Here is a 44,564-nt window from a genome sequence, read left to right as displayed (position 1 = left end):
CATGGCTCGCGCCTCGGCCTGCGTCGCCGGCGCGCGGCCGAGGCCGGCCAGGCGCGCGACGGCCGCGGCCACGATGTCGCCGTTCGCGGGCGTCCTATCGCCCGCGTAATCTTCCAGGCCGACCCTTAGATGGCCGCCGCGGGCGACCACCGCCTCCACGAAGCCCGGCTCCGCCACAAGGTCGCCTCCCAGCACCGCCGCCGCCCAGGGCAGGCGCGACCCTTCCATCATGCGCAGGTAGAGGTCCAAGGCCTCCACCGTCGGCGGCAGGCCGAAGGAAACGCCCGGCCGGCCGTCCAGATAGCTGTGATCGCCACCGAAAAAGAGCTTCAGGAAGCTGCCGGGCGCAAATCGGCCCGCGCGTTCGTAGGCCATCGCCGCGCGGAGGAACGTCGGGTCCCAGATCGAGATCGAGGACGGCACGCCGTGGCGGGCATAACGCTCGAGCGCGCGGTCGAGCGTCGCGTAATCGTTGACGAAGGCCGCCGAGCGGGCCGGATCGGGCTGGCCGTCAGGCAAGGCGCCGCTCAGGTTGACGGATCCCGGATCGATCGGACCCAGGCTCGCCCCGTTGGCCATGGCGCCGGGGATGTGCGCATAGGCGCCCAGTTCGTCATCTGGATGCGGGGCCGCCAGGGTCGGGATGAGAATTGCCTCGGGATGCCGGGCGAGGACGGGGCGCCAGATGGCGCCGTAGCCCTCCGCCGCGGCGGGCCCGGTGATGTTGAAGCTCTCGAGGTGGTTGTGCACCACCGCGGCGCCCGCATCGATGCAGGCGAGGATGTCGCGCGTGGTCTCCGCCGCCGTGACCGGCGCCTTGGAATTGCGGGATTTTGCGGGGCCGCTGACGGCGGCTTCGATGATGATGCGTTCCACGGCCTTGCTCCTCGAACGGCGGGCGCCGAAGGCCGGGCAGGGCCTTCGGGAGCGGGGCAGGCCCGCGAGGGCCCGCCCGCGTCGTCACGCCGGCCGGGGGCTGACGATCGACTTCACTTCCAGGTATTCGTGGAAGCCGAATTGGCCCCATTCACGTCCGTTGCCGCTCGTCTTATAGCCGCCGAACGGCGCGTTCATGTTGAAGGCGCCGTTAATGTTGATCATGCCTGCGCGAATGCGGCGCGCCACGTCCAGGCAGCGGTCGGCATCAGCCCCGGAGACATAACCGGCGAGGCCGTAGTCCGTGTCGTTCGCGATCTCGATGGCGTGATCGATGTCGTCGTAACCGAGCATCGTCAGCACCGGTCCGAAGATTTCCTCGCGCGCGACGGCCATGTCGTTGCTCACCTCGGCGAAGACCGTGGGGCGCACGTAATAGCCCTTGGTCAGACCTTCTGGCCGCCCCAGGCCGCCCGCGACGAGCTTCGCCCCTTCGTCGACGCCCTTCTGGATATACCCCTGGATCTTGTCGAACTGGACCTTCGACACCACGGGCCCATTGGCGACGTTGCCGTTGGGGTCGCCCACGGTGACGGCCGCCGTCGCGGCCCGCGCAGCCTCGACGGCTTCGGCCATGCGCGCGGCGGGAACCAGCATGCGGGAGGGGGCGCTGCAGCTCTGTCCGGAGTTCATCATCATCATCGTGACGCCGGCGCCGACGTTCGCCGCCATTTGAGCGTCGTCGAGAATGATGTTCGGGCTCTTGCCGCCGAGTTCCTGGGACACGCGCTTGACCGTGGGGGCGGCGTTGCGGGCGATGTCCACGCCGGCGCGGGTGGAGCCGGTGAAGGAGATCATGTCGATGTCGGGATGGGACGACATCGCCGCGCCCACGCCCGGTCCGTCGCCCTGGACGAGGTTGAAGACGCCGTGCGGGACCCCGGCGGCTTGCAGGATCTCGGCGAAGATCTGGGCCGAGAACGGCGCGATCTCGCTGGGCTTGAGGACCATGGTGCAGCCCACGGCCAGCGCCGGGAAGACCTTCACCGCGATCTGGTTGAGCGGCCAGTTCCAGGGCGTGATGAGGCCGCAGACGCCGATGGGCTCATGGCGGACCAGGAAGTCGCCGCGCTGCTCCTCGAACTGAAAGGACTTGAGGATTTCGATCGCGGAGGCGAGGTGCCCCAGGCCCATGCCCACCTGCGCGCCGCTGGAAAGGGCGGCCGGCGCGCCCATCTCCTCGGTCACGGCAGCCGCCAAATCGGCATAGCGCTTCTTGTACTCGGCGTGCATCGCCTGCAGCACCTCCAGCCGTTCGCCCGGCGTGGTGCGCGACCAGGTCGCAAAGGCGCGCCGGGCCGCCGCGACCGCCTTGTCCACATCGGCCGCCGACCCCAGCGAAATCCGCCCGCAGGTCTCCTCGGTCGCCGGGTTCTGCACTTCCAGCTGTCGCGGCGTGACAGGATCGACCCATTCGCCATCGATGTAGAATTTCAGATATTCACGCATGGGTCTTGGGACTCCGATCAGAGGTTTGCGAAAGAGAAACGCCGTCCGTCACCGGGCGCCGATGGCGCCGCTCCGGATCAGCCGGCCCGGCAGGGCCGAGGTCGGCGCGTCGTGCCGCTGGGTGACGACGCCCGAGACGATGGTCGCTTCATAGCCCTTGGGATGTTGCAAGAGGCGCGCGCCGTTCGCCGGCAGGTCGCGGGTCACGACCGGCGGGGCGAGCGTCAGGTTGTCGTAGTCGATGATATTGACATCGGCCTTGAGCCCCACGGCCAGCCGACCGCGGTCCGAGAAGCCGTAGAGATCAGCGGTGTCCGCCGTCAGCTTCTTGACGACTTGCGCCAGCGGAACGCGAGGCCCGCGGGACCGGTCGCGCGCCCAGTGCATGAGGGAGGTGGTCGTGTAGCTGGCGTCGCAAATGATGCCGCAATGAGCGCCGCCGTCGCCGAGCGACAGGACGGTGTGGTCCATGTTCATGAGCTCATAGGCGTGGTCGAGGTTCTGGCGGCTGTAGTTGATCGCCGCCAGCATGACCTTGCCGCGGCCGTTGTCCGCCATCACGGCGTCATACAGCACCTCGTACGGCGAGACCCCGCGCGCCGCTGCGATGGCTTCCACGCTTTGCGAGGCGTCCGGCTCGTAGTTGACCGGATTCGACATCGGGTAGAGCTGGCGGAAGTCGTGGGTCGCGTCGTAGAGCGGCAGATCCGGGCGCCCCTTGTCGGCGAGCAGGGCCGCCTTGACCTCGGGCTTGCGCATCTCGGCGACCCGGGCCTCGAGCGGCAGGGACGCCAGGTTCTCGGCATAGAAGGCAAGCGCCGAGAACGGACACAGGCTGGAATCGAGACCGAGGACGGCGCCGACCGGCCGGTTGAAGATCTGGGCGGTGATCGATTGGCCGTTGGCCGTGTCGCGCCGGATCGAGTTCATCACGTCGCGCCACAGATCGGGCGCCTCGTTGGTCGACAGCAGAGTGTAGGTCAGCGGCCGCTCGGCCGCGCGGGCGACGCGGTGGAATTCCTCGTAGTCCTCCAGACACTGGTTCTCGGTGATCAGCACGGTCTGAAGGAGCCCGCGGCCGGCGTCCTTCATGCCCATGGCGATTTCGCGCAGCTCGATCTCCTCGGACTTGAAGCAGGGCACCCAGCGACCGTCCTTGGTGTAGTGGAAGATGTCCCTGGACGTGCTGAAGCCGACCGCGCCGGCCTCCATCGCCGCCCTGGTGATGGCGCGCATCCTCATGCGGTCGTCCTCGTTCGCCGGTTCGAGGTCGATCGCCCGCTGGCCCATCACGTAGACGCGCATCGGCGAATGCGGCAGCAGGACGGCGAAATCGACGTCATACTGTCTGCGATCAAGCGCGTTCAGATAATCGGGGAAGGTTTCCCAATTCCAGGGCAGGCCGGCGGACAGCACCTCGCCCGGGATGTCCTCGACGCCTTCGAACAGCTTCAGGATCTCGTCACGGTCTTCGACCCGGCAGGGAGCGAAGCCCACACCGCAATTGCCCATGATGGCGGTCGTGACGCCGTGCGAGGAGGTGGGCGTCAGCCTGTCGGCCCAGGTGACCTGGCCGTCGTAGTGAGTGTGGACGTCGACGAAGCCTGGCGTGACCAGCTTCCCCTTGGCCTCGATCTCCTCGGCGCCGTCGCCGGCGAACTTGCCCAGGGCGGCGATCTTGCCGTCCTTGATGGCGATGTCGCCTTCGCGAATTTCGCCGCCCGTGCCGTCGGCCAGATTGCCGCCTCGGATCACAAGGTCGAATTCCCTGTTCATGTCGAATCCTGTCGATGCATGGCGGGGTAACGCCGCCGTTAGGGGAAGCTGGCCGCCTAGATCAGGAAAGCAAGGTTGCCGAAGACCTCGTCGTTGTTGATCAGCGTGATCTTCTTGGTCGTAATTTTCGGGGAGCCCTGGTCTAGTCTCAACTTGTGCCGGACACGACCGGAAACAGTCTGCAAAAGGCCCCGGCGGCAGGCGGTTATGTTAACGGTGGAATGGACGATGACTGTACGCGCCTCGCCATCGCCCTCCAGTTCGACGTTGCCGATGACGTGGGCGGTGCGTGTCGGCGGCCTCTGGGCGTAGTTGGTGCGGCTCTTCAGGCGCGCGATCCGCATCCGCAGCCCCGCCATGTCCTCGTTGACCAGCGAGATGTGCCGGCTGCGGTCGACATCGTCGGCGTTGCACGGAATCCAGTAGTGCGCATCCTCGTCCCACAGGGCGAGCCAGTCGTCGTAGCGGTGCTCGTCCATGAGGCGCGCCTCATGGAACAGGAACTGCTGAAGCCTGTGATATGCCGCCAGGTCGGCCAACTCGATCCGCTCCCGTTCGACGCCGCTCAGGCGGCCGTCATCATTTTCTTCCACTGAGCCAGGAAGGCGCGGCTTCCCAGTTCGTCCGTCATCTGGCCGGCGGTCGAGCCGTCCGGGCGTCCGGTCTCGCGGCCGAAGCCGCGGCCGAGGTAGACCCAGGGATCGACCGTCGCGCGGAAGCCTTCGGTTTGCCGCTCGAAGATCTCCATGTCGTCGGTCGCTCCGCCCCCGGACGGGCCGTAAAAGGCCTCGTGGCCGCGAAGCCGCTGCTGGTTCAGCTCCTCGGGCACGCCCTCGAGAAGCACCGGCATCAGGTGGACCTCGGTGCGGTCCACCGCGATCGGACGGATCATGCGGATCTGCGAGGAGATCAGCACCAGGTTGGGGAAGATCAGCACCTGCGGGGCGCTGCGCGCCCACAGGTAGCGCGCATGCTCAGGCCCGTGCCGTTCGACCAGCTGCTGCTTGTACGCTTCGCGCCAGTCGGCCGGAGCGGCGTCGGATCCGATGAACTGAAGCTCCATGCCCAGAGGGGCGGTGTCCCACGCCACATGCCCATTGCCGAGGCTGCGGATGACGGCCGGCGACGTCCCCGTGCCCATGGCCCGGCCATCAACGCCCATCTGGTCGCGAACGATGTCCAGGAAGCTCTGGTGCAGAGCGTTCAGGTGGTAAGCGTCCACGCTGTTTTCGGACTGGAGCTTCCAGTTGCCGTTGTAGCCGTACTTGTGCACCCCTGCCGCAACGCCGATCCGGCCGACCGGCGAAACGTCGATGGCGATGTCGATCTCGGCCTTGGCGAGGGGACCGAGGAACTCGTCGAGCGAGGGGCCGTGGGCGGCCAGGCTGGCGAAGGTGAAGCCGCGGTAGTCGGCGACCCGTGGCGCGGGACGCAGGCCAAAATCTTCCTTGGCCATCGAGTCGTCGTACCGCTCGGCGTAGGGCACACCGATGAGTTCGCCCGTATTGAGGTAGGTCCAGCCGTGGTAGGGGCAGGTAAAGCGTGCGGCCGCGCCCCGTTCCTCCACGCACACCAGCGCGCCGCGATGAGTGCAACGGTTCATCAGCACGCGGACCGCGCCGTCGCGCCCGCGAACAAAGAGGACCGGCTGGCGTCCGATCGTGCGCGTCCGGAAATCGCCCGGATTGGGGATCTCGCTGTCGTGGCCGACGAAGATCCAGCAGGTTTCGAAGATCCGCGACAGCTCGTCGGCGAAGATGGCCGGATCGGTGTAGACGGCGCTGTGGACCCGGTCGTCCTGCACCAGCGTGGCGTACGCGGACGGGTTCGTGGCGCGACCGGGGCCCCAGGGCCTCGGTTCGTCGGTGCAGGAGCCGGCGGCGCGCAGCATGGTTGAATCTCCGGTCTCTGCGGCGAACTGCGTGAACCCACGCGGTCCAGTGCACCTGAACCGCCCCGTGCCTGGCCGGACGAGCCCGCGGCGGCTGTGGAGCGATCTTCTCCTCTCCGCGCCGACGGGCAATGTCGCGATGGGTGACATTTGGGCAGAAATTATCATATCAAGCCATAAAGCGCCCGGCGCCCTTATTGCCGGTCGGTCGTTGGCGCGAAGAGAACGGCGACGAGTCGCGTGATGGAAAGCAAGGCGCAGCGGCGAACCTTCACCGTGCGGGAAACCCTGCAGTTGTCCGCCGGCACGATATTGATCGCCGATCGGGATTTTCATGCGCCGGTCCGCGAATCCTTCGTCCCCGAAGGCGCATTGTGGATCGACATGTGCCTCACGCCGCGGCCGCAAGAGCTCGAGGTCTGCTACACGCGACGCTGGCCCGGCCACCGGTACGAACGGGTGGGACAGGTGTTCGTCATGCCCGCCGGAGAGCCGATGCGGTTCCGGGGCGGCACGGGGCGGCAGACGTCCATCATCTGTCAGCTGAGTCCGGAGCAGCTCGATCACCTGGCCGAACTGAACTTCGAATGGACTGACAGGCGGCTCGAGGCGTGCCTGGATCTTCCCAACTCACGGCTGTCGACGGCGCTGCGTTACCTTGCCGAGGAAGTGCGCAGGCCGGACCTGGCTCGCGAGACGATGGCCGGGTTGATCCTCGGCCAGATCGCCATCGAGCTCGCACGCCATCTGCGCAACATCGACGAGCCGATGACGATCGGCGGCCTTGCCGCATGGCGGCTGCGGCTCATCGACGAACGGCTGGCGAGGCCCGGCGCGCCTCCCTCTTTGCCGGAATTGGCCAGCCTGGCGGCTCTCTCCGTCAGGCAATTGACCCGGGCCTTCCGCGCCAGCCGGGGCTGCTCGCTCGGCGAATACATCACCGACGCCCGCATCGAGCGGGCCAAGCGCCTCTTGACCGGCCACGACAGCGTGAAGGCCATCGCCCGTGAGCTTGGGTTTCCGTCGGGACCCAACTTCTGCCGCGCCTTCCGCCACAAGGCGGGGATGACCCCGCGCCAGTTTCGCGCTCAGGCGAAGGCCAGGGTTCCCGCATCGTGACGCCGCGGGGCGCGGCCATGTCGATATCGGCCTAAACTGGCACTTTCGGCCGTAAACGGAAATTACCGGCCGTTGTCACGGCCTTCGATGATCCATGAAGCTGCGACGTCGCCGGCGGACTGAGAAAAGCCGCGTCGCAAGGCGACGCGCGCGCCGCGCACAAAGGAGAGTGCATGCCTCTCTCGGGGAGGAGACCGGGCCTGGGCGCCGCGTTGGCGTTCGCGGTCGCCATCGGCCTGGCGGGCTGTGGGCGCAAGCCCGCCGACGTGGACGGGGCGCGCATCGCCGCCGCCGATCGGAGCAAGGACTGGCCGTCCTACGGCAAGGGCTATTCCGAGCAGCGCTTCGTCCCGCTGTCGCAGATCACCCCGGCCAACGTCGGTCAGCTTGGGCTGGCATGGTATGCTGAGTACGACACCGATCGCGGCCAGGAGGCGACCCCGCTGATGGTCGACGGCGTGCTCTACACAAGCACCGCCTGGTCGAAGGTCTACGCCTTCGACGCCGCGACCGGCCGCAAGCTTTGGTCCTACGATCCGCAGGTTCCCGGCGCGAAGGCGTTCGACGCCTGTTGCGACGTCGTCAACCGCGGCGTCGCGATCTGGCAGGGCAAGGTCTACGTCGGCGCGCTCGACGGGCGGTTGATCGCGCTCGACGCCAAGAGCGGCACGCCCGTGTGGTCGGTGCAAACGACCGACCCGGCGATGCCCTACACCATCACCGGCGCGCCGCGCGTGGTTAAGGGCAAGGTCCTGATCGGCAACGGCGGCGCCGAATACGGGGTGCGCGGCTATATCACCGCCTATGACGCCGAGACCGGCCGGAAGGCTTGGCGCTTCTACACCGCCCCGCGGCCCGACGGAAAGGCGGACGGCGAGGTCTCCGACAAGGTCCTGCGCGAGAAGGCGGCGGCCACCTGGTCCGACGGCGCCTGGAAGGTGACGGGCGGCGGCGGCACCGTGTGGGACGCGATGGCCTACGATCCGGGGCTCGACCTGCTCTTTGTCGGCGTCGGCAACGGTTCGCCCTATGACTACGTGGCCCGGTCCGGCGGCAAGGGGGACAATCTCTTCCTCTCCTCGATCGTCGCCCTCAAGCCGGAGACGGGCGAATATGTCTGGCATTACCAGACGACGCCGGGAGAGGCCTGGGACTACACCGCCACGCAGCAGATCACGCTCGCCATGCTGACGATCGAGGGAAAGCCGCGCAAGGTGCTGATGCAGGCGCCGAAGAACGGCTTCTTCTACGTGCTCGACGCGGCCACCGGCAAACTGCTGTCGGCGAAGCCCTATGCGGCGATCTCCTGGGCCAAGGGCGTGGATCTGGCGACCGGGCGGCCGATCCTGACCTCCAATGCGCGCTACGAGGCCAGCCCGCAGCTGGTGGCGCCTGCGCCCTATGGCATGCACGGCTGGCAGCCGATGGCGTTCAGTCCGAGGACCGGGCTCGTCTATATCCCCGTGCACTGGACCGCCTACACCTTCGCCGGCCGCAGGCCCTACGTCTTCCGCAAGGGCGCGTGGAACATCGGCATCAACGAGGTGCCGGCGCCCGCCGCGGCGACCATGGGGGAGGAGGCGAGCCAGCGCAGGCTGCTGAAGGGCACGCTCGTCGCCTGGGACCCGGTTCGGCAGAAGGCGGCCTGGAGCGTCGAGCAGCCGCATTTCTGGAACGGCGGCGTGGTGGCGACGGCCGGCGATCTGGTTTTCCAGGGTCTCATCGACGGCAGGTTCCTGGCGTACGACGCCCGCAACGGGCGGCAGCTGTGGTCGTACGAGACGGGCAATGGGGTGATCGGCGGGCCGATCAGCTACGAGCTCGACGGACAGCAATACGTCGCGGTCAACGTCGGCGGCGGCGGGGCGGCGCAGGTCTCCTCGCCCGACCTGCTCCCCGACCGGCCGCGCCTGCCCGGCAGGCTGCTGGTCTTCAAGCTCGGCGGCAAGGCCAAGGCGCCGGCCTACAAGGTCGCGCCGCGCCCCGACGTCGACCTGTCGTCGGTGACGGCGAGCGGCGATCCGGCCCGCGGCTTCCTGCGGTTTTCACAGAACTGCGAATATTGCCACGGCCCTCACGCCAGCGGCGCCTGGCTGCCCGACCTGCGCCGCTCGCCGATGATCGCCAGCAAGGAGGCGTTCGCCTCGGTCGTCCTCGACGGGGCCCTCGAGAGCGCCGGGATGGCTTCGTTCCGCCGCTTCCTCAGCGCATCCGATGTCGAGGACATCCGGGCGTTTCTGGTGGCCGAGGGCCGGCGGCGGAAAACCATGGAGGCGGCGGCGCACGAAGTCCCGCCCGCCGGGCGTTGAGCATTCGAAGGGAGACGCCGACATGACCGTGTCCGCTCCGCAGTTCGATATCGTGATCCGCGGCGGCGTCGTGATCGACGGCACGGGCGCGGCGGGGTTCGCGGCGGACGTCGCGGTCAAGGACGGGACGATCGCCGCCGTCGGCGAGATCGAGGGCCGGGGGCGCGAGGAGATCGACGCCGCCGGCCGGCTGGTCACCCCCGGCTTCATCGACATTCACTCCCACTACGACGGGCAGGTGACGTGGGAGCCGCGCCTGCAGCCATCGTCCTACCATGGCGTGACCACCGTTCTCATGGGCAACTGCGGCGTCGGCTTCGCGCCGTGCCGGCCTCAGGACCGCGATCTGCTAATGCGCCTTATGGAAGGCGTGGAGGACATCCCACAGGTCGTCATGTCCGAAGGCCTGCCCTGGAACTGGGAGAGCTTTCCCGAATACCTCGACAGCCTCGAGGGCCGGCGGTTCGACATGGATGTCTGCGCCCAGCTGCCGCACGCGGCGCTGCGGGTCTATGTCATGGGGGAGCGCGGCGCCCGGGGCGAGCCGGCCACGCCGGACGACGTCGCGCGCATGCGCGCGTTGGCCGCCGAGGCGATCGGGGCGGGCGCTTTCGGCTTCACCACCTCGCAGTCGATCACGCATCGGACGAAGTCCGGCGAGCCCATTCCCACCCGTAACGCCACCTCGGAGGAACTCGTCGGCATCGCGCTGGGGTTGAAGGACGCCGGCGGCGGCCTGCTCGAATATGTCGGCGCCCTCGATGCGCCGGCGATGCGGATGCTGTGGGCGATGATGGAGGCGTCGGGCCGGCCGCTCTCGTTCAGCCTCGTGCAGGCGCCCGCCAATCGCGACACCTGGCGAGACTCGCTTGCGGACCTCGAACGGGCGAAGGCCGCCGGGCATCAAATGCGGGCCCAGGTCTGTGGCCGGCCGGTGGGCATATTCCTCGGCCTCGAGCTGACGATGAATCCGTTCAGCCTTCACCGCGCCTACCGCGCGATCCAGGACCTGCCTCTCGCCGAGCGGGTTTCACGGCTTTCGGATCCGGTCTTTCGGCGGCCGCTTTTGGCGGACGAGCCGGGAACGGACGAAGTCTTCGACCGCGCCTCGCTGCTGGATTTCAACAACATGTTTCCGGTCGCTCCGATCCCCGACTATGAGCCGCGCGACGAGGACTCGATCGCCGCCCTGGCGCGGCGCCGGAGAGTCAGCCCGCAGGAAGCCGCGCTCGATCACATGCTGAGCGATGGCGGACGCGGCCTCATCTACGTGCCCTTCCTCAACTATTTCGATCGAGACCTGGAAGCGGCGCGTGAAATGCTGGAGCATCCGCTCTGCCTTCCCGGATTGGGCGACGGGGGCGCCCACGTCGGCCTCATCTCCGACGGCAGTCTGACCACGTCCAATCTGACCCTGTGGACGCGCGACCGCGTGCGCGGCCCGAAGTTGGACATCGCTCAGATCATCCGCCTGCAGACGTCCGAATGCGCGCGCTGGATTGGTCTGGGCGACCGCGGGCGCGTGGCCGCCGGGCTGCGCGCCGACCTCAACGTCATCGACTACGACGGGCTGACGCTTCGCGCGCCGGAAGTGCGCAATGATCTCCCGGGCGGTGGCCGCCGATTGGTGCAGCGCGCCGACGGCTACGTTCTGACCATGGTCGCCGGGCAGGTCACGTACCGGCACGGCCAACCGACGCAGTCGCTTCCAGGCCGGCTCGTACGCAGCCCGGCCGCGAAGGGTTTTAGGGAAGGAGCACGGCAATGCCTTCATTGACGATGTACCGGGACAAGTCCGGGAATTCGCCGAAGCCGATTTCGGCGGCGGAGTGGAATCTTCGCCTGGACCTCGCCGCCGCCTACCGGGCCGCGGCGCTGTTCGGCTGGGACGACATGATCGGCACCCACTTCACCGCCCGGGTCCCTGGCGCCGATGATGAGCCCGAGGCGTTCCTGATCAACCCCTACGGGCAGATGTTCGAGGAGATCACCGCATCCTCGCTGGTCAAGGTCGACACCGAGGGGAACATCCTGTCCGACACCGACTGGCCGGTGAACAAGGCGGGCTTCGTGGTGCACAGCGCGGTGCACCGGGTCCGTCACGACGCGGGCTGCGTGATGCACCTTCACACGAAGGACGGGGTCGCGGTTTCGGCGCTCGAGGACGGGCTGCTTCCGCTCAACCAGACCGCCCTCATCGTCCGCGGCAAGATCGGGGTGCACGAATACGAAGGCCCGGCGGTAAGTCTCGAGGAGCGCGAGCGGATGGCCGCGGCGCTTGGCGACCGGGACCTCATGTTCCTGCGCAACCACGGGACGATGGCGGTCGGCGCGACAGTCGCCGAAGCATTCCAGAAGATGTACCTGCTCGAATGCGCCTGCACCTATCAGGTCCGCACCTTGGCGATGGGCCTGCCCTGGCACAGGCCAGACCAGAAGGTGATCGACGAGACTGACGCGAATTACGGCCACCGCGACCCGCACATCGAGCACTACGTCCGCGACCTGTTCTGGCCGGCGCTGCTCAGGAAGCTGGACCGCGTCTGTCCCGACTACAAGCAATGAGCCGCGGCCGGATCGTCGATTCCCAGATCCACATCTGGGCGGCGGACCGGCCCGACCGGCCCTGGCCCGCGGCGGGTTGGGATGGGAAGGCCCGGCACGTCCATCGCGAGGTTCCGCTCGGCGCCGAAGAGGTGCTCGCGGCGATGGACGACGCGGGGGTTGCGCGCGCCATCCTGGTTCCGCCGTCGTGGGAGGGCTACTACAACGACGTGGTCCTCGCCGCGGCGCGGGCCTGTCCGGGGCGCTTCGCGGCGATGGGCCGTTTCGCCCCGGAAACGCCGGTGGAGGCGCTCCGCACGTGGCGCGAGGAGCCCGGCCTGCTGGGCGTCCGTCTCATCGTGCCGCCGGGCGCCGCGCTCGCCGCCGTCGATCACAGCTTCTGGTCCACCGCGGCGGAACTCGACGTTCCCCTGATGCTGCACCCGGTCGGGCAGAACGCCTTGGTCGCGGCGATCGCCGAGCGTCATCCCGGCCTGCGCCTGGCGTTGGACCACATGGGGACCGGGTTGGTCGGCGAGGGACTGGACGAGTTCGCGCAGGAAGACGAGGTCCTGGCGCTCGCCGCGCGGCCGAACATCTGCGTCAAGCTTTCGGCGATGCCGTGCCATAGCCGGCGTCCCGGCCGGCCCTGGGCGGACATGACCCCCCGGCTGCGTCGACTGGTGGACGCGTTCGGACCGCAGCGATGTTTCTGGGGGTCGGACCTCAGCCGCCTGCCTTGCGCCTACAAGGACCTCGTCGATCACTTCACGCAAGACCTGACCTGGTTGTCGGGCGAGGACCTGCGGCTGGTCATGGGCGAGGCTATCCTTCGCTGGCTGCGCTGGGATTGAGCGGGAGCAGAAAGAAGCATGAGCACCGTAGCCCGAAACCTCGACGGCAGGGTCGCGATCATCACCGGCGGCGCGGGGGCCATCGGTTCGGCGACGGCCGAGCGCCTCGCGCAGGCGGGTGCGCGGGTCGCCGTCGCCGACATTCATGGCGACAAGGCGGCTGCGACGGCGCAACGGCTTTGCGCCCTGGGTCTCGACGCCAGGCCGTTCACCCTGGACATTGGCGATGAAGCCCAGATCGTCCGCTTCGTCGCCCTCGTCGCCGAGACGTTCGGCGGCGTCGACATCCTGCACAACAATGCGCACTTCAATCACGAATTCTCCAGGGGTGCGGACGGGACCTTGCTGCAGATGACTACCGAGCTCTGGGACAAGAGTTTCGCCGTCAACGTGCGCGGGGCCATGCTGCTTTCGCGCGAGGCCGTGCCGCATATGCTCAAGCGCGGTGGCGGCGCGATCGTCAACACCTCGTCCGGCGCATCGGAGGTTCCCTCCGTCGACGCCCGCACGGCCTACGGTCCCTCCAAAGGGGCGCTGGAGTCGCTGACGCGCTATGTCGCCGCGCAATACGGTGCGCAGAACATCCGCTGCAACGCCATCCTCCCCGGCGCGGTGCTGACGCCGGGCATGCAAACGACGTTTACGCAGTCTCAGCTGGACGCGATGGTGGGCCGTACCATGCTGCAGCGGATCACGATGCCGGCGGACATCGCCGCGGGCGTGCACTTCCTGGCCTCGGACGATGCCCGCCAGATCACCGGCCAGTTGATCCGCATAGACGCCGGACGGCTATGATCCGAAGGTGCGCCCGGACCCCGACAGGGTTCAGGTTGGCTCCCCTTGGGAGGTAAGACTGCTGCGTTCACCGGACCACTCGCCGCCAGCGCCGAGGTGAGCGATGCCGCGCGCGGCCGTGGCGATCCATTCGTCCAGGATCTTCACGATCGAATCGCGGCTAACCAGGATCCGCTCTCGCGGTCCCGCCACGCCGATCGCCATGGGTTCCAGGCCGGGCGCGCGCGGCAGCACCTTGGCGATCACATGGAAGTCGCGTGGTCCGCCGAACGCCGGATCGGTCTCCGCCGAGCCCGCCTGACGTACCTCCTCGAGCGCGGCCAGCAGCCGCATCTCGTCGACGACAAAACGCGGGGCCGTGGCCTCGGCGTTGTTCCTGCGGATGATCGCCCGGGCGCTCGCCTTCGGCAGCTCGCTTAGCAGAACCTGGCCGACGGCGCTCAACGACAGCGGCTGCAGGGAATTGCGTCGCGCGAAGAACTGGACGGCGCGGTCGGCGTAGAGGGTGTAGACGAACTGGACTTGATGGCCCTGGCGCCGGCCCAGGATGATCGTCTCCTGCAGCGCATCGCGCAGCTTCTCGAGTTCGTGCGTCAGCGGGCCCGGCAGCCCGTGCTCCACCCAATCGCCAAGCTTGGCGACGCGCAACGTCGGCCGGAACCGCCGGTCGGATGGCAAATACTCCAGATACCCCAAAGCGGCGAGCGAGCGCATGAGTATCGAGGTGCTGGACTGCGGGAGGTCAAGCGCCTTTTCGACCTCCGACACTGTTGCGGGCCGCCGGATGACCGCAAAATACTCAAGGATATCGAGCACACGTCGTGCGGATTTGACGATGGTAAGCGACATTCTCCGGCGTCCATCCCTCCCACGCCGCGCGAGCGCAGGTCAGGGCTTCCGCATCGGCTGGGGGAGCTTATCATCGGCCGTGCTTTGAGAAATCATGTATGTGGTTCGCCGCGGCGCGCAGCCGATGCGATACATTCGCCCATGGATTGCATCAGGTCGGACGATGAGGCTGCGTCTGCGCTTTCGCAGGACGCAGCGGGGCGTTGGGGGGCCCTGGCGGGACTGCGAGTCCTCGACCTGACCCAGGCGCTGGCCGGACCGTTCTGCACCCAGATGCTGGCCGACCAGGGCGCCGATGTCGTCAAGGTCGAGCCGCCGGTGACGGGCGACCTCGGCCGGACGACCGGCGCCTATCACGCGGCGGACACGGAACACGTCAATTCCGGCTACTTCCACAGCATCAACCGCAACAAGAAGAGCATCGTCGTCGATCTGAAGACCCCCGAGGGGCGTGATCTTCTGCTCGAGCTCGTTCCTCAGTTCGACGTCATCGTCGAGAACTTCCGGGCCGGCGTGATGGATCGGTTCGGGCTGAGCTATGAGGTGCTCCGGGAGCGCAACCCGCGGCTAGTCTACGCCGCCATCCGCGGGTTCGGCGACCCGCGCAGCGGCCGCAGCCCCTATTCCGACTGGCCCGCTTTCGACGTGGTGGCCCAGGCGATGGGCGGCATCAGCGGGATCACCGGCCCGGGGCCGGATCAGCCGTTGAAGATCGGCCCCGGCGTCGGCGACATCATTCCGGCGCTGTTCCTGGCGGTGGGAGTCCTGTCCGCCGTCATCAGCGCCCGCGCCACGGGGCGGGGCCAGTTTGTCGATGTCGCCATGGTCGACGCGATCCTCGCCACGAGCGAGCGCATCGTACAGCAGTGGTCGTTCGGCAAGCAGAACCCGGGCCCTGAGGGCAATTACCACCCCCTGATGTCGCCGTTCGGCCTCTACCCGGCGAAGGACGGCCATGTGGCGATCGCGACCGTGTCGCAGGACTTTTTTCGCGCCTTTTGCATCGCCCTCGATGCGCCGGAACTGCCCGAGCAGGCGGAGTTCAGCTCCCAGAAGGCGCGCTCCGTCTGCGGCCGGCGCCTCGACCATATCGTGTCCGAACTCACCCGCCGCTTCACCCGCGCGGAGCTGAAGGAACGCCTTGGCGGCCTGATACCATTCGGGCCGGTCTATACGATCGCCGACATCGTCGCAGATCCCCACTTCGCGGCGCGGGAAATGCTGGCGCCGATCCAGGTCCCGGGCATCCCCGAGGAGCTCTATATCGCCGGCGTGCCGATCAAGATGTCGGAGACCCCCGGCGGCGTCCACGCCCGCGGGCCCCGGCAAGGCGAACACACCGACGAGGTGCTCGCCGCGGCCGGCTTCACCGAAGGCCAGATCGCCGCGCTCAGGCGCAAGGGTGCGATCCGCTGAAGGCAGGCCAGGAACGCCCGTGACGCAGCCGCCGTCGTCGCCGGCGTATATAGCTGACCGCGAATACCGAAATTGCGTGAGGATCGTGGATGTCCAAGGTGATCGTCATTACCGGCGCAGGCTCCGGATTTGGCCGGGCCCTCGCGCGGCGCTTCGCGGCTGACGGCGACGAGGTCGTGCTGCTCGGGCGCACCCTCTGCAAGCTGCAGGCGGTGGCGAGCGAACTGGGCGGTCGCGCCGTCGCCCACGCCTGCGACGTCGGCTCGCCCGCCTCGGTGCGGGCGGCGTTCGCCGCGATCGCCGAGCGGCGCCCGCAGATCGACGTGCTGGTCAACAATGCGGCGATCTTCACGCCGTCCGCGGTCGCCGAGGCCAGCGACGAGCACATCCTTGAGCTCATCGCCACCAATCTGACGGGAGCCATGTTGTGCACGCGCGCGGCGTTGAAGATGATGCGCCGCGGCGGCCACATCATCAGCGTCAGCAGCGAGTCCGTGGACGTGCCGTTCCCGCACCTGGCGGTCTATCAGTCGACCAAGGCCGGCCTGGAGCGGTTCACGCTGACGCTCCACCGCGAGCTGCAGCCGCTTGGGATCCGCGCCACCGTCCTGCGGGCCGGTCAAATGCAGGAAGAGGACCCGGCGGAGCGGTCGATGACGCTGGCCGGCGATCCGAAGGCTTGGGCCAGTTTCATGGAAGCTTCCAAGGACTATGGCCTTAACCTCGCCGGGCGGCCGAGCACCTCCTATGAATCCGCGGCCGGACTCGTGCGGGCGCTCGTCGATCTTCCGGCCGACATGAGCATCCAGACCGTACTGATGGACGCCCGCGCCACGACCTAGCGTGCTGGATCTGAAGTTCGCTTGCATCTGGGTCGGGCGCCGGAGCGAACTTCACAGGCGCATGCGAACTTCGGATTCGGGACGCTAGCGGGGGGCGTCGGTTACGCAGGAACCGCGATGACCTTGCTCTCGAGGTATTCCTCGATGCCCTCGCGACCCCATTCGCGGCCGACCCCGCTGCTCTTGAAGCCGCCGAAGGGCAGGTCAGGTCCCACGGCCATGGCGCCGTTGACCCCGACCGAGCCGGTCCGCACGGCGCGGGCGATGCGAAGCGCGCGGGCCTTGTCGCCGGATGCGACGTGTCCGGCGAGGCCGTACTCCGACTGGTTGGCGATCCGGATCGCGTCGTCGTCGTCTTCGAACGGGATGACCACGAGCACCGGCCCAAAGATCTCCTCCTGGGCGATACGCATGTCGTTCGACACATCGACGAAGCACGTCGGCTCGACGAAGAATCCGCCGCCCTTGTCCGGGCGCGCATGGCCGCCGGCGAGCAGTCGGGCGCCTTCCTTCTGGCCGAGCTCGATATAGCCCAGCACCCGATCCATCTGCTTCTTGGAAATCACCGGGCCCATCACCTGTGAGGGCGCCTCGGGGTCGCCCCAGTGGTCGCTGAAGCTCTGATAGGCCTGCTCGAGGGCGGCGATCGCCTCGGCGTAGCGGCTGCGCGGCACAAGAAGGCGGGTCGCGATCGCGCAGCCCTGGCCGGCGTGGAAACAGACGATCGAGCTCGCCACGGTCTGGGCGAAGTTCGGAGCGTCGTCCAGGATGATGTTCGCCGATTTGCCGCCGAGCTCCAGAAAGAGCCGCTTCAACGTCGAGGCGCCCTTTTCCATGATCCGCTTGCCGACGGCGGTCGACCCGGTGAAGGTGATCAGATCGACCCGTGGGTCGAGGGTCAGCATCTCGCCCAGCATCGCCGGATCCGCGCCGGTGACCACATTGAAGACGCCCGGCGGGAAGCCCGCCTCATGGGCCAGCTCGCCCAGGATCGCCGCCGCGCTCGGCGTATCCGGCGCCGGCTTCAGGATCACGGTGCAGCCGGCGAGCAATCCTGAGATGACCTTGGCGACATTGATGTAGAGCGGGACGTTCCAGGGCGTGATCGCCGCGGCCACGCCCACCGGCTCATGGACCACGAGCCGCTGGGAGCGCACCCCGTAGGCTTCGGCCGTGCCGCGGTCCTCTTCCCAGGTGACGGTCGGGAAAAGCTCGATCAGCGCGTCCAGGCCCGAGAGCGCCCCGTCGACCTGCACGCTGAAGATCGCGCCCATGGCCGCCCCGACCTCAAGGCGCGCAATGTCCACGAGCCGCTCGCGATTGGCGTAGAGCAGGTCCCGCAGCCTGGTCACGCACTGCAGCCGCAGGTCGCGGTTGGAGGCCCAGTCCGTCGTGTCGAACGCCCGCCGAGCGGCGGCGATCGCCTCGTTCATGTCCTCCGCCGAGGCGTCGGCCGCAAGGGTGGTGATCTCGCCGGTCCAGGGCCCGACGACCTCAAAGGTCCTGTCGCCCGCCGCACGGCGCAGCTTGCCGTCGATGTAGAGCTTGGCTTCCGGCAACTTCGTCACGTCGATACCTCTTCGTACTGGAGATCCGGGACCTGGTTTGGCGGTCCCAGGCGGAGCGTCAGGCGTGGGCGCCTGCGCGGCAGGGAAGGCTGGCGAAGCCGCGCACGTTCGTCAGCACCTTGCGAGCGCCCCGTTCGGGGAAGACCTCGTATTGCGGGAAGCGGGACAGCAGCTCCTCGAGCCCCACGCGGATCTCGAGCCGCGCCAGGTGGATGCCCAGGCAGCGGTGGATCCCGTAGCCGAAGTAGATCGCCACCACGTCGTTGTCGCGCGTCACGTCGAAGGCGTCCGGATTCTCGAACCGCCGCTCGTCGCGCGTGGCGGCGCCGGTGAGCAGCATGGTCTTGACGCCTTTCGGGATCATCACCCCATGGACCTCGACATCGCGCGTGGTGATCCGTCCCTGCAGCTGGGAGGGTGGCTCGTAGCGGAGGATCTCCTCGACGGCGTTGGGGATCAGCGCACGATCGCCGAGCAGCTTGGCCCGCTGATCGGGGAACAGTTGCAGCGCGGTCGCGCCGTTCGGGATCGCCTTGGCGACGGTCTCGTGACCAGCGAGCGCCAGTTCCATGAAACGCGCCGCCATCTCCTCGTCGGTGAGGCGGCGGACCACGCCCTGGTCGTCCTCCAGCTCCGCGTTCATCATCAAGGTGATGACGTCATTGTCGCGCGGATGGGCGCGACGATGGCGGATGAGCTCCATATAGGTGTCGTGCGCCGCCGCCTGCGCCTGCATGAGCTTCGCCGGATCGACGTCGCCGCGCAGGAGCGTGATGTTCGCGAAGTTGTGGATGTCGCGGCGGAATTCCTCGGGAATGCCGATGAGCTCGCTGATCACCGTCAGCGGTAGCTCCACGGCGAAGTCGTTGACGAAGTCGAACTCGTCGTTCGCCGCCGCCTTCTCGAGCAGATCCACACAGAGGCCGCGAACGAACGACTCCATGTTGTTCATCCGGTCGCGCGTGAAGACCTTGGTCACCAGCGCCTTGTGGAACCGATGCTCCGGATTGTCCTTCGTGATGAGCAGCATCTGGTCCTCCATCTTCTCGATGGTCGGACCGCTGGAGCTTGAGAAGGTGTCGTGATCCTGGTGCGCTGCGACCACGTCCGCATAGCGGGAGAGGGCGTAGAAATCCAAGCCTTCGTGATAGAACACCGGCGCTTCGTCTCGCAGCTGCCTGTACAGCGGATACGGATTGTTCGCGAATTCGATGGAGTACGGATCGAAATCGATCATGATCTTGCTTTCATCCTGTATCGGATCGGACAGCATCATGCCGGCGTCATGCTGGCCAGGAGGCCGCTGAGATCGATCTGGCCGGTCGTGACGCCGCCGGTGAAGCCGCCGTCGACGGGGAAGGGCACGCCGTTGACATAGGTCGCCAGTTCGCTATTGAGGAACACCATTGGTCCGGCCTGCTCGGCGGGGGTGGCGAAGCGGTCGATCGGCTTGGCGGCGGCGTCGATCACCGCCTTGGGAGCGGCCTTCTCGAAGTCGGGCATCATCGGCGTCTGGGTCGGGCCGGGCAGGGTGCAGTTGATCCGGACGCCGCGCTTGATCAGCGAGGCGCCGCTCATCATCGTCCAGATGATCAGGGTCTCCTTGGAGAAGGTGTAGCTGTCGTCGATAAGATGCTGGTTGGCCTCGCACCATTTCAGGCCCGTTTCGAAGTCGGGGGTGGCGGCGAGCTCCTTGTGCGTCGCCATGCGCGCGTGCCAGCCGCCGCCGGCGGTCGAGGCGATGCTGGCGATCGCCGAACCCTGCGGCATCAGCGGGACGATCGCCTCGGTCAGCTTGCGCAGGCCGAGGAAGTTGACCTTCATGACGTCCAGCACCGGGAAGACGTTGGGCAGGCCCGCGCAGTTGAACAGGGCGTCGACCCGTCCGCCGATCTTCGCCACGCCTGCGTCGATCGAGTCCGGCTCCCGCAGGTCCACCTTGGCGAAGGACGCCAGCGGCAGGGCGCAGTCCTTATAGTCCAGGCCGTGCACCTCGGCGCCGAGATCCAGCAGCATGCGCGCGGTGGCTTCGCCCATGCCCGAGAAGCAGCCCGTCACGACCACCCGCTTGTTCTTGTATCCCAGAATATCCGACATCAGCATCCCCTTCGGCCCCCGCGCGGGAGCAGCCTCGTTTCCGTGGAGGTCTTCTCAAGCGGGTGTCTTGCAACACCACAGCGCCCGCCCCGCCGCCGAGCTGGCGACAGGGCGCCCGCGGCCGATCAGAACGGCAGGTTGTAGAGCTCCGCAGCATTGCGCTCGAGCACACGCTTCTTCACCTCGTAGTCGTACCCGCCGAGGGTGTCGACGATGTGCTCCTGGACGCCCGGGTAGAGCGACGTCGGATGCGGGAAATCCGTCTCGAACATCACATTGTTGACCCCGATGGTCTCCAGCAGTTGCTTCGGCGCGATCTTCTCGAACCAGTAGGTCACCTTGAAGTGGTCGCGGAAATACTCCCACGGGCGCCGGGTGAGGTTCTTCGACATGCGCGGCAGCATCTCGCGGAACTGGTGCTCCATCGCCTCGACCGCGAACGGAACCCAGCCCATGCCGCTCTCGATCAGGCCGATCTTCAGCTTCGGGAACTGGTCCAGCCGGCCGCTCACCATCCAGTTGCCGAGCGTCGCGGCGTTGCCGATGGAGTACATGGTGGCGATGACCGAAAGGGTCTGTTCGAACTCGAAGCCCTTCCAGGTCAGTCCGCTCGGGTCGATCGCGGCGTTCAGGTGGAAGTTCAGCGGCGCGCCGCGGTCGTTGCACAGCTCCAGCAGCGCGGTCCAGTAGTCGTCGAGGAACGAGGGAAGGCCCAGTCGCTCGGGCGTGTCCGGCAGCACGATCCCCTTCAGGCCCATGTCGAGGACGCGGCGCGCCTCGGCCTCCATGGCGGCCTTATCCCAGATCGGCAGATGGGCCATGGTGAAGATGCGCTGGCCGGACTCTTCCTGCCGTTCCAACGACGCGTCGTTGTAGAGCTTGAGGATGGTGACCGCCAGGTCGTTGTCGCCCAGCGACATCAGCGAGCCGGCCTGGGTCACGCCGGAGTTCTGGAAGCAGATCTGGGCGTAGACGCCCATGTCGTCCATCGCCTGGAGGCGCGACTTCACCTGGTAGGCGCCGGGGTGTCCTTCCTCGATCGTGGGGAAAGACAGCCGGCCAAGCAGCTTGTTGTTGTCCGCGCGGATGACGTTGCCGCCGAGCGAGCCGAAATCGCGGTCGCAGACGATCCAACGGTCGACGCCGTTGATCCGCTTAATCTGGGGAACGCGATCCTTGTACTTGGCTGGCGCGTTCTTGGTGAAAAGATCCGGGTATTCCAGGATGTGCGTGTCGGTGTCGACGATCTTGATGCCCTGCAGCGACGGATGGAGACCGCCCGACTGCGACGCATAGTCGACCTCCCGGATCACGCCGCCCGGAGAATAGCCCGCTTCCATCCAATAGCTGCGGGCGTCTTGCGAAATGTCAGGCTTGTCGTCAGCCATGATGCGTTCCTCCTTGAATTCAATGCCTGCTACGGCCCGGTCGGTGGAATGGGTTCGGGGGCGAACTGCGGGATGATGGAACCGTCGGCGCGTGCCTCGAACACCGCCACGACCGGATCACCGATCGAGATCGAAGCCCCGCTGGCGACCGGATTGCCCATGATCAGCGGACCTTCCTCGAGTTCCACCAGGAGCACCGCATAGGGCGTCGGGCGGTCGTCCCAGTAGCGTTGGTGGAAGGTGACCATCGAGGCCACCTGTCCGCGGCCGCTCGCCTCGCGCCAGCGCTGTTCGCCCGACAGGCATTGGGGGCACACCGCCGTCGGCGGGAAATGGCGATGGCCGCATGCGGCGCATTCCTGCAGCATGAGGTGACGTCCGCGCGCGCCTTCCCAGAAGGCCTCCATCAACGGATCGGGGGCGGAACCGTACGACATCTCAACAATCCCCCGCCGTATAGATGATCGAGCGGCTGCAAGGCGTCCCCTGAACGTATTGCACGACCTTGCAGTCGGCGATCTGGCGGGCGCCGGCTTCGCCGCGGATCTGGCGGACGGCCTCGACGTTCAGGGCCCAGCCTTGGAGATAGGAATTCGACAGGTGGCCGCCGTCCGTATTGACGGGGATCAAGCCGCCCAGCGAGATTGCGCCGCTCTCGACGAAGGGGCCGCTTTCGCCGCGTTCGCAAAAGCCCAGCCCCTCAAGGGCGAAGAGCACGGCCGGACTGAAGTTGTCGTAGACCATCAGGGCGTCGACATCTTCGCGCTTGACGCCGGCGACGTCGTAGGACTGCTGGCCGGCGTGGCGCACGTGGTCGTAGAAGCAGTCGTGGTCGTAGCCGAGGATCGCCGAGGTCGCGAGGCCGTCATAACCGCCGTGGCCGGCGATCACGACCGGCGACTTTCGCAGGTCCGCCGCCCGCTCGCGGGCGGTGAGGATCAGACAGACCGCCCCGTCGTTGATCAGGCAATAGTCGAACAGCCGTAACGGGGCCACGATCGGCCGCGAGGCCTCGTGGTCATCGAGGGTGATCGGCTTGCGCATGACCGCGTCGGGGTTCAGGCAGGCGTGGTTGCGGATCGCGACGGGCACGGCGCCGAGCTGGCGCGTGGTGGTCCCGTAAAGATGCATATGGCGCTGGAACATCATGGCGTAGGCCGCGCCGGGCGAGGTGTATCCCCAGCGATCCCAGACGCTCGGAATCTCATCGCCGCCATAGCGGACGCGCCGGGAGCGGCCGATGTTCGCGTAAAGCATGGCGATCGTGCTCGCCTGGCCGGTGGCGATCGCCGCGGCGGCCTCCAAGATGCCCATGCCCGACATCCGGCCATGGGGCGGGAACTGCATGGTCCAGCGGGGATTGAGCCCCAGCGTCTCGCCCATGCGGGTGTATTCGGGGATGCGGCAGATCGCCAGGCCATCGACGTCAGCCTTGCGCAGCCCGCTGTCCTCGAGCGCCCGGGTGAAGGCTTCCGCGGCCAGGGAGTATTCGTCGCGGTCGGGAAAGGCGCCATAGGCGGTGTGGCCGACGCCGACCACGGCGACCTTGCCTTTCATCGCCCAGCATCTCCACGCTGGGCGAGCGGGGCCCGACGATCCTGGCTCGCCAGCCGGGTCATTGGGCGTACCGCTCGGGCACCGGGAATTTGAAGAGACGCGCGGCGTTGAGGCCGAGCACCTTCGCCCGGGTCTCGTCGCTCAGGCCGCCCATCTGCCGCTCGATCGCCGCCGCCGAGTGCGGGAAGGTGCCCTCGTGGTGCGGATAGTCGTTGGCCCAGCAGAAGTTGTCGGCAAGGCCATAGGCCTCCAGCAGCAGCAGCCCCGCGTGGTCCTCTTCGAACGTCGCCGCGCCGTGGGCGCGGAAATAATCGCTGGGCAGCCCGTGCTGCAGCTTCGGGCGCACCCACATGTGATGCTTCCGATAGGTCTCGTCCATCAGGTCCAGAAGCGCCGGGATCCAGCCCACGCCGGCCTCGACGGAAACAAAGCGGAGCTTGGTGAAGCGGTCGAGGATCCCCGAGGCGCAGAAGGCCACGATCGGATCCGTCACCGACTGGTGCGACTGGGCGCGGTTGATCAGCGCCCCGCCCATTCCCCGCGCGGTCCGGGGATCGCCGCCGGTCGCGACGTGGAAGGTCATCGTCAGGTCATGGTCCTGGACGGCCGCCCAGAGCGGATCGAATTCCTTGTGGTTGTACTTCCGCTCTCGGTCGCCGGGCGTCGGCGAGGTCGGCATTGTGATCACATTGAAGCCGAGCTTCGCTACCTGCCCGATCTCCGCGACCGCCAGGTCCACGTCGCCGGTGGCGACGCAGGCGGCCATCTGCATGCGATGGCGGTGAGGGCGGGTGATCTCGGCCGCCCATTCGTTGTAGATCCGGAACTGGGCCTGGGCGAAATGCGGATCCGGCGTCCAGAAGGCGCCAATCGCCGGGCCGTTGGGGAAGATCAGCTCGGCGTCGACGCCGTCCTTGTCCAGGTCGGACATGCGGCGCTCGACATCAGCCGCCGGGTCCTCGCCGATGAGGTCGGCGTGCGCGCGATAGGCGTCCTCGCCCTCCAGCTGAGAGTCGATGATCCGGCTTGGCCGGGCGCCCTCGATATGCAACATGCGGCCGCCGTCGGGCGTGACTTCCACGCGCGGGAGGCGATCTCGGTACTCCGGCGCGATGCGGCTGCTGACCAGAGTCTTCGGCGGCGTGATGTGAGTGTCCGCCGACACCATGAAATACTTGTTCCTAGAGTCGACGCGAGCCGACCGCGGCCAGCCTTGACTACCAGGAGACTGCGCGCGCCAACCGTTATTCTGATCGGCGACCAGTCCTTCGAGCGTGGTCATTGGGATCTCCCTTCGGCCACTCTTATATTCGAAGGCTCGGCGCGTTTTCAGCCCGTACGGGGCCGCGGGCGGCAGATATCACATATCTCATGCTCCCTAGGGCGCAGCGCCCGCCATGGAGCCCGCTGCGGCCGAAGGCCCCGCGATATCGCATATATGATTTGTTTGGCGCGCCGCATGACGGCCGCTGACACATGAGGTCCGCTGGCTAACTCTTCGCGATCACGACTGAACAAAAAACGGCGGGAGGAATGAAGAGGCCGCCGTCGATCCAGTGCGCCGACGGGTCGCCGCCTGCAGTTTCCGCCTTTCCGGCGGAAGGGCGTCACGAGACCGTCGCACGCGCGCCCCGAGCGCCGCAGGCAAACATCGGACGGACCAGACAACATGCCTCAACACGCCAGACAGATGACCGACAGGGCCGCGCCAACGTCGGCGGAAGAGCCAGCGCCCACGACCGTGGTCGCCCTCGTGATGCTCATCTTCACCATAGCTGCGTGCGGCGGCTACATCGCCCTCAACGTCGTCGCGGGGAGCCAGGAGTCCTACGCCGGGTTCTTCTTTCTGCTCTTTTGGGGCGGGCTGCAGAAATCAGATCTGCGGCTCTTGCCCGGTACAGTGATGGGGAGTTTCGCCGGCCTCGCGTTGGGCCTTCTCATGCACCAGCTTCAACAGCGGTTCGGCGACCCCGGCCTGGTGGGCTTTCTGGCCGTCCTCTTGACGGTGCTGTTCCTGTATTTCCGGCAGAAGCTGCGGCTTGTGCTCAATGAAGCGACCATGCTGATGATGACGCTCTCCACCGTCCTGCACGTTCAAGCCCATGCGAGTTTCCAGGGCTTGTTCATCAGTCTCGCCATCGCCGTGGTCTTCTTCGGCGCGATCCTGTGGGCCGTGGTGCGGCTTCGCCCGCCGGCTCCGCAACCGGCGCCGGCCGCCTGACGGCGCCCGCGTCCACGGACTGACTTCGGGATCGAACAGGCACGGAGGTTGGCACGACCATGAAAGCCGCATTGCTTCATGAGGCCGGGGCGCCCCTGTCGCTCGAGACGGTCGAACTCGACGGGCCGCGGGCCGGCGAGATCAGAGTGCGCATCGCCGCCAGCGGTCTTTGCCACAGCGACTACCACCTGATGACCGGCGACCTTCACGCGCCCGTTCCGGCGATCCTGGGTCATGAAGCGGCAGGCTTCATCGAGGCGGTGGGCGAAGATGTGCCCGGCCTCTCGGTCGGCGATTTCGTCGTGACCTGCTATGCCGCCTACTGCGGCGAATGCGGCGACTGCCAGACCGGCCACAATCACCGCTGCGACCACAAGCCGACCGGGGCGCGTCAGCCGATCGGCTCGCGCATTACCTGGAAGGGTCGTCCCGTCTGGCAAGCGGCCGACATCGGCGGCTTCGCCGAGGAGATGGTGGTGCATCACCGTTCGGCGGTGAAACTGCCGAAGGCCGTGCCGCCGCCGGCGGCGGCCCTGCTCGGCTGCGGCGTGCTGACGGGCGCCGGCGCGGCGATCAATGGCGCGAAGGTGCGGCCGGGCTCCAGCGTCGCCGTGATCGGCTGCGGCGGCGTGGGCCTGAACGTCATCCAGGGCGCACGGATCGCCGGCGCCGAGCAGATCATCGCCGTCGACCTCAGCCCGGCCAAGCTGGAGATGGCGAAGGCGTTCGGCGCGACCGCAGGGGTGCTGGGCGGCCCCGACGCGGTGGGCGAAGTGCTCGAACTGGCCCGGGGGGGCGTGGACTACGCCTTCGAGGTCATCGGGCTGCCCGCGGCGATGCGCGAGGCCTTCATGATGCTGCGCAAGCATGGGACGGCGGTGATCATCGGCATGCCGAAAGTCGGGGCGGAAATGAGCTTTCCGGTCCTGGACCTGCTCTACAAGGATCTGAGGATCATCGCCTCGGGCATGGGGGACGCACCATTCCAGCTCTTCGTCCCCCAACTCGCCAACTGGTACCTGGCCGGAAAGCTCAAGCTCGACGAGCTCGTGTCGCGGCAGATTGGGCTGGGCGAGATCGACGACGCCTACAAGAGCATGATGACCGGCGCGATCGCACGCAGCGTCATCGTCTTCTGAATCCAGTTTCGCCGACCACCAGGGCTTGACGGCTGGCCGTCTAGAGCATTCGCTGCGCCGAACCGGCGTCCACTTCGGCGGCGAATGGTCTAGCCGAAGACTTCCTCGAAAAGCGCGATCATCTCCTTCCAGGAGCGCGCTTCAGCCTTGGGGTCGTACCGAAACGTCTCTGGCATGTTCATCTGGTCGATCGTTGGATTTGTGAAGGAGTGATAGACGCCGCCGTAGAGGTGCATGCGGAAATCGACCCCGGCCGCACGCATGTCTTCTTCGAACGCCGTGCGCATCTCCAGCGGGATCATCGGATCGTTCGCCCCGAGGCAGAGGAGGACCTTGCCGGTGATGTTCCGACTACGCTCAGGGATCGGCGGAACCGCGCCCCCGTGGAAACCGACCGAGGCGGCGAGCGGCGCCCCGCCGCGCGCGATCTCGACCGCGACGTTGCCACCGAAGCAGTAGCCCATCGCCGCGATCTTGCTCGGGTCGACCTGCGCATGCGCCGTCAGGGCCGCGATCCCGGCGGCGCCGCGCTTGCCCGTCAGATCGGGCGCCGCGACCAGCTCGGTCGCCAGCCGGATCGCCTCGTCCCGGTCTTCGATATAGCGGCCGCCGCCGTAAACATCGCAGGCGATGGCGGCGAAGCCCTGTTCGGCCAACCGGCGCGCCCCGCCGTGGGCGACGTCGTCGAGGCCGCGCGCGTCGGAGAACACGAGCACCCCCGGCCGTCGGCCAGCCTTCGCCTCATCCACATAGTAGGTGCTGAGCATTTCGACGCCGTCGACACTGTAGGACAGGGGCTCTGCCTTGACCGCCATGAACCTTCTCCTTGCTGGGCGAGCCGGGTCCCGGAAGACCGGTGCGAGCGTCATTATGTTTCGCCTTTTCCCGCCGCGCACCCGCGCGCCGGGCGAAGCCCCCTGCCGCGGGCGAATTATTGCATGGATGATTTCTGCGTCCTCCCCGCGGGTCTCCTCTGGGCAAGCTCGCCGTTTTGAGGGACCTCGAAATGGGCCCGTTTGATCGGATGGCGCAGCGGCAGTGACGCTCCTTCGATTATGAAATGGAGGGCGAGGAAATGGAATTGACTGACGATCAGAAGGTGACGCTCTTCGAAAACCTCGTGCGCGTAAGAGAACTCGACGAGTGGTTCATCAACGCCCTGATGACGGGGAAGCTGGCGCTCTTCTATCACAGCACCCAGGTCCAGGAGGCGGTCGGCGTCGGCGGCTGCACCTTCCTGGAGGAGGGCGATTGCGTCTACGCCACGCACCGAGGGCACGGGATCAGCAAGCTCATCCCGAGGGGCGTCAGCATCGAATCCATCATCGCCGAGCACTACGGCAAGCTCACCGGAAATAGCGGCGGCGCCTCCGGCTGGCACCCGGTGGCGCCGGAGAAGGGCTTTCCCATGTACACCGCCCTCATCGCCGAGAATCTTGGCCTGGCGTGCGGGACCGCGATGGCGGCCAAGCTGGACGGGAAGCGACGCGTGGTCGTCGCGTTCGAGGGCGACTCCGCGGCCGCCAAGGCGGAGTTCCACGAGGCGGTCAACTTCGCTGCCGCCAACCGGCTTCCGCTCATCGTCGTGATCGAGAACAACGAAATGGGGCAGCACACGCCGCTCAGCACCTACCTCGTCAACAAGGACATCGCCAAGTTCGCGCCCGGCTACGGCATCCCCGGGGTCATTGTCGACGGGCAGGACGTCATCGCCGTGCACGAGGCGGTGCAGGAGGCGGTGCGGCGGGCGCGAGCGGGCGAGGGGCCGAGCCTCATTGAGTGCAAGACCTATCGCCTGCGCGGCCACTCCGAGGGAGGTCCCGATGTTTCCATGGACCAGCCGCGGTCCAAGGATGAGGCCGACAAATGGCTTCGGGAGAAGGATCCGATCAAGTTGTTCGGCGCCAAGCTGCTCGCCGAGGAGATCCTCACCCAAGCCGACATCGACGAAATTCATCAGGCGGCCAGGGAAGAGATCGAGGAAGCGGTGAAGCTGGCCGCCGAAGGCCCGGTGATCCCAAGTTTCGAGCATCTGCAATCGTTGCTCTTTGCCGAATAATTAAAGAACGATTTCGAGAGACGCCGCCATGAAACCGCAAGAGCGCTCGATGCTTCAGGTCATGAACGAGACCATCAGGGAAGAGATGGCTCGGGATGACAAGGTCATCTATATGGGCGAGTGCGTGGTCGGCAGCGCCATGGGCATGACGACCGGGCTCTACCAGCAGTTCGGGCCCAACCGCGTGATCGAGACAGGCCTCGTGGAGAACACCATGGTGGCCGCGGGCATCGGCCTGGCCCAGCAAGGCTACCGGCCCATCATCGACCCGATGATGGCGGACTTTCTGACCCCCGCCTACGCGGCGATGACGCTCGCCGGGAAGAACCGCTTCATGCACGGCGGCAAGATCGACCTCCCGATGGTGATCCTCACCACCATGGGCGGCTATCTCGGCCTGGGAGCGGAACACTCCGGGTGCCCGGAATCGCAGGTGATGCACATCCCGGGCATAAAGCTCGTCGTCCCAAGCAGCATCGTCGACGCGCGAGGCCTGCTGAAGACGGCCATCCGCGACAATAATCCGGTCTGCTACTACTTCCATAAGCGGCTCATGCGCGAAAAGGGTCCGGTGACCATGGACGAAGACGGCGCCATTCCCTTCGGCGTCGCGGACATCAAGCGGGCCGGGACCGATGTGACGGTCGTGGCGACCGGCTACATGGTCTCTCTCTGCCAGAACGTGGCCGCCAAGCTGGCGGAAAAGGGGATCAGCGTCGAGATCGTCGACCCCAGGACGCTCGTTCCGCTGGACATAGAGACGATCATTCAGTCCGTGAAGAAGACCTCGCGCGCGGTTGTCGTGGACGAGGACTACATCACCTGCGGCGTGGGCGGCGAGATCGCCATGCAGATCATGGAAAGGGCGTTCGATTATCTGGACGGGCCGGTCAAACGGATCGGCGCCAAGGGCTGGGTGCCGGCCACCGGAGTCGAGAAATACGTCCTGCCGCAGCCGCAGGAGATCGCCGACGCGATCACCTCTCTGGTGCGGGCGGATCGCGTTGTGGTCGACGCGGGCATCGGCAAGATGAGTCTCTACAAGACGGATTAGACGTTTCGGGCCTTAAAGGAGCTTCGGGAATGGTGGAACAGCTTATCGTTCCTAAACTTGGCATGGCCGCGGCTGTCGTGACGCTGGTCGAATGGAAAGCCAGGGAAGGCGCCCGAGTCGAAAAGGGCGACGCTGTTCTGGACGTCGAGGCGGAGAAGTCCACTTTCGAGATGTCGGCGCCGAGCTCGGGCTTCCTGCACATCCTTTTTTTGGAGGGCGTGGAGGCGGACGTCAGCACCGTCGTCGGCCTGATCGCGGAGACCGAGGAGGAGTACGCGGCCATCAAGGCGGGCGGCGCGGCCGACGCGGCCTCGAGCGAAGCGGTTGAAGACGCCGCCGCGACACGCGCGGCGGCTGCGGATGAGCCGCAGGGGCGGGCGCAGGTCTCGATCTCCCCCGTCGCGCGTCGCATGGCGGCCGAGGCCGGCCTGGACATCACCAAGATCGCCGGCACCGGGCCGGGCGGCAGGATCCAAAAGGAAGACATCGAAAGGGAGATCGGCGCCGGCGGCGCCGGAGCATCCCAAGGCGCCGAGGGCGGCGCCGACGCAGGGAGGACCGTCAAGGAGACCATTCCCTATCGAGGGATGCGCAAGACCATTGGCGAGAACATGAGGCGCAGCCTCGCAACGAACGCGCCCAATACGATGTCGGGCGACTTCGACCTGACCATCATGTCGCGCCTGAGGGAAAGCTACCTGCGGCAGGAAGACGTTCTGGGCGTCCGGATCACCTACGCCGAGATGCTGATCCATGCGGTGGCCAAGGCCCTGAGCCAGTTCCCCCTGATGAATTCCAGCCTGATCGAGAACGAGATCAAGGTTTGGCAGGAGATCAATGTCGGCATGGCCGTGGCCCTCGGCGACGAGGGCGAGAAGGGCCTGGTCGTGCCCGTGATCCGGAACGCCGACCAGAAGTCCCTGGTGGAGATCTCGAAGACGGCGAAGACCCTCGGCGAGAAAGCCCGCGCCGAGAAGCTGATGCCGGAGGAGATGTCCGGCGGCACCTTCACGGTCAGCAATTTCGGCTCCGTCGGCGTGAGCTCCTACTCGACCCCGATCATCAACATGCCTGAGGTCGGCATCCTGGGCGTGGGCCGCCTGGTGAAGAAGCCGATTGTCAGGAACGATGAAATCGTCATCGCCCCGATGCTCCCCTACAGCCTGACGCACGACCATCGGGTGATCGACGGGGCGGCCGCGGAGCGGTTCCTCACCCTCTTGAAGGATGCGGTCGAGCGCCCCGATTTCGCGGTCTAGCGGCTATAGCATGATCCGCCGGGGCGGCCGGCTCAGCCGCCCGACGCGCCCAGGGGCGTGGTGAAGCCCTTGAAGCCATATTGGTCATGGTCTCCGAAGATGGCCTGCTCGAGCACGCCATGTCCGACCTCGTCCCCGATCCGCGCCCTCACCACCACCTGGGTGTGCTGATACTGGGTCGCCGTCGGATCGATGTCCGCGAGGTTCCAATGCTCGCTCGTGATGGCCTCCTCGCCCTTCCACATGCCGTGCGCCCAGGTGGGATGGTTGTAGCCAATGCCGTACATGTGAAAGCGCAGCAGCGCCTCGAGCTTGATGGTGAGGGTTTGATCGCCGTCGATCAGATCGATCTCGCCGCCGCTGACGAAACGGCTCTTCGGGTCGTCGAACCTCAGCCGGTGCCTGCCCGCCTTGATCTCGCGGAACCCTGAAGGGTCGAGCGTGTCGAACGGCTCACGGATGTCGTAGACGGGGAAGATCTGCGCAAAGTCCTTCTGGCTCCGCCCCTGGGCGTTCTCCCACGTGCCGTAGTGGGTGCACATGTCAGGCCAGATGATCGGCGCCCAGAGGTAGAAGGCCTGCGAGGGGATCATCGTATAGGCGCCGCCCGGCGGCTCGCCGCACATGCGCCAGCCCCAGGACCGGTCGCGGATGCCGTAGACGTTGTCGACCTCCTGCCGCCGGCCCTTCACGTCGATGTAGCCGCTCCACCGACCGAATTGGGTGTAGCGCTTCATCTGCATGGTCATTCGGATCTTGGGCCGAACGAAGTCGGTCGGCTCCTCGTGAACGGGCGTGCTGCCGGTGAAGGTCAGATCGGCGGTGACGCCGGTTTCGTTGTCCGCAATGGTCACGCGGATCACGCGCATCAGCTCGACGATCTCCAGCTTGAACGGTCCGACGACCATCTCGGAGCGGTCGAGCGGGCAACGCCGTGACGCGCGGAAGCTGTCCTGCGTGCCGTCCTTGCGCACGATGCTGAGCGCGCAGTCCATGACCTCGCGGTTCGGATACATCGCGAAGGCGATTCCGAAGTAATATTCGCCGTCGGGTGAGAAGCCGTTGAACCAGTAGCGGCCATAGGCGTCGCGATCGCTGGTGGCCAGATAGGCCAGCGACTCGGTCGTCTGCTGAAGCGGAAGGTCATCGTACTTGATGAGCATGCGACACTATCCCGGTGGATGGCCAGAAATTGCAGGCCGTTCAGATAAGCTCGTCAGCGAATGAAATCCTCGGCGCCAAGCTCCAGCGCTTGGAGAAGGTGCCGCTTGCCCATGGTCGCGAACAGCTGATCGCCCCGTTCGGTCCGGTCCACGAAGACCATCCCAACGACGGCGGTCATGACCCCAAGGAATGTCGCTCGGCGATAGTCGTCCCAGCACGTCTCCCACGAATAGCCCTCGACCCCGGCCGCAAGGAGCTTCCCATGGTAATCGCGGACGATATCCTGCTCCACGGGGCGGCGATCCTCCGGAAGCAGGCAACCGCCGAGAAAATAGGCGAGATCCCGCATCGGGTTGCCGACGATCAGCGTCTGCCAATCGACCAGGAAGGTGCGATTGGGCTCGACGCTGTCATCGACGAGCAGGTTGTCGAGCCGATAGTCGCTGTGGATCAGGCAGTAGGCCTTCAATTCCGGCGGCTCGCTCGGGAAGACCGGTGTTTCGGCAAGCCTTCGCAGAACCCGAAGCTCGTCCTGGTCCAAGCCGCCCGCACAGCGCTCCAGGAATTGGGGATATCCAGTCTTGTAGCTCTTGCGGATAAAGGCGTTGTACTGGTCGACGTCGCCGTTGCTAAGCCAGTCGAAGTCCAGCATTGCCGGATTGCGCCAGCTCGGCGCGTGCAGGCCGACGAGATCCAAGACGGAGCGCCTGGCGACAGCGGGGCTGCAGCCCGCGATCTGATCGCCTTGGCGCGCGGGACTCACGTCCTCCAGCAGAAGGATGAAATCCGGACCATTCCCGTCAATGTCGGCGTAGAAGCATTTCGGCGTGCTGACCGACAGCTGCGGCTGCAGGATGCGGTAGAAATTGATCTCCCGCAGGTAGGTCTTGTATTCGGCGGCGACCTTTCGGTGCTCAGGGTCGGTCGACGGGAACTTGCCGACGATCGAGCGGGGAAACGACGGATCAGGCCGCTCATACTCCAGCTCGAACCGATAGGCGCGCGCGGCCTGGCCAGTGCCGACGCGACCGGTCGAGACGCTCTTGACGGTGGCGTCCGTCAAGCCACCCGCGCGCAGCGCTTCGGTCAGCCAGGCGGCTGAAACCTGTTCGGCGTCGGGAATGGCGAGGGCTTGGGACATCGTCTCTCTCTTGGCGCCGCCGCGTCGCTGCGGCGCGCGCCCGACGCCGTCGCTACCGGCCCAACACGCGATTAGCTCGATCAAAAGTTGGACTTTGACTAGGGCGAAACGCCGTCCAAGGCGGGACAAATCAGGGATGCGATTATTGGCCTGCACGCCCGGCCGCGCCTTGCTGACGGCGGGCGACCGCGTCAGTAGCCTTGAGGCGCAGTCAATGCAGCGCTTGAGCGCGCAAGCGCTCCGGCGCGCCAATGGCGACACCAACCGGCGAAATCGATGAGATCGGAGCCTTGTCTGATGCAAGCCAGAACGCCAAACGTGACGCCGCTGCCGGGCAAGCCCGCGCTCTTGATCGGCGCCTATGAACCCAGCGACGTCGGCTACACGGCCAGCGAGTTCGTGATCTCGGGTGAAGCGGCCTCCTACGCCATGTCCGAGCCGGCTTCGGCCGATGGGCATTGGCGCGCGGCGGAGGACGATACGGCCGATTACGCCACCCGCATCGTCGTCTGGCGTCCCACCGACCCGGCGCGGTTCGATGGGACGGTGATCGTCGAGTGGCTGAATGTGACGGGCGGCGTCGACTCTCCCGCGGACTGGCTGATGTTGCACCGTCAGGTGCTCCGGGCTGGCCACGCCTATGTGATGGTGTCCGCCCAGCAAGTCGGCGTCGAGGGCGGCCCAAGCATCATGGGACCGGACAACTCGCTCAAGAAGGTCGCCCCGGAGCGATATGGGCCTCTGCACCATCCGGGCGACGCCTTTTCCTTCGACATCTTCTCCCAGGTCGGTCGCCTGGCGTGCCGCTCCAGGTCCGACGGGGTTCTCGGCCCGCTCGAGCCAAAGCGGATCCTCGCCGTGGGCGAGTCGCAGTCGGCCACCTTCCTGACCACCTATGTCAACGCCGTGGACCCGCTGGCCGAGGTCTACGATGGCTTTCTTATCCATTCACGGTTCGGCGGCGCGGTGGAGCTCAGCGGAGCCATGGATCCGGGCGGACCGGCGTGGAACGGCGGGGTTCAGCTCCGCCCGACCTTGCGCGTTCCGGTCATGACCTTCATCACCGAGCTCGACCTGCTCGGCTTTCCAGGCATGGCGGGCTTCCACGCCGCGCGGCAGCCGGACACCGAGCGCCTGCGTGTCTGGGAGCTGCCTGGCGCTTCGCATGCGGACAACTACACGATCCTCGTCTCGCCCATCGACACCGGCTCGGCGCCGCTGGAGGACCTGGCCAAGGCCTACGCCCCGAGCGCCTCGATCATGGGAATGGGCGTCAATGCGCCGATCAACTTCGGGCCGCAGCATCACTATGTCGTCCAGGCCGCGCTGAACGCCCTCGACCACTGGGTTCGAACCGGCGAACCGCCGCCGCGATCGCCGCGGATTGAATTGACCGACACGGCTCCGCCACAGGCCGTGCGCGACGAGCACGGCATCGCCAAGGGAGGAATCCGCACGCCCTGGACCGACGTTCCCGCCGCCCGCCTGTCCGGCGAGGGCGACCCGGGCCATCTGATGGGCGCGCTGTTCGGAACCTCGGAGATATTCAGCGGGCAGAAGCTGAAAGCCCTCTACCCCGGGGGCAAGGCGGACTACCTGGAGCGGTTCGAAGTCTCGCTCGATGAGACGATCGGGCAGGGGTTCATCCTGCCGGCTGATCGCGCCGAGATCCTGGGGCTCGCCGCGCTCATGTACCCGGTCCAGCCGCAATAGGCGGCGCCGGTCACGGCGGCTATTCGCGGAACGCGATTCCGCCGTTGACGCCCCAGATCTGTCCGGTGATCCACTCGGCGTCATCGGACAGCAGGTAGGCGATGGTCGCCGCAGGGTCCTCGGGTTGGCCCAGACGCTTGATGGGCATGGAGGCGATCATCTTCTTGCGCATCTCCTGGCTGAACGCAGCCTGTCCCGCCTCGGTGAGGATTGCGCCCGGGCTGACGCAATTGCACCGGACGCCGCGCACGCCATAGGTGTTCGCCACGTGCCGGGTGATCGAGTTGAGCGCCCCCTTGGAGGCGCCATAGACGACACGAACGGATTCGCCCGCCGATGCGCCCGGCGAGGTGATGTTGACGATCGATCCGCCACCGGTCTCGACGAGATGAGGCAGCGCATACTTGATCATCAAGGCCGTGCCGATGACGTTGCCGTGCAGCACGATCTCCCAGACCTTCGGATCCATGCTCAGGATCTCGACGTCGCGGCCGTGGTACTCCGCCCGCCCCTCGTAGGCGACGTTGACGAGGCCATCCAGCCCGCCATAAGCGCCGACTGCGCTGGCGACGAGGGTCTCGATGGTTTTCTCGTCATGCAGGTCGAAGAAGCCGGCCGCCGCCGTCCCGCCGGCCGCCTGAATGTCCTTCGCAACCAGCTCCGCCGCGTCGATGCGGAAGTCGCCGAGGAAGACGTGGGCGCCTTCCTGTCCGAGCCGCCGCGCCGTAGCCGCCCCAATGCCCGTCGCGCTGCCCGCCACAAGAATGCGTTTGCCCGCCAGTCCCCGCATGCATCGCTCCAAACGCCAAGAAATCGGTCCGGCCTCGCCGCGGACTTCGAAATCGGCGACGGGCGGACCGAACGCTGGCGAAGCGCGCGCCATTCCGTCCTCCGAGCGAAGGTCGCCGCGGGGGGCAGGTTGCAGGCTGAGGTATCCGCCAGTCCGCCGGACGGCGCCGCAAGAATGCGCTCGGCTCGCGTTACAAATCACATGCATGATGTCTCGGGGGAAATCCGGAGCGGAGATTGACCGGCGGAGTCGCCCCATCAGAATAAAACCTAAATTCAAACTCGGGCCCCGCGCCCGGGATAAAAGGGGGGATTCTGATGCTGCGAGAAAAGCCCAGTCCCAGGTGCGAGCGCCGTCTGCGCTCGCTGTTGCTGGGAGCCGCGTCGAGCGCGCTCCTCGTCGTTCCGGCCGCGGCCCAGGAGGCTCGGCCGGGCGTCCTGGGCGAGGTGGTCGTCACCGCCCGCAAGCGTCAGGAATCAATCCTCAACGTGCCGGTGATCACCACGGCCGTGGGCGCCGCCCAGCTGGACCGTCTGCAGGTGACGAACCTGCGGGCCATCACCAGCCTGGTTCCGGGCCTCCTGATGGGCGAGCAGACCGCCACCTCGGGGATCCAGATCTCTCTGCGCGGAGTCGGCACGACGACGATCGACCCGGGCGTCGACCAGTCCGTGTCGCTGAACATCGACGGCCTGCAACTCAGCCAGGGGCTCGCCCTGCAGAGCGGCATGTTCGATCTGGCGCAGCTCGAGGTCTACAAAGGCCCCCAGTCGCTGTTTTACGGAAAGAGCAGCCCGGGCGGCGTGATTTCGCTGCGCACCGCCGATCCGACCGACAGGTTCGAACTGATCCTTCGCGGAGGATATGAGTTCGAGGCGCGCGAACAGCAGGAAGACTACATCATCTCAGGCCCTGTGACGCACGACCTCAAGGTGAGGCTCGCCGTTCGCCACTCCGATTCCCAGGGCTATTTCCGCAACCTCGCCGTCGCCTATCCGAACTCCGGGGCGCTCACGCCCGACGACGACCACTTCAACGCCACACGGCGCAATCTCATGCGCATGACGGTGCTCTGGAACCCTGCCGACAATCTCGAAGGCCGGCTCAAGCTCAACTATGACCGCGACCGCATCAAGTGGGCCAACACCAACGAGCTGACCAATTGTCCGGAAGGCCTGCGCGAACTCAGCCCGGGCAAGCCCTACCGCAATCCCGCCGACACCTGCAGCCTCGACCAGAACGCCTACATCGTCGGCATGGACCCGAGCGCCTGGCCCGGCATCCCGTTCCACGGCGTGCCGACGCTTGATCAGGCCCAGCGCTACGGCACGCTGGAATTCAACTACCGGCCGGCGCCCCACATCACCGTCACCTCGGACACCGGCTATTACAGCGTCCGCACCGAGACCCTGATCAGCAGCACCGGCGCGAGCTACTTCGGCACGCCGATCGCCTCGCAAAACGACTATCACCGTCAGGATCTCACCCAGGAGCTGCGGGTCAACTCCGACTACGCGGGGCCCTTCAACTTCACCGCCGGCGGGTTCTACCAGGACGGCGACGTCTTCCTGCAGATCACCCAGCGAAGCAATCTGTTGTCCGGCTTCGGCCTTGCGCCGATCCGCGGCGCCGGCACGCAGGAGATCCAGATCGCGTCGCGTTCGCTGTTCGGCCAGCTGCGGTACGACATCCTTCCCAGGCTCGAGCTGGCCGCCGGCGCCCGCTGGACCAGCGAGCGGCGCAGCGACACGGCGCGCAACCTGCTCGCCGGGGGCGCTTTCGTTCCGCTGAAGACCCCGGCGATCCAGTCGAAGAACCTGTCGCCCGAGCTCACCGCGACCTATCGGCCGACAGACGACCTGACGCTCTTCGTTTCATGGAAGAAGGGCTACAAGTCCGGCTCCTTCAACATCACGGTGCCGGCGAACCCGAGCGACGAGCTGTCCTACGGGGACGAGACCGTCGAGGGCTTCGAAGGCGGGGTCAAGGGCCGCTTCTTTGACCGGCGTCTCGCCGTCAGCCTGGCCGCCTATGACTACAAGTACACGAACCTTCAGGTGGGCGCGCTCGTCCAGCCGACGCCCGGACAGATCAATCTGATCTCCCGCACCGTCAACGCCGCGTCCTCAAAGGTCTACGGCGTAGACTTCGACGCCACCTATCTGACCCCGATCGAGGGCCTGGTTCTGCGCGGCGCGCTCAACTGGAACCACGCCAGGTATACGACCTTCAACAACGCCCCCTGCTGGGGCGGCCAGACCCAGGCCCTGGGCTGCGCCGGCAACTTCAACGCCTCAGGCCTCGCCCAGACGCAGGATCTGTCGGGCCTGCCGCTGATCCGTGCGCCGGACTGGCAGGGCAACATCGGCATAACTTACGAGACGCCGCTGTCGCACGGGCTGAGCCTGGCGATCGAGAGCAACACCCAGTTGTCGTCCAAGTACTACACCTTCCTGGCGCGGACGCCTTCGGCCATCCAGGGCGCCTACGCCAAGGTTGATCTTAGCGTGACCCTGAAGGGTCCGGAGGATCGCTGGGAAGTGTCGCTGGCCGGCCGCAACCTCAACAACAAGCTGACGACCGGCAATTGCGGCATCAACAACGCCGAGGGCGGCTTGCTGGGCCTGCCGACGTCGCTGGCCGGCCAGACCACGGGCGGCAGGACGAGCGGCCCGGCCGGCCTCGGCGAAACCTCATGCTACGTTGATAGCCCGCGGGAGGTTTGGCTGACCCTGAGTTGGAAGCCGTTCGCCGGGCGCTGACGCGGGGCAGGGGCGGCGCGCCGCCCCTGCCGGTTCGCTGCAGCCCCGTCGATCGCAACAAAGGCGCAAGCTCGTTTATCTTTGACCTAGGCATCTGCAGCAGCTGAGACCTCCCCATGGCGATCGATCACGAAGGCATACCGTTCCCCATCACCGACCCCGAACGGATCGCCGCCAAGCGCTACTACGACGAAGAGTTCTACCGGCTTGAGTGCGAGCGGCTGTGGCCGCACGTCTGGCAGATGGCCTGCCGCCTGGAACAAATCCAGAATGTCGGCGACTGGATCGAATACACGAACCTCGACAAGTCGGTGATTGTCGTCCGCACCAAGGACGGGGTGAAGGCCTATCACAACGCCTGCCGCCACCGCGGCGTGAAGCTCGCCCGCGGCCACGGCAGCTGCGAGGTGCAGGGCTTCACCTGTCCCTTCCACGGCTGGCGCTGGAACATCGACGGCAAGAACACCTTCGTCTACGGCCGTGGGCTGTTCAGCGAGCGGCAGCTCGAGCAGGCCGAGCTGGATCTGCCGCAGTGCCGCATCGAGACCTGGGGCGGGTGCGCCTTCATCAACTTCGACGACGACGCCCCGTCCTTCCGCGAAACGATCGGTCCGGTCGCCGAGCGGCTGGAAGCGCACAACCTGCACAGGACGCGCGCCGAATGGTGCTACGCCACCATCCTGCCGGCGAACTGGAAGCTGGCCATGGAGGCCTTCATGGAAGGCTACCATGTGATGCGCACCCACCCGCAGCTGTACCAGGTGGCCGACAGCCTTTTCCGATCCATGTACGAGATCAAGTCGGACGCCGCGGGCAAGGGGCCGCCGAGCTTCGGCAACGCGAGCGTCCGCGAGATGGTCAAGGCCTACGTCGAATATCTGAACGTGATCGGCGTCGGCATGGCCGGCATGGCGCACGCCAAGGACGTCGAGATCGCGCGCAGCATTTCCGACGTCGACCTGCCCGAGGATCCGGCCGTCGGCTTCCCGATGTGGCTGCAGATGCTGAGCGACGAGGTGACGAAGCAGGGCCGCGCGCGCGGCGAGCCGACGCCTGACCTGAACGTCGTCGGCCGCACCCATCCGGTCAACGCGGTGGAGTACATCTTCCCGCACATCTTCTTCCTGCCCACGCTCTCGAGCTTCGCGGCCTATCGCACCCGCCCGCTCGGGCCGGAGAGCTGCCTGTTCGAGATCTGGTCGCTGACCCTGTTCCCGGAAGGCCAGGAGCCGGCGCCGGTGATGGATCCCGTGGTGCTGCCCTACGACAGTCCCGACTTCCCGCCGATTCCGCAGCAGGACTACTCGAACATTCCGCGCCAGCAGGAAGGCCTGCACGCCGGCGGCTTCGAGTACATGCGCCTCAGCGGCAAAGTGGAGGGCCTGATCGGGAATTATCACCGCGTGATCGACGGCTTCCTCTGCGGCGCGCCGCCGAAGAAGCTGGCGGCGGCCTCGAGCCTGCTCGGCGGCAACTTCGACGGTCCAGTCCTGGAGCTGGGGCTCTAGTGTCCCGATCCCGCAGTTCGCCTGCGCCTGTGGCTGGCTCCGACGAGCTTCGGGATCGACAAGGACATTAGACAAGTATTTGTTTTCTAGTGTGTTTTTCGGATCTGAAGTTCGCTCCGGCGCACAATCCAGGCGCAGGCGAACTTCAGATCCAGCACACTAGCCGTGGACAGCGCGAAGGCCTGAGCAGGATGGAAATGGCGAACGTCGCGGCCCGTGCAGCGCCCCAGGAGCTGTCCTCGGCCTATCCGCGCAGCTCGTTGGCCTGGTACGTCGCCGGCGTTTTGGCGGTGGCCTTCTGGGTCGCCTACCTCGACCGGATGGTCATCACGCTGCTGACCCCGGCGCTGAAGGCCGACCTTCATTTGTCCGACACCGGCGTCAGCTTCCTGCAAGGGCCCGCCTTCTCGCTCTGCTTCGCCGTCGCCGGGCTGCCGATCGGCCGGCTGGTGGACCGCGCCAATCGGCGGAACATCCTCGTGGTCGGCATCCTGACCTGGAGCGTGGCGACCCTCTGCTCGGGCCTCGCGTCCAGCTACTGGCAACTGTTCAGCGCAAGGATGGGGTTGGGCATCGCCGAAGCCTGCCTGAGCCCGGCGGCCTATTCCATGCTCGCGGACCTGTTCGCGCCCAGGGCGCGGGGCCGCGCCAGCGGCGTTCTCATGGGCGCGATCGCGCTCGGGACCGCGTCCTCCCAGATGCTGACCGGCGCGCTGCTGAAGGCTCTGCACGGCACGACGACGGTCTCCGCCCCGATCCTGGGCGACATCGCCGCATGGCGGCTCGCCTTTATCGTCTTCTCCGTTCCCGGCTTCCTGGCCACGCTTCTGGCCATGACGCTGAAGGAGCCCGCCCGCCGTGAGCTGGCGGCCAGCCAGCCGTCGAGCTTTCTTCCGCACCTGAAGCGGCATTCCGGGCTCTATATCCCGCTGTTCGCCAGCTATGCGCTGAATCAGCTCTTCATCTTCGCCTATCTTTATTGGGGCCCGTTGGTGTTCGTGCGCACCTATCGCCTGTCGGTCGCCGACGCCGGCATCCTGTCCGGCGCGATGCTGGTGATTTCGGGCCTGATTGGCGGAGTGACCGGAGGATTTCTATCCGACGCCCTGGTGGCCCGTCACCCGTCGGAGGGGCGCCTGCGCATCGTCTGCGCCATCATTCCCATGCAGATCGCGGCCGCCGCGGTTTTCGCCTTCGGCGGGAGCCTTCCGGTCGCGATCGCCGGGTTCACGATCATCAAGATCCTGTCGCCGCTGATCTCCGGGGTGACCAACGTCATCATGCAGGACCTGTGGCCGGACCACATGAGAGGTCAGGCCGTCGCCCTGCTGGCCCTGATGAGCAGCGCCGTTGGCAGCACGCTTGGCCCGATCGCCCCGGCCGTCTTCACCGACTACCTGTTCCGAGACGAGAAGATGCTCGGGCCGGCCCTGCTGATCGTCGGCATGCTGTCCTTGGGCGCGAGCCTAGCGCTGGGCCTCGCCGCCCTCGTCGCCTTGCGACGGAGCCGCGGCCTCGCCCAGCCTTGAGCCGAAGAGAAGGAGGCCGCCCGACGGCGGCCTCCCGGATCTGCTTCAGAACTTGTACTCGGCCCGGACGCCGAACGTGCGCGGGTCGCCGTAACTGACGGCGTCGGAGAAGTTGGTGACGAGCGCCATCGCCAGATAGGACCTGTTGGTGAGGTTCTTGCCCCAGGCGCTCAGCCGAAGCCGCGGCGCGGCGGCCGGCGAGAACGAGAGTTCGGCGTCGAGCGTGGCGTACGCGCCTTGCCTGATCCGGTTGGTGGGCTCCAGGCCATAGGTGTCGCTGTAGGCGACCGAGGCGTAGGCGCCGACGCGGCCTGCGGCGATGTCGACCTGGTAGTTCGCCCGCACATTGCCGCTCCACTTCGGCGAGCGCAGCAAGGGCTTGCCGCTCAGATCGAGAATGATCGGATCGTTGCCGAAGCCGGTCGGCAGGTAGCCCTGGGCGTTCGGGAACTTGACGTAATGGGCGTCGAGGTAGGACACGCCCGCCGAGAAGGTGAGCTCCGGCGTCGCGGCCCAGTTCGCGTCGACGTCCACGCCCTTGCCCCGGGACGAGGCGGCGTTCTGGGTCTCGTAGTTCGGGGCCACGTAGGCGACGACCTGAAGGTTGTCGTAGTTGTAGTAGAAGCCGGAGATGTTCAGGGTCAGGTTGTCGGCGAGCCTGCCCTTGTAGCCAATCTCGTAGGAGCTGATGATCTCGGGATTGACCGGCGCCTGGTTGAAGTCCGACGTATTGATCAGGCCGCCCTTGAAGCCCTTGGTCCAGGATGCATAGAGGTTCTGATTGGGCGCAACCTCGTATCGCGCGGTGATCCGCGGCGAGAAATTCGACCATGTCGCCGGGTTGCCGGGGTAGGGGCGCACGACCGGGTCGGTGACGGAGTTGGAGTCGGCGATCTGCCGCTCATGCGTGAAGCGGCCGCCGGCCGTGAAGACGAGCTTGTCGGTGACGTCGATGTTCACCTCGGCGTAGGCGGCCGCGATATCCTTCTTCACTTCGCCGACCTGGTACAGGACGGTGGTCGGCGGCAACGGCGCAGCCGGCGTAAGGTTCGGCGTTCTGAGGATGAACAGCCCCGGCCGGAACGAGTCATCGGCCCTCAGGTAAAGGGCGCCGGCCAGGAAGCTCACCCGTCCGAACTTCTTCGAGGCGAAGTTGATCTCCGAAACGAAGGTCTGCGCGCCCGCCTTGGCGTACCGGTACTCGCCGAAGTTGACCGGGCTCGTGTCGAGATCCTCCAGCGCGGTGACCCTGTTTCGCGCATAGGAGGCGACCACGTTCAGCGTGCCGGCCGGCAGATCGAACTCCCCGCGACCGCTGTAGCCTGAGGACTTGATGCGGTTGAAGATGCCGGGGTAGGCGGCGAACTGGTCCGGATCCGTGACGCGCGGCGCGGCAGGTATCAGCGCGTAGCCAATCGAGTTGTTGTTCAGGGGCGACGTCGCGTAGACGCTGGAGTCCTTCCGGTCCGTGTAGAAGCCGGTGAGGGTCAACTTCGCCCACGGCGCAGGCTGGTAGAGCACCTTGCCGCGGACGAGCTTGGAATCCAGGCCGCTGTCGCGCTCGCCCGTCGCCACATTGCGCCGGAAACCGTCGCGGTTCTCGTAGGCGGCCGCGAGGCTGACCGCCAAAACGTCGGTGACCGGCCCGCTGACGAACCCGCGCAGATTGACGTCGTTGTAATTACCGTAGCTCGCGCTGAACCTGCCGGTCGGTATAAAGCTCGGCGCCAGCGTATTGATGATGATCGCCCCGCCGGTGGCGTTCTGACCGTAGAGCGTGCCCTGCGGGCCCTTGAGGACCTCGATCTGCTCAACGTCCGGCAGGTCCATCAGCGCGGAGATCTGTTGCGGCTGGTAGATCCCGTCGAGGTACAGCGCCACGCTCGGGTTGTCGCCGACGTTGCCGCCCGTCGCCGTGACACCGCGGATCGCCGGCTGCAGGTTATTGCCGTAGAAGGAGATCGTCAGGCCAGGGGTGACGCGCGCGAGGTCGGCGGTGTTGTTGACGCCCGACTTCTGCAACGTCTCCGCCGGCAGCGCCGTGACGGTCATCGGCACGTCCTCCAGGCGCTCCGAGCGGCGTTGCGCCGTGACGACGACCTCCTGAAGCTTCGTGCCGGCGTCCGGCGCGGTCTGGGCGCTCGCCGCCCCCCCGAGCGCAAGGACGCCCGCGCAGGCCGTGGAGACGAAGAGTTGAAGGCGTCGGCCTTCGATTGGCCTATCCATAGGGGCCCTCCCGATCTTGTTTGGTTCGACCGCCGCCAGAGGCTCCGCCGGAAGCGCCAAGCGAGGCGGCGCACGTCACTAAAGTGGAGGTTTCTTTGATTTTAATTCGGGATCAACGTGGGCTCCCTTTCGGCCGCCCCGATATCCGATAGCGGATATCTGCGTTCCCCAGCGCCGCCTCGCACCCGCTGGCCGATCTGAAGGCCGCCCCATGAACGACAATCAGATCAACGGACTATGGGCACAACCTAATGCTTGCGCGCTGACGGCTCCTAAGGAGCTCGACAGCCGGCGCCGTCGCTTCAATGAATCCGGGCCACGCTCGAACGAATTCGGCCAGGCCGTCAGGCTGATTGACGCTGGTCGCCCGCGCCTGCGCCGCTGACGATGTCGATGAGGTGACGCTTGATCGCCTTCTCCGATCCCGTCCGCGGGATCTGGTCGTATGGCAGGACCGTGATCTGCTGCGGCACCTTGTAGGGCGAGATCTCCTGCCTCAACTGCGTCTTGAGCGCCTCGCCGTCGAGGACGTGACCGTCGACCGCGACCAGGACCGCGGCCACCCGCTCGCCCTTCACCGCATCGGGGATCCCGAAGACGATCGCCTCG

At 66.6% G+C, this 44,564-nt stretch carries 36 protein-coding genes; 17 read left to right on the top strand and 19 right to left on the bottom strand.

Annotated elements, in window-relative coordinates; genetic code table 11:
* The 5 genes from VJS38_RS19115 to VJS38_RS19095 form a co-directional block, all read right to left on the bottom strand.
* A partial coding sequence (locus tag VJS38_RS19115; protein WP_324089739.1) for a 3-keto-5-aminohexanoate cleavage protein occupies positions 1-876 on the bottom strand: 876 nt, incomplete at its 3' end.
* A gap of 84 nt (positions 877-960) precedes the next feature.
* A complete protein-coding gene (locus tag VJS38_RS19110; RefSeq protein WP_324089738.1) occupies positions 961-2,385 on the bottom strand; it encodes an aldehyde dehydrogenase family protein in 1,425 nt (474 codons plus the stop codon).
* Between the two features lie 48 nt (positions 2,386-2,433).
* Complete coding sequence (locus VJS38_RS19105) at positions 2,434-4,161, bottom strand: N-acyl-D-amino-acid deacylase family protein (RefSeq protein ID WP_324089737.1); 1,728 nt, start codon at positions 4,159-4,161, stop codon at positions 2,434-2,436.
* Between the two features lie 56 nt (positions 4,162-4,217).
* On the bottom strand, positions 4,218-4,700 hold the full coding sequence (locus tag VJS38_RS19100) for an aromatic-ring-hydroxylating dioxygenase subunit beta (RefSeq protein WP_324089736.1): 483 nt from the start codon (positions 4,698-4,700) through the stop codon (positions 4,218-4,220).
* 26 nt (positions 4,701-4,726) lie between these two features.
* Positions 4,727-6,052 (bottom strand): aromatic ring-hydroxylating oxygenase subunit alpha, encoded by a 1,326-nt coding sequence (locus tag VJS38_RS19095; RefSeq protein ID WP_324089735.1) that lies wholly within the window; start codon positions 6,050-6,052, stop codon positions 4,727-4,729.
* A gap of 243 nt (positions 6,053-6,295) precedes the next feature.
* Between VJS38_RS19095 and VJS38_RS19090 the strand changes: the two genes are divergently transcribed.
* From VJS38_RS19090 to VJS38_RS19065, 6 genes are all read left to right on the top strand, one after another.
* Positions 6,296-7,171: a helix-turn-helix transcriptional regulator gene (locus VJS38_RS19090; RefSeq protein WP_324089734.1), complete on the top strand. Its 876-nt coding sequence runs from the start codon at positions 6,296-6,298 to the stop codon at positions 7,169-7,171.
* A gap of 173 nt (positions 7,172-7,344) precedes the next feature.
* Entirely contained in the window at positions 7,345-9,480 is a 2,136-nt protein-coding gene (locus tag VJS38_RS19085; RefSeq protein ID WP_324089733.1) for a PQQ-dependent dehydrogenase, methanol/ethanol family, read from the top strand.
* A gap of 22 nt (positions 9,481-9,502) precedes the next feature.
* A complete protein-coding gene (locus tag VJS38_RS19080; RefSeq protein ID WP_324089732.1) occupies positions 9,503-11,257 on the top strand; it encodes an N-acyl-D-amino-acid deacylase family protein in 1,755 nt (584 codons plus the stop codon).
* Positions 11,245-12,045, top strand: a complete 801-nt coding sequence (locus VJS38_RS19075) for a class II aldolase/adducin family protein (RefSeq protein ID WP_324089731.1) — start codon at positions 11,245-11,247, stop codon at positions 12,043-12,045. Before VJS38_RS19080 ends, VJS38_RS19075 begins: the two co-directional genes overlap by 13 nt.
* Positions 12,042-12,878, top strand: coding sequence for an amidohydrolase family protein (locus tag VJS38_RS19070; RefSeq protein WP_324089730.1), 837 nt, complete (start codon positions 12,042-12,044; stop codon positions 12,876-12,878). The genes VJS38_RS19075 and VJS38_RS19070 overlap by 4 nt, the downstream gene beginning before the upstream one ends.
* Before the next feature lie 18 nt (positions 12,879-12,896).
* Complete coding sequence (locus tag VJS38_RS19065; RefSeq protein ID WP_324089729.1) at positions 12,897-13,673, top strand: SDR family oxidoreductase; 777 nt, start codon at positions 12,897-12,899, stop codon at positions 13,671-13,673.
* A gap of 30 nt (positions 13,674-13,703) precedes the next feature.
* On the opposite strand, the gene VJS38_RS19060 is transcribed toward VJS38_RS19065, so the two are convergent.
* Positions 13,704-14,522, bottom strand: coding sequence for an IclR family transcriptional regulator (locus VJS38_RS19060; RefSeq protein WP_324089728.1), 819 nt, complete (start codon positions 14,520-14,522; stop codon positions 13,704-13,706).
* Positions 14,523-14,663: 141 nt separating this feature from the next.
* Between VJS38_RS19060 and VJS38_RS19055 the strand changes: the two genes are divergently transcribed.
* Together VJS38_RS19055 and VJS38_RS19050 are read left to right on the top strand one after the other, a co-directional pair.
* On the top strand, positions 14,664-15,938 hold the full coding sequence (locus tag VJS38_RS19055; protein ID WP_324089727.1) for a CoA transferase: 1,275 nt from the start codon (positions 14,664-14,666) through the stop codon (positions 15,936-15,938).
* Positions 15,939-16,027: 89 nt separating this feature from the next.
* Entirely contained in the window at positions 16,028-16,780 is a 753-nt protein-coding gene (locus VJS38_RS19050; protein WP_324089726.1) for an SDR family oxidoreductase, read from the top strand.
* Positions 16,781-16,881: 101 nt separating this feature from the next.
* Here the strand turns inward: VJS38_RS19050 and VJS38_RS19045 are convergent, their stop codons facing one another.
* The 7 genes from VJS38_RS19045 to VJS38_RS19015 form a co-directional block, all read right to left on the bottom strand.
* Positions 16,882-18,348 carry an aldehyde dehydrogenase family protein gene (locus tag VJS38_RS19045; protein ID WP_324089725.1) on the bottom strand — a complete coding sequence of 489 codons (1,467 nt, stop codon included), beginning with the start codon at positions 18,346-18,348 and terminating at the stop codon, positions 16,882-16,884.
* 58 nt (positions 18,349-18,406) lie between these two features.
* The gene (locus VJS38_RS19040) at positions 18,407-19,585 is read right to left on the bottom strand and encodes a cytochrome P450 (RefSeq protein WP_324089724.1); all 1,179 of its coding nucleotides are present in this window, start codon (positions 19,583-19,585) and stop codon (positions 18,407-18,409) included.
* Positions 19,586-19,620: 35 nt separating this feature from the next.
* Positions 19,621-20,445 (bottom strand): coniferyl-alcohol dehydrogenase, encoded by an 825-nt coding sequence (locus VJS38_RS19035; protein WP_324089723.1) that lies wholly within the window; start codon positions 20,443-20,445, stop codon positions 19,621-19,623.
* Between the two features lie 125 nt (positions 20,446-20,570).
* Positions 20,571-21,833: an amidohydrolase family protein gene (locus VJS38_RS19030; protein WP_324089722.1), complete on the bottom strand. Its 1,263-nt coding sequence runs from the start codon at positions 21,831-21,833 to the stop codon at positions 20,571-20,573.
* Between the two features lie 29 nt (positions 21,834-21,862).
* A complete protein-coding gene (locus VJS38_RS19025; protein WP_324089721.1) occupies positions 21,863-22,270 on the bottom strand; it encodes a Zn-ribbon domain-containing OB-fold protein in 408 nt (135 codons plus the stop codon).
* Between the two features lies 1 nt (position 22,271).
* Positions 22,272-23,390 carry a thiolase family protein gene (locus VJS38_RS19020; protein ID WP_324089720.1) on the bottom strand — a complete coding sequence of 373 codons (1,119 nt, stop codon included), beginning with the start codon at positions 23,388-23,390 and terminating at the stop codon, positions 22,272-22,274.
* A 58-nt stretch (positions 23,391-23,448) separates the two neighbouring features.
* Positions 23,449-24,558 carry an amidohydrolase family protein gene (locus VJS38_RS19015; RefSeq protein ID WP_324089719.1) on the bottom strand — a complete coding sequence of 370 codons (1,110 nt, stop codon included), beginning with the start codon at positions 24,556-24,558 and terminating at the stop codon, positions 23,449-23,451.
* Positions 24,559-25,080: 522 nt separating this feature from the next.
* On the opposite strand from VJS38_RS19015, the gene VJS38_RS19010 reads away from it, so the two are divergent.
* Entirely contained in the window at positions 25,081-25,611 is a 531-nt protein-coding gene (locus tag VJS38_RS19010) for a hypothetical protein (RefSeq protein WP_324089718.1), read from the top strand.
* Positions 25,612-25,670: 59 nt separating this feature from the next.
* Positions 25,671-26,750, top strand: coding sequence for a Zn-dependent alcohol dehydrogenase (locus VJS38_RS19005; RefSeq protein ID WP_324089717.1), 1,080 nt, complete (start codon positions 25,671-25,673; stop codon positions 26,748-26,750).
* Between the two features lie 89 nt (positions 26,751-26,839).
* Here VJS38_RS19005 and VJS38_RS19000 read toward each other — a convergent pair whose 3' ends face one another.
* On the bottom strand, positions 26,840-27,565 hold the full coding sequence (locus VJS38_RS19000) for a dienelactone hydrolase family protein (protein ID WP_324089716.1): 726 nt from the start codon (positions 27,563-27,565) through the stop codon (positions 26,840-26,842).
* A gap of 266 nt (positions 27,566-27,831) precedes the next feature.
* Here VJS38_RS19000 and VJS38_RS18995 point away from each other — a divergent pair, with 266 nt between their 5' ends.
* Genes VJS38_RS18995 through VJS38_RS18985 form a run of 3 tightly spaced genes read left to right on the top strand, consistent with a single transcriptional unit; the run spans position 27,832 to position 31,122 of the window.
* On the top strand, positions 27,832-28,809 hold the full coding sequence (locus VJS38_RS18995; RefSeq protein ID WP_324089715.1) for a thiamine pyrophosphate-dependent dehydrogenase E1 component subunit alpha: 978 nt from the start codon (positions 27,832-27,834) through the stop codon (positions 28,807-28,809).
* A 28-nt stretch (positions 28,810-28,837) separates the two neighbouring features.
* Positions 28,838-29,863: an alpha-ketoacid dehydrogenase subunit beta gene (locus VJS38_RS18990; protein ID WP_324089714.1), complete on the top strand. Its 1,026-nt coding sequence runs from the start codon at positions 28,838-28,840 to the stop codon at positions 29,861-29,863.
* Positions 29,864-29,892: 29 nt separating this feature from the next.
* The gene (locus tag VJS38_RS18985; protein WP_324089713.1) at positions 29,893-31,122 is read left to right on the top strand and encodes a dihydrolipoamide acetyltransferase family protein; all 1,230 of its coding nucleotides are present in this window, start codon (positions 29,893-29,895) and stop codon (positions 31,120-31,122) included.
* 32 nt (positions 31,123-31,154) lie between these two features.
* Here VJS38_RS18985 and VJS38_RS18980 read toward each other — a convergent pair whose 3' ends face one another.
* Complete coding sequence (locus tag VJS38_RS18980; protein ID WP_324089712.1) at positions 31,155-32,285, bottom strand: hypothetical protein; 1,131 nt, start codon at positions 32,283-32,285, stop codon at positions 31,155-31,157.
* 53 nt (positions 32,286-32,338) lie between these two features.
* Positions 32,339-33,427 carry a phosphotransferase gene (locus VJS38_RS18975; RefSeq protein WP_324089711.1) on the bottom strand — a complete coding sequence of 363 codons (1,089 nt, stop codon included), beginning with the start codon at positions 33,425-33,427 and terminating at the stop codon, positions 32,339-32,341.
* 297 nt (positions 33,428-33,724) lie between these two features.
* Between VJS38_RS18975 and VJS38_RS18970 the strand changes: the two genes are divergently transcribed.
* On the top strand, positions 33,725-35,140 hold the full coding sequence (locus VJS38_RS18970) for an alpha/beta hydrolase domain-containing protein (protein ID WP_324089710.1): 1,416 nt from the start codon (positions 33,725-33,727) through the stop codon (positions 35,138-35,140).
* A gap of 19 nt (positions 35,141-35,159) precedes the next feature.
* Here VJS38_RS18970 and VJS38_RS18965 read toward each other — a convergent pair whose 3' ends face one another.
* Positions 35,160-36,023: an SDR family oxidoreductase gene (locus VJS38_RS18965; RefSeq protein WP_324089709.1), complete on the bottom strand. Its 864-nt coding sequence runs from the start codon at positions 36,021-36,023 to the stop codon at positions 35,160-35,162.
* A gap of 224 nt (positions 36,024-36,247) precedes the next feature.
* Between VJS38_RS18965 and VJS38_RS18960 the strand changes: the two genes are divergently transcribed.
* The 3 genes from VJS38_RS18960 to VJS38_RS18950 all read left to right on the top strand — a co-directional run bounded on the left by VJS38_RS18960 (position 36,248) and on the right by VJS38_RS18950 (position 41,729).
* Positions 36,248-38,692 carry a TonB-dependent receptor gene (locus VJS38_RS18960; protein ID WP_324089708.1) on the top strand — a complete coding sequence of 815 codons (2,445 nt, stop codon included), beginning with the start codon at positions 36,248-36,250 and terminating at the stop codon, positions 38,690-38,692.
* Positions 38,693-38,808: 116 nt separating this feature from the next.
* Positions 38,809-40,200 carry an aromatic ring-hydroxylating dioxygenase subunit alpha gene (locus tag VJS38_RS18955; RefSeq protein WP_324089707.1) on the top strand — a complete coding sequence of 464 codons (1,392 nt, stop codon included), beginning with the start codon at positions 38,809-38,811 and terminating at the stop codon, positions 40,198-40,200.
* A gap of 197 nt (positions 40,201-40,397) precedes the next feature.
* Entirely contained in the window at positions 40,398-41,729 is a 1,332-nt protein-coding gene (locus tag VJS38_RS18950; RefSeq protein WP_324089706.1) for an MFS transporter, read from the top strand.
* A gap of 45 nt (positions 41,730-41,774) precedes the next feature.
* On the opposite strand, the gene VJS38_RS18945 is transcribed toward VJS38_RS18950, so the two are convergent.
* Positions 41,775-43,955 carry a TonB-dependent receptor gene (locus VJS38_RS18945; protein WP_324089705.1) on the bottom strand — a complete coding sequence of 727 codons (2,181 nt, stop codon included), beginning with the start codon at positions 43,953-43,955 and terminating at the stop codon, positions 41,775-41,777.
* 344 nt (positions 43,956-44,299) lie between these two features.
* Positions 44,300-44,564, bottom strand: a 265-nt coding sequence (locus VJS38_RS18940; RefSeq protein WP_414692468.1) for an AMP-binding enzyme, incomplete at its 5' end; no start/stop codon positions are given.

Source organism: Phenylobacterium sp., assembly GCF_035276905.1.
GTDB lineage: Bacteria > Pseudomonadota > Alphaproteobacteria > Caulobacterales > Caulobacteraceae > Phenylobacterium.
Note: the sequence above shows the minus strand (reverse complement) of the source record. Positions and strands in the feature narration are given on the sequence as shown.

Bases quoted from the DNA above. Each gene is read 5' to 3' on its own strand.
- VJS38_RS19110 (WP_324089738.1), bottom strand. From the start codon at position 2,385: ATGCGTGAATATCTGAAATTCTACATCGATGGCGAATGGGTCGATCCT.
- VJS38_RS19105 (WP_324089737.1), bottom strand. From the start codon at position 4,161: ATGAACAGGGAATTCGACCTTGTGATCCGAGGCGGCAATCTGGCCGAC.
- VJS38_RS19095 (WP_324089735.1), bottom strand. From the start codon at position 6,052: ATGCTGCGCGCCGCCGGCTCCTGCACCGACGAACCGAGGCCCTGGGGC.
- VJS38_RS19090 (WP_324089734.1), top strand. From the start codon at position 6,296: ATGGAAAGCAAGGCGCAGCGGCGAACCTTCACCGTGCGGGAAACCCTG.
- VJS38_RS19085 (WP_324089733.1), top strand. From the start codon at position 7,345: ATGCCTCTCTCGGGGAGGAGACCGGGCCTGGGCGCCGCGTTGGCGTTC.
- VJS38_RS19080 (WP_324089732.1), top strand. From the start codon at position 9,503: ATGACCGTGTCCGCTCCGCAGTTCGATATCGTGATCCGCGGCGGCGTC.
- VJS38_RS19075 (WP_324089731.1), top strand. From the start codon at position 11,245: ATGCCTTCATTGACGATGTACCGGGACAAGTCCGGGAATTCGCCGAAG.
- VJS38_RS19070 (WP_324089730.1), top strand. From the start codon at position 12,042: ATGAGCCGCGGCCGGATCGTCGATTCCCAGATCCACATCTGGGCGGCG.
- VJS38_RS19065 (WP_324089729.1), top strand. From the start codon at position 12,897: ATGAGCACCGTAGCCCGAAACCTCGACGGCAGGGTCGCGATCATCACC.
- VJS38_RS19060 (WP_324089728.1), bottom strand. From the start codon at position 14,522: ATGTCGCTTACCATCGTCAAATCCGCACGACGTGTGCTCGATATCCTT.
- VJS38_RS19055 (WP_324089727.1), top strand. From the start codon at position 14,664: ATGGATTGCATCAGGTCGGACGATGAGGCTGCGTCTGCGCTTTCGCAG.
- VJS38_RS19050 (WP_324089726.1), top strand. From the start codon at position 16,028: ATGTCCAAGGTGATCGTCATTACCGGCGCAGGCTCCGGATTTGGCCGG.
- VJS38_RS19040 (WP_324089724.1), bottom strand. From the start codon at position 19,585: ATGATCGATTTCGATCCGTACTCCATCGAATTCGCGAACAATCCGTAT.
- VJS38_RS19035 (WP_324089723.1), bottom strand. From the start codon at position 20,445: ATGTCGGATATTCTGGGATACAAGAACAAGCGGGTGGTCGTGACGGGC.
- VJS38_RS19030 (WP_324089722.1), bottom strand. From the start codon at position 21,833: ATGGCTGACGACAAGCCTGACATTTCGCAAGACGCCCGCAGCTATTGG.
- VJS38_RS19025 (WP_324089721.1), bottom strand. From the start codon at position 22,270: ATGTCGTACGGTTCCGCCCCCGATCCGTTGATGGAGGCCTTCTGGGAA.
- VJS38_RS19020 (WP_324089720.1), bottom strand. From the start codon at position 23,390: ATGAAAGGCAAGGTCGCCGTGGTCGGCGTCGGCCACACCGCCTATGGC.
- VJS38_RS19015 (WP_324089719.1), bottom strand. From the start codon at position 24,558: ATGGTGTCGGCGGACACTCACATCACGCCGCCGAAGACTCTGGTCAGC.
- VJS38_RS19010 (WP_324089718.1), top strand. From the start codon at position 25,081: ATGACCGACAGGGCCGCGCCAACGTCGGCGGAAGAGCCAGCGCCCACG.
- VJS38_RS19005 (WP_324089717.1), top strand. From the start codon at position 25,671: ATGAAAGCCGCATTGCTTCATGAGGCCGGGGCGCCCCTGTCGCTCGAG.
- VJS38_RS19000 (WP_324089716.1), bottom strand. From the start codon at position 27,565: ATGGCGGTCAAGGCAGAGCCCCTGTCCTACAGTGTCGACGGCGTCGAA.
- VJS38_RS18990 (WP_324089714.1), top strand. From the start codon at position 28,838: ATGAAACCGCAAGAGCGCTCGATGCTTCAGGTCATGAACGAGACCATC.
- VJS38_RS18985 (WP_324089713.1), top strand. From the start codon at position 29,893: ATGGTGGAACAGCTTATCGTTCCTAAACTTGGCATGGCCGCGGCTGTC.
- VJS38_RS18980 (WP_324089712.1), bottom strand. From the start codon at position 32,285: ATGCTCATCAAGTACGATGACCTTCCGCTTCAGCAGACGACCGAGTCG.
- VJS38_RS18975 (WP_324089711.1), bottom strand. From the start codon at position 33,427: ATGTCCCAAGCCCTCGCCATTCCCGACGCCGAACAGGTTTCAGCCGCC.
- VJS38_RS18970 (WP_324089710.1), top strand. From the start codon at position 33,725: ATGCAAGCCAGAACGCCAAACGTGACGCCGCTGCCGGGCAAGCCCGCG.
- VJS38_RS18965 (WP_324089709.1), bottom strand. From the start codon at position 36,023: ATGGCGCGCGCTTCGCCAGCGTTCGGTCCGCCCGTCGCCGATTTCGAA.
- VJS38_RS18960 (WP_324089708.1), top strand. From the start codon at position 36,248: ATGCTGCGAGAAAAGCCCAGTCCCAGGTGCGAGCGCCGTCTGCGCTCG.
- VJS38_RS18955 (WP_324089707.1), top strand. From the start codon at position 38,809: ATGGCGATCGATCACGAAGGCATACCGTTCCCCATCACCGACCCCGAA.
- VJS38_RS18950 (WP_324089706.1), top strand. From the start codon at position 40,398: ATGGCGAACGTCGCGGCCCGTGCAGCGCCCCAGGAGCTGTCCTCGGCC.
- VJS38_RS18945 (WP_324089705.1), bottom strand. From the start codon at position 43,955: ATGGATAGGCCAATCGAAGGCCGACGCCTTCAACTCTTCGTCTCCACG.